At 65.6% G+C, this 41,670-nt stretch carries 33 protein-coding genes and 2 pseudogenes; 17 read left to right on the plus strand and 18 right to left on the minus strand.

Annotated elements, in window-relative coordinates; translation table 11 throughout:
- A pseudogene (locus AB7F41_RS10700) lies at nucleotides 1-108 on the plus strand (IS5/IS1182 family transposase); the annotation flags it as partial.
- 13 nt (nucleotides 109-121) lie between these two features.
- Here AB7F41_RS10700 and AB7F41_RS10705 read toward each other — a convergent pair.
- Nucleotides 122-3,085 carry an Rne/Rng family ribonuclease gene (locus AB7F41_RS10705; RefSeq protein ID WP_428383869.1) on the minus strand — a complete coding sequence of 988 codons (2,964 nt, stop codon included), beginning with the start codon at nucleotides 3,083-3,085 and terminating at the stop codon, nucleotides 122-124.
- Between the two features lie 206 nt (nucleotides 3,086-3,291).
- Between AB7F41_RS10705 and AB7F41_RS10710 the strand changes: the two genes are divergently transcribed.
- From AB7F41_RS10710 to AB7F41_RS10735, 6 genes and pseudogenes are all read left to right on the plus strand, one after another.
- Complete coding sequence (locus AB7F41_RS10710; protein ID WP_428383870.1) at nucleotides 3,292-3,471, plus strand: hypothetical protein; 180 nt, start codon at nucleotides 3,292-3,294, stop codon at nucleotides 3,469-3,471.
- A 281-nt stretch (nucleotides 3,472-3,752) separates the two neighbouring features.
- Complete coding sequence (locus AB7F41_RS10715; protein ID WP_428383872.1) at nucleotides 3,753-5,000, plus strand: N-acetylmuramoyl-L-alanine amidase; 1,248 nt, start codon at nucleotides 3,753-3,755, stop codon at nucleotides 4,998-5,000.
- Nucleotides 5,001-5,379: 379 nt separating this feature from the next.
- Complete coding sequence (locus AB7F41_RS10720; protein ID WP_428383874.1) at nucleotides 5,380-7,785, plus strand: penicillin-binding protein 1A; 2,406 nt, start codon at nucleotides 5,380-5,382, stop codon at nucleotides 7,783-7,785.
- 47 nt (nucleotides 7,786-7,832) lie between these two features.
- Nucleotides 7,833-8,651 (plus strand): enoyl-CoA hydratase, encoded by an 819-nt coding sequence (locus AB7F41_RS10725; protein ID WP_428383876.1) that lies wholly within the window; start codon nucleotides 7,833-7,835, stop codon nucleotides 8,649-8,651.
- Between the two features lie 395 nt (nucleotides 8,652-9,046).
- Nucleotides 9,047-9,205, plus strand: coding sequence for a hypothetical protein (locus AB7F41_RS10730; RefSeq protein WP_428383878.1), 159 nt, complete (start codon nucleotides 9,047-9,049; stop codon nucleotides 9,203-9,205).
- Nucleotides 9,206-9,235: 30 nt separating this feature from the next.
- Nucleotides 9,236-9,487: pseudogene (locus AB7F41_RS10735) on the plus strand (DUF1036 domain-containing protein); the annotation flags it as partial.
- A gap of 6 nt (nucleotides 9,488-9,493) precedes the next feature.
- Here AB7F41_RS10735 and ccmB read toward each other — a convergent pair.
- Nucleotides 9,494-10,165: a heme exporter protein CcmB gene (gene ccmB / locus AB7F41_RS10740; protein ID WP_428383879.1), complete on the minus strand. Its 672-nt coding sequence runs from the start codon at nucleotides 10,163-10,165 to the stop codon at nucleotides 9,494-9,496.
- Nucleotides 10,162-10,851, minus strand: a complete 690-nt coding sequence (gene ccmA, locus AB7F41_RS10745) for a heme ABC exporter ATP-binding protein CcmA (protein ID WP_428383881.1) — start codon at nucleotides 10,849-10,851, stop codon at nucleotides 10,162-10,164. Before ccmA ends, ccmB begins: the two co-directional genes overlap by 4 nt.
- 232 nt (nucleotides 10,852-11,083) lie before the next feature.
- On the opposite strand from ccmA, the gene AB7F41_RS10750 reads away from it, so the two are divergent.
- The 4 genes from AB7F41_RS10750 to AB7F41_RS10765 all read left to right on the plus strand — a co-directional run bounded on the left by AB7F41_RS10750 (nucleotide 11,084) and on the right by AB7F41_RS10765 (nucleotide 15,243).
- Nucleotides 11,084-12,322: an aminotransferase class I/II-fold pyridoxal phosphate-dependent enzyme gene (locus tag AB7F41_RS10750; RefSeq protein WP_428383883.1), complete on the plus strand. Its 1,239-nt coding sequence runs from the start codon at nucleotides 11,084-11,086 to the stop codon at nucleotides 12,320-12,322.
- Nucleotides 12,323-12,388: 66 nt separating this feature from the next.
- A complete protein-coding gene (locus AB7F41_RS10755) occupies nucleotides 12,389-13,603 on the plus strand; it encodes a hypothetical protein (RefSeq protein ID WP_428383885.1) in 1,215 nt (404 codons plus the stop codon).
- Nucleotides 13,600-14,592: a fatty acid desaturase gene (locus AB7F41_RS10760; RefSeq protein WP_428383887.1), complete on the plus strand. Its 993-nt coding sequence runs from the start codon at nucleotides 13,600-13,602 to the stop codon at nucleotides 14,590-14,592. The genes AB7F41_RS10755 and AB7F41_RS10760 overlap by 4 nt, the downstream gene beginning before the upstream one ends.
- A gap of 3 nt (nucleotides 14,593-14,595) precedes the next feature.
- On the plus strand, nucleotides 14,596-15,243 hold the full coding sequence (locus AB7F41_RS10765; RefSeq protein ID WP_428383889.1) for a sterol desaturase family protein: 648 nt from the start codon (nucleotides 14,596-14,598) through the stop codon (nucleotides 15,241-15,243).
- A 174-nt stretch (nucleotides 15,244-15,417) separates the two neighbouring features.
- Here AB7F41_RS10765 and ligA read toward each other — a convergent pair whose 3' ends face one another.
- The 3 genes from ligA to AB7F41_RS10780 are packed head-to-tail and all read right to left on the minus strand — an operon-like array spanning nucleotide 15,418 to nucleotide 20,966.
- Nucleotides 15,418-17,514 (minus strand): NAD-dependent DNA ligase LigA, encoded by a 2,097-nt coding sequence (gene ligA, locus AB7F41_RS10770; protein ID WP_428383891.1) that lies wholly within the window; start codon nucleotides 17,512-17,514, stop codon nucleotides 15,418-15,420.
- Between the two features lie 43 nt (nucleotides 17,515-17,557).
- Nucleotides 17,558-18,154, minus strand: a complete 597-nt coding sequence (locus AB7F41_RS10775; RefSeq protein WP_428383893.1) for a 2-hydroxychromene-2-carboxylate isomerase — start codon at nucleotides 18,152-18,154, stop codon at nucleotides 17,558-17,560.
- 7 nt (nucleotides 18,155-18,161) lie between these two features.
- The gene (locus tag AB7F41_RS10780) at nucleotides 18,162-20,966 is read right to left on the minus strand and encodes an EAL domain-containing protein (protein WP_428383894.1); all 2,805 of its coding nucleotides are present in this window, start codon (nucleotides 20,964-20,966) and stop codon (nucleotides 18,162-18,164) included.
- Between the two features lie 376 nt (nucleotides 20,967-21,342).
- On the opposite strand from AB7F41_RS10780, the gene ptsP reads away from it, so the two are divergent.
- From ptsP to AB7F41_RS10795, 3 genes are all read left to right on the plus strand, one after another.
- Complete coding sequence (gene ptsP / locus AB7F41_RS10785; protein WP_428383896.1) at nucleotides 21,343-23,607, plus strand: phosphoenolpyruvate--protein phosphotransferase; 2,265 nt, start codon at nucleotides 21,343-21,345, stop codon at nucleotides 23,605-23,607.
- Between the two features lie 52 nt (nucleotides 23,608-23,659).
- The gene (gene prfA, locus AB7F41_RS10790) at nucleotides 23,660-24,730 is read left to right on the plus strand and encodes a peptide chain release factor 1 (protein ID WP_428383898.1); all 1,071 of its coding nucleotides are present in this window, start codon (nucleotides 23,660-23,662) and stop codon (nucleotides 24,728-24,730) included.
- Nucleotides 24,731-24,890: 160 nt separating this feature from the next.
- Complete coding sequence (locus AB7F41_RS10795) at nucleotides 24,891-25,154, plus strand: hypothetical protein (RefSeq protein WP_428383900.1); 264 nt, start codon at nucleotides 24,891-24,893, stop codon at nucleotides 25,152-25,154.
- An 87-nt stretch (nucleotides 25,155-25,241) separates the two neighbouring features.
- Here the strand turns inward: AB7F41_RS10795 and AB7F41_RS10800 are convergent, their stop codons facing one another.
- The 3 genes from AB7F41_RS10800 to AB7F41_RS10810 are packed head-to-tail and all read right to left on the minus strand — an operon-like array spanning nucleotide 25,242 to nucleotide 28,969.
- A complete protein-coding gene (locus AB7F41_RS10800; protein WP_428383902.1) occupies nucleotides 25,242-25,574 on the minus strand; it encodes a cellulose-binding protein in 333 nt (110 codons plus the stop codon).
- A gap of 54 nt (nucleotides 25,575-25,628) precedes the next feature.
- On the minus strand, nucleotides 25,629-27,221 hold the full coding sequence (purH, locus tag AB7F41_RS10805) for a bifunctional phosphoribosylaminoimidazolecarboxamide formyltransferase/IMP cyclohydrolase (RefSeq protein WP_428383903.1): 1,593 nt from the start codon (nucleotides 27,219-27,221) through the stop codon (nucleotides 25,629-25,631).
- Between the two features lie 29 nt (nucleotides 27,222-27,250).
- Complete coding sequence (locus AB7F41_RS10810) at nucleotides 27,251-28,969, minus strand: heparinase II/III family protein (protein ID WP_428383905.1); 1,719 nt, start codon at nucleotides 28,967-28,969, stop codon at nucleotides 27,251-27,253.
- Nucleotides 28,970-29,181: 212 nt separating this feature from the next.
- Here AB7F41_RS10810 and AB7F41_RS10815 point away from each other — a divergent pair, with 212 nt between their 5' ends.
- Nucleotides 29,182-29,712: a gamma carbonic anhydrase family protein gene (locus AB7F41_RS10815; RefSeq protein WP_428383907.1), complete on the plus strand. Its 531-nt coding sequence runs from the start codon at nucleotides 29,182-29,184 to the stop codon at nucleotides 29,710-29,712.
- A 7-nt stretch (nucleotides 29,713-29,719) separates the two neighbouring features.
- Here the strand turns inward: AB7F41_RS10815 and AB7F41_RS10820 are convergent, their stop codons facing one another.
- The 7 genes from AB7F41_RS10820 to ccmI all read right to left on the minus strand — a co-directional run bounded on the left by AB7F41_RS10820 (nucleotide 29,720) and on the right by ccmI (nucleotide 36,947).
- Nucleotides 29,720-30,343 (minus strand): transglutaminase-like cysteine peptidase, encoded by a 624-nt coding sequence (locus AB7F41_RS10820; protein ID WP_428383908.1) that lies wholly within the window; start codon nucleotides 30,341-30,343, stop codon nucleotides 29,720-29,722.
- A 647-nt stretch (nucleotides 30,344-30,990) separates the two neighbouring features.
- Nucleotides 30,991-32,175: an FAD-dependent monooxygenase gene (locus AB7F41_RS10825; protein ID WP_428383910.1), complete on the minus strand. Its 1,185-nt coding sequence runs from the start codon at nucleotides 32,173-32,175 to the stop codon at nucleotides 30,991-30,993.
- 13 nt (nucleotides 32,176-32,188) lie between these two features.
- Nucleotides 32,189-32,440: a zinc-finger domain-containing protein gene (locus tag AB7F41_RS10830; RefSeq protein ID WP_428383912.1), complete on the minus strand. Its 252-nt coding sequence runs from the start codon at nucleotides 32,438-32,440 to the stop codon at nucleotides 32,189-32,191.
- A 167-nt stretch (nucleotides 32,441-32,607) separates the two neighbouring features.
- Nucleotides 32,608-33,075, minus strand: a complete 468-nt coding sequence (locus tag AB7F41_RS10835) for a cytochrome c-type biogenesis protein (protein ID WP_428383914.1) — start codon at nucleotides 33,073-33,075, stop codon at nucleotides 32,608-32,610.
- Nucleotides 33,076-33,203: 128 nt separating this feature from the next.
- A complete protein-coding gene (locus AB7F41_RS10840; RefSeq protein ID WP_428406575.1) occupies nucleotides 33,204-35,171 on the minus strand; it encodes a heme lyase CcmF/NrfE family subunit in 1,968 nt (655 codons plus the stop codon).
- A gap of 159 nt (nucleotides 35,172-35,330) precedes the next feature.
- Nucleotides 35,331-35,768, minus strand: a complete 438-nt coding sequence (gene ccmE / locus AB7F41_RS10845) for a cytochrome c maturation protein CcmE (RefSeq protein WP_428383918.1) — start codon at nucleotides 35,766-35,768, stop codon at nucleotides 35,331-35,333.
- Between the two features lie 63 nt (nucleotides 35,769-35,831).
- Nucleotides 35,832-36,947, minus strand: a complete 1,116-nt coding sequence (gene ccmI, locus AB7F41_RS10850) for a c-type cytochrome biogenesis protein CcmI (RefSeq protein WP_428383920.1) — start codon at nucleotides 36,945-36,947, stop codon at nucleotides 35,832-35,834.
- A 92-nt stretch (nucleotides 36,948-37,039) separates the two neighbouring features.
- Between ccmI and AB7F41_RS10855 the strand changes: the two genes are divergently transcribed.
- Entirely contained in the window at nucleotides 37,040-38,194 is a 1,155-nt protein-coding gene (locus AB7F41_RS10855; RefSeq protein WP_428383922.1) for an AAA family ATPase, read from the plus strand.
- 54 nt (nucleotides 38,195-38,248) lie between these two features.
- Here the strand turns inward: AB7F41_RS10855 and purB are convergent, their stop codons facing one another.
- A complete protein-coding gene (gene purB / locus AB7F41_RS10860) occupies nucleotides 38,249-39,556 on the minus strand; it encodes an adenylosuccinate lyase (RefSeq protein WP_428383924.1) in 1,308 nt (435 codons plus the stop codon).
- A 91-nt stretch (nucleotides 39,557-39,647) separates the two neighbouring features.
- On the opposite strand from purB, the gene AB7F41_RS10865 reads away from it, so the two are divergent.
- Nucleotides 39,648-40,892, plus strand: a complete 1,245-nt coding sequence (locus AB7F41_RS10865; RefSeq protein WP_428383926.1) for an NAD(P)/FAD-dependent oxidoreductase — start codon at nucleotides 39,648-39,650, stop codon at nucleotides 40,890-40,892.
- Nucleotides 40,893-40,926: 34 nt separating this feature from the next.
- On the opposite strand, the gene AB7F41_RS10870 is transcribed toward AB7F41_RS10865, so the two are convergent.
- A complete protein-coding gene (locus AB7F41_RS10870; protein ID WP_428383927.1) occupies nucleotides 40,927-41,337 on the minus strand; it encodes a DUF2794 domain-containing protein in 411 nt (136 codons plus the stop codon).
- Nucleotides 41,338-41,670: the final 333 nt, after the last annotated feature.

The following is a 41,670-nucleotide window of genomic DNA, read 5'->3' on the forward strand; positions in this document are numbered from 1 at the left end:
TTCTCAAAACTCAAGCAGTTCCGCCGCGTCGCAACCCGTTTCGAGAAGACCGCCCAAAATTATCGGGCAGTCATAACAATCGCCGCAATCGTCCTGTGGATGCGATAACTGTCCACACGACCTAGCCGCCAAACGGCGTGCGGACCCGCTGCCACCAGCCGCCCTTTTTCGGACGGTTCGGATCCGCCTCGGTGATCACCACCTCCGTCGGTTCGCGCGGCGCGACCGGCTGTGGCGCAGCGATCGGCTCCGGCGCAGCCTCCGAGGTCGGCGCCTCCGGCGGAACGATCACGGACGGGGCCGGCTCGCTCGCATGCGCCTCGGAGCCTGGCGCGGCCTCGACGCCGTTGGCCGCCGGCTCCGGCGGAAACGCCGGCATATGCGCCTCGAACGGAGACGCGAGAGCCTCGTCGCTGGCGTCATCGACCGGGAACAGCTCGGACGGATCCCTGAATTCCTCGGGCAAAGGCGCGGAGCGACGCCAACGACCCGGACCGCGGTTCGCCCCTCGTCTGCCGCCGCGGCGCTCGGGGCGCTCCTCGGCGGCGGGCGCCGGCGCGCCCTCGATCGCCGCCATGAACGCAAGACCCTCATCGGACGGCTGTTCGGCGCCGGGCGCCAAAGGCTCCCCGCCCTGGCCGCGGCCGCGGCGACGGCGACGGCGACGGCCGCGCGACGCGCCGTCGTCCTCGGCGCCAAAGCGTGACCGGCCGCCGCTTTCGTCCCGGCGGGATTCGCCATTCTCCTCGAGGCCGCCCTCTTCCGTCTCGACCAGCTCTCCGGCGATCGCCTCTTCGGGCGCTTCTTCCTCGAGCGGTTCGGCGCGAACGGAATCGACGCGCAGCGGCGCATCGCGCTGCGAAACGCGCGGCCCGGTCGCGAGCTCTCCGCGCTCGAGCGCGTGATAGGTCGCGCCGGTGAGCGTATCGTCAGCGGCGACCGTGATGTGCACGCCGAAGCGGCGCTCCAGCTCCTGCAGATGCGCGCGCTTCTGATTGAGAATGTAGAGCGCCACGACGGCGCGCGTGCGCAGCGTCACGTCATGCGCCGAACTCTTGACCAGCGCCTCTTCCAAGACGCGCAGCACATGCAGCGCGATGGAGGCGGTGGAGCGCACATGGCCGGCGCCGGCGCAATGCGGGCACGGGACTGTCGAACCCTCGACGACGCCGGCGCGGATGCGCTGGCGCGACATTTCGAGCAGGCCGAAATGCGAGATGCGGCCGACCTGGATACGGGCCCGGTCGTTCTTCAGCGCGTCCTTCAGTCGCCGCTCGACGGCGCGATTGTTGCGGCTTTCCTCCATGTCGATGAAATCGACGACGATCAGTCCGGCGAGATCGCGCAACCGCAACTGCCGCGCGACCTCGTCCGCCGCTTCGAGGTTGGTGCGAAGCGCCGTATCCTCGATATTGTGCTCGCGCGTCGAGCGCCCGGAGTTCACGTCGATCGCGACGAGCGCCTCCGTCTGGTTGATGACCAGATAGCCGCCCGATTTCAGCGTGACATGGTTGGAGAACATCGCGTCGAGTTGCGCCTCGACGCCGCTCTCGGCGAAGATCGGACAGGGCTCGCGATGCTGGCGCACGTTTTTGGCGTGGCTCGGCATCAGCATGCGCATGAAATCTTTGGCCTCGCGATAGGCCTCTTCGCCGGAGACGACGACTTCGTCGACGTCGCGCCCGTAGAGATCGCGAATGGCGCGCTTGATCAGCGAGCCCTCCTCGTACACCAGAGTCGGCGCCGATGAACGCAGCGTCAGCTCGCGCACGCTCTCCCATAGCCGAAGCAGATATTCGAAGTCGCGCTTGACCTCCTGCTTGGTGCGCGTCGCGCCGGCGGTGCGAAGGATGACCCCCATGCCCTCCGGCACTTCGAGGTCATGCACGATCTCCTTCAGCCGCTTGCGGTCGGCGCCGTCGGTGATCTTGCGCGAAATGCCGCCGCCGCGCGCCGTGTTGGGCATCAACACCGAATAGCGGCCGGCGAGCGACAGATAGGTGGTGAGCGCCGCGCCCTTGTTGCCGCGCTCTTCCTTCACGACTTGGACGAGCAGCACCTGACGGCGTTTGATGACTTCCTGAATCTTGTATTGGCGACGGGAGCGCGGCGCGCGATAGGGCGCCTCGTCCATGGCGTCGCCGCCGATGTGTTCGACGTGATCGTCTTCGTCGTCGTGATCTTCCTCGTCATGCTCCTCAACCGGAGCCTCGACGCGGGCGCTCACTTCGGACGCCTCGTCTTCCGATTCTTCGCGGGCGCGTTCACGCGCCTCGTCGCGTTCGTCCTGCCGGCGCGCTTTCAGCTCGTGATCCGGCTCCGGCGCCTGGACGGCGAATTCCTCGGCTTCGCCGGTCTCGACCAAGCCAAAGCCGGCGGGATCGACGGAAATCTGCTCATGCCGCTCGGCAGGCGCCTCGACGCTCTCTTCAGTCTCGGTCTCTTCGGCGCCGGCCTCAACCGCCATGGTCGGGACCTCGACCGCCACGGCTTCTCCGGCTTCACGGCCTTCCTCCGGCTCCTGCTCGGGCTCCACGGTCAGTCCGGCTTCGGCGCCCTTGACCTCCGCTTCAACGCCAAGTTCGAGGCTGGCCTCGGACGTTTCCTCCGCCAGTTCGGCGAAGCCCGTCTCGGCCTGGTCTTCGACGACGACCGTCGTGTCCGACTCGTCGTCGATGGGCTCGCTCGTCATCGCCTCGTCGGCGCTCGCCCGCTTCTCGGCGCTGTCGTACTGGCGGCGGCGCGAGCGGCGTCCGCGGCTGTGCTGAGGACGTTCCTCTTCTTCGGCCTGCTGATGGGCGCGGCTCTCTTCCTCGAGCAGCGCCTGCCGGTCGGCGACAGGGATCTGGTAATAATCGGGATGGATTTCGGCGAAGGCCAGAAAACCGTGGCGGTTGCCGCCATAGTCGACGAACGCGGCTTGCAGCGACGGCTCTACGCGCGTGACCTTCGCGAGATAGATGTTCCCGCGGAGCGGTTTCTTGTCGGCGGCCTCGAAATCGAATTCCTGAACGCGGTTTCCACGTAAAACGACTACGCGGGTCTCCTCCGGGTGGGAGGCGTCGATGAGCATCTTGTTAGCCATGGGGGACTCTTTTGCGGCGTCGCGCGCAATAACGCCGACCGGGCAAGCCGAAGTCCAAGCGTGGACTTGGCGACCGTGTTTTGGCGCAGCCTGGCGGCGCGAACGCGTGTTGTGAGGATAAGGGAAACAGGTCTGGGACCTGCGATACACTGGCCGGCGCTCACGCCGGCGGGACGATGATGCGCATGGCGCATCGGTCCCGAGAAATGACGAACAAGCTGGGAGGCTATGCTATTGGCGAAGCCGCGTCCAACCGCGCGGACAAGCCGCACAGGGGAAACGCCTATTCTCGCGCCTATCACGGTCCCAGCCATGAGATCGTCAAAAAACCTTTCGCGACGCACAAGGCGGCGACTAAACGTTACGACCTGCGCAGGGCGGCGTAACGGAAAGATGTCAACTGTCTCGAAATTCCGTTGGCCCGACTTGACGGCCGCATCGCGGCAAATATCGCGCCGCAGAATTCCGCAGCATTCCCTTACATATCGGTCGCCGACGGCGGGCGCAAGCGCCGGCTCGGCTATTCACCAAAAAATTCGTGGAGAAAGGTCCCTGAAGGGGCCGGCTTTCGGATAGGCTTACGATGCGTTAACGACGCTCTTTCAAAATTGCGGTCGCCGGATCGCCGCGCCACGCGAACTTAAGGATGAATGTGAGGAGGACCGCTTTGCGCGCAGGTGCGCCACTCGCTTGTCTTCTGGCGGCGCTTGCGGCCGTGGCCCTGCCCGCCCGGCCCGCCGCAGCCGACGAGCCGCGGAAAGAGATCTCGGCGCTGACCGCCCGCATCGAGGCGCTCCCCGACCGCTCGCGCCTGCTGTTCGACCTTACCGGCCTGCCGCCGGTCACGGCGCGCCCCGTCGCAAACCCGCCGCGCATCATCGTCGATCTGCCGGAAGTGCTCTTTCGCATGGAGGCGAACGCCGGTCTGTCGACGGGCGACAAGCTCATAAAATCATACCGCTACGGATTATTCGCGCCGGGGCGTTCGCGGGTCGTGATCGATCTCGCAGGTCCGGCCAAAATTCTCAAGGCCGACAGCGAGGTGGCGCTGGGTGGGCCGCGGCTCGTGATCGAGCTCGCCCCCACCGGGGCGGCCCATTTCGCCGCGACGGTCGCCGAACAGGCGCGGCTTCAGCGCCCCCAACCGCCGGTGTTGCCGCCGCAGGCGCCCAAGCCGCCCACGGACAAGCCCATGGTCGTCGTCGACCCGGGCCACGGCGGGGTCGATATGGGCGCGACCGGCAAACACGGCGAGCTCGAAAAGGACGTCGTGCTCGAATTCGCGCGCGCGCTCCGGGACAAGATTGAAGCGACCGGCCATGCGCGCGTGCTCCTGACCCGCGACCACGATATGTTCCTTCCGCTGGCCGAGCGGGTGCGAATCGCGCGTGAAAACAACGCCTCTCTGTTCATTTCCATTCACGCGGACACGCTCTCTTCGTCACGCGTCGAGGGCGCGACCGTCTATACTGTCTCCGAACGCGCGTCTGACGCCGGCGCAGCCCGCACGGCGGAGAAGGAGAATCTCGCGGATCAATCCGCCGGGCTTGAAAGCAAGGCGGAAGCCGAGGAGGTCGGAGACATATTGTTCGAGCTCACGCGGCGCGAAACCCGTGCCTATAGCCGGCAGTTTTCGCATTCGCTGATCTCCTTCTGGAAGGAGGTCGGCGCGCTCAACAAAAATCCGCGCCGTTCCGCGGGCTTCGTCGTGCTCAAAGCCTTCGACGTGCCCTCCGTGCTGCTCGAACTCGGCTATCTCTCCAGCGAAAAGGACCTCGCCAGGCTCACCTCCCAGGAGTGGCGGGAGCGCGCGGCGCAGAAGTCCGCCGAAGCCGTAGACGCCTTCATCAGCGCCCGCAGCCGAGAAGCGCGGGCCCCCGCCGAGGCGCGCTCGAGCCCGGCGCGCCCACAATAAAACACAAAATAACGGCACATGACGATGGTCGCGACGCACGACCGCCCAGCGTCGCAGGCCGCCAAACCTAAGAGAAACGCAGACGCGGCTCACATGCGTGTCCGATAAGCGCTTCTTGCGTCGCTGCAATTTCGCGAACGGGCCGTTCGCAATCGAAACGCGCGGCGGACCGGCGCCGGGAATTCGCCAGTTGGTGAAGGATCGGAACGAGCTTTGTTAGAGAAGCAGACGCAAAAGGTGCGATCGCTCACTATATCTCAGCCGGTGAAACCGGCTGGCGCGCCGGTCGGGCTCCGATCCCGGCGTCGCGAGAAGAACCGAATTCAATATTGAACCACTGGTCGGCGCCCCGCGCCCGACGCTCGAAGGGTGATATTTCATGCGAATGCTCGCGAGGTTTTTGGGCTTCGTCTTCGCGACCGGGACGATCGTCTTCCTGATCGGGGCGATCGCCGTGGCCGGGCTGGTCTACTACTTCTCCAAGGATCTGCCCGACACGGCTCAGCTACATGATTACGAGCCGCCGGTCACGACGCGCCTGCACGCCGGCGACGGATCGATCCTCGCCGAATATTCGCATGAGCGCCGACTGTTCCTGCCGAGCTCCGCCATCCCGCAACTGGTGAAGCAGGCGTTCATCTCCGCCGAAGACAAGAACTTCTACAACCACATGGGCGTCGACCCGGAAGGGGTGATGCGCGCGCTCACCGTGCTCGCCCAGGGCGGCCGCCATATGCAGGGCGCCTCGACGATCACGCAGCAGGTCGCCAAGAACTTTCTCGTCGGCAACGAGCGCTCGATCGAACGCAAGGTCCGCGAAGCGCTCGTCGCCTTCCGAATCGAAGCCACCTATCCCAAGGACAAGATCCTCGAACTCTATCTGAACGAGATCTATCTCGGCCTTGGAAACTACGGCGTCGCGGCGGCGGCGCTCAACTATTTCAACAAGTCGGTCAACGAGCTGACGCTCGCTGAGGCGGCCTATCTCGCGGCGCTTCCCAAAGCGCCGAGCAATTATCATCCGTTTCAGAACCGCGAACGCGCCATCGAGCGCCGCAACTACGTCATCGATCGCCTGATCGCCGACGGCTATGTCACCGCTGAAGAAGGCGCAAAGGCGAAGGTCGAGCCGCTCGGCGTCAACCCGCGCGTTCTCTCCCCCAACACCTATGTCGCCGGCTATTTCGCCGAAGAGGTGCGTCGTCAGCTGCTGGAGCAATATAGCGAGAAGAAGCTCTACGAGGGCGGCCTCTCCGTTCGCACCACGCTCGACCCGAAGATGCAGGCCTGGACGCGAAAGGCCTTGGCCGACGGCCTCGTGCGTTTCGACGAAGCGCATGGCTTCCGCGGCGCAATGAACCACATCGACATCTCGTCGGATTGGGGCGCGACGCTCGCCACAATTCCCGCGCTCGGCGACGTTAGGCCCTGGCGCCTCGCCGTCGTGCTCGACGTCTCCGGCGAGGGCGCGCGCATCGGCCTTCAGCCGGGACGCGAGAAATCCGGCGACGTCGCGCGCGAACGCGAAACCGGGCTTCTTCCGCCCGACGGCATGCGCTGGACCGGACGGAATCCGCGAACGGCCCTGACCGCCGGCGACGTGATCTATGTCGAGCCGCTCGCGGGACGCGCCGGCCAATATCGCCTGCGGCAGATTCCGGATATCTCCGGCGCGATGGTGGCGATGGACCCGCATACCGGCCGCGTCTTCTCGATGGTCGGCGGCTTCTCCTTCGACCAGTCGGAATTCAACCGCGCGACACAGGCGTTGCGCCAGCCCGGCTCCGCCTTCAAACCCTTCGTCTATGCGACGGCGCTCGACAATGGCTACACGCCGTCTTCGTCGATCCTCGACGAGCCGATTTCGATCCAGCAGGCGGACGGCACCTATTGGACGCCGGAGAATTTCGAAGGCGGGCACGGCACCGGCGCGCATCCGCTGCGCTACGGGATCGAGCATTCGAAGAACATGATGACGGTGCGTCTGGCGAAGGACGTCGGCATGCCGCTGATCGCCGAATACGCCAAGCGCTTCGGCGTCTACGACGAGATGACGCCCTATCTCTCGATGGCGCTTGGCGCCGGCGAGACGACGCTGTTGCGCATGGTCACCGGCTATTCGATGCTGGCGAACGGCGGCAAACGCATCAAGCCGACGCTGATCGACCGCATTCAGGATCGCTGGGGCAAGACGCTCTACCGCCACGACGAACGCCAGTGCATCGGCTGCGACGCGGCGCGCTGGGAAAACCAGCTCGAACCCAAGCTCATCGACAAGCGCGAGCAGGTGCTCGACCCCCTCACCGCCTATCAGATCACCTCGATCATGGAAGGCGTGATTCAGCGCGGCACCGGCGTCTCGATCCGCGCGGTCGGCAAGCACCTCGCCGGCAAGACCGGCACCACCAATGACGCGAAGGATCTCTGGTTCGTCGGCTTCTCTCCCGATCTCGCGGTCGGCGTCTTCATCGGCTACGACCGGCCGCGCTCGCTCGGCAGCCACGCCCAGGCCGCGCAATTCGCGGCGCCTATCTTCCGCGACTTCATGACGGTCGCGCTGAAGGACAAGCCCGATACGCCGTTCCGCGTGCCGCCAGGAATCAAACTCATCTCCGTCGACGTCCACTCCGGTCTGCGCTCGTCGGGATCGGGCACGATCCTCGAAGCGTTCAAGCCGGGAACTGCGCCGCCCGATTCCTATTCCGGCGGCGGCGGCCCGCGGGCGCTGGATACGCCGCATGACGTCGACCAGCAGGTCGGCAGCGGGACCGGCGGGCTTTACTGATCACACGCGGCGGCCGGAGACCTTTGGTTTCGGCCGCCGAACTTTATATGCTCCAAGCCATGACCCTGAACGCCGATGTCCCCGCGCGGGTGACGCTTGAGTCCGCCGCCGGCGTCGCGACGCTCACGCTGAACAGCCCCGCCTTGCGCAACGCCCTGTCTCTGGCGATGATCGCGGCGCTCTCGGATCAGCTCGACGCGCTCGCCGGCCGCAACGACATTTACGCCGTGCTGCTGCAGGCGGAAGGCCCGGCCTTCTGCGCCGGCCACGACCTTAAGGAGCTGACGGCGCATCGCAACGATCCCGACCGCGGCCGCGCCTTCTTCGACGAGACGATGCGCGCCTGCTCGGCGCTGATGCAGAAAATCGTGAGATTGCCGCAGCCGGCGATCGCCGCCGTCGACGAAATGGCGACCGCCGCCGGCTGCCAGCTTGTCGCCAGCTGCGATCTCGCCGTCGCCGGGCCGCGGGCGCGCTTCTGCACGCCGGGCGTCGATATCGGCCTCTTCTGTTCGACGCCCGCTGTCGCGCTCTCGCGCAACGTGGCGCCCAAACATGCGATGGAAATGCTGCTGACGGGCGCTCCCATCGGCGCCGAAGAGGCGCTGCGCATCGGCCTCGTCAATCGCATTTCAGCCGAGGGCGCGCGGAGCGGGGCGCTGGCGCTGGCGCAACGCATCGCCAGAAAATCCCCACAGGCGATCCGCTTTGGCAAGCAGGCGTTCTACGCCCAGCGCGAGAAGCCGCTCGCCGAAGCCTACGACTTGGCCAGCGCCGTGATGGTGGACAACATGCTGGCCGAAGACGCCAAGGAAGGCGTGGCGGCGTTTCTGGAGAAGCGCGCGCCGACATGGGCGCGACAGTGAGCGCGCCGAAGCGGGACAGCAAAGCCTCAAATTGATCCGGCCGAGCGCATGATGATTGCTTGCGCGCCGTTCTCGCCTGCGCCGCACGACTGATGTTCTTTCGCTTGCTCTCAGCCAAGCGGACGAGGCGCCACAGGACATTTTTCGCATAATGATGTTATCGCGCGTCCGAGGCGCGCGCTTTTTTTCGAGGAGTCGAGGCATGTCCAGATTGCGCAATCGCGCCCTGCATCTCGCGCTGCTCTTTGCGCTCGCCATCGCCTTCATGCTCGCCGCCTTTCCGGCCCGCGCAGACTGACGATCGGATACGAAGCGCGTCCGTTGCGCATGCGAGACTGACGGCGCCGTCAAACGCCGCGATGTTTATAGAAACTCATTTTCTTATGGAGGTTGAAATGAATGCTTTGCGCCTTTCGTATGCGCTCGCCATCGCATGCTGCGCCGTTGCGCCGACGGCGCAAGCCGACTTCACCGTCTGCAATCGAACGCCCGATCAAGTCACCGTCGCCGCGGCCTGGGTCAGTCCACGCGGCGGATTCATTTCGGAGGGATGATGGAAGCTCCGCGCCTGCGGCGGCTGCGAACGAGTCGTGTTGCGCAGCGAGACGTCCGATCCGCACAATTATTTCTTCTATGCGCGTGGCGGCGGCAAGGAGTGGCGCGGCGATTCGCGTTTCTGCACGACCCAGGGGGCGTTCAAGATCGGCGGTGCGACGCGGTGTCTGCTTGGACGGCGCGGACAGATGAAGGATTTCGTCCATGTCACGAGCCAAAGCGGCAACCACACGCAGAGCCTCACCGGGCGCTCGCGAAGCGGCGCCGTATGCATCGATTAGGCGGCGCTATTCGCCGAGGTAGCGCAGCGCCGCGGCCGCCGCGAAAGGGCAGAGCGCGAGCGCGGCGAGCGTGATCGCGCAAAGAATCGTGAAGGGCGCCGAGAAGGGCACGGTTCCGCCGCTCGCGGCCTCTGCCGCCGAGACGCCGAAGATCAGCACCGGAATAGTCAGCGGCAGGACCAGCAACGCCATCAACAGGCCGCCGCGCCGAACGGTCACGGTCGCCGCCGCGCCGATGGCGCCGATCAGGGTGAGCGCCGGCGTGCCGACCAGGAGCGTCGCGACGACGCCCAACAGCGCCATGCGCTCCTGCTGCAGCATCAGGCCAAGAAACGGCGCGGCGAGAATGAGCGGCAGGCCGGTCGCCGCCCAATGTGCGGCGCATTTGACGAGCACCGCCAGTTCGAGCGGCGTCTCGGCGAGGTGAAACAGATCCAGCGAGCCGTCCTCGGCGTCGGCCTGAAACAGGCGGTCGAGACAGAGCAGCGTCGCGAGCAGCGCCGCGATCCAGAGGATCGCCGGCCCGATGCGGGCGAGAAGATTGGGGTCCGGCCCGACCGCGAAGGGAACGATCGCGACCAGCGTCAGGAAGAAGACGACGCCCATCGCGCCGGAGCCGCCGATACGGCGCGCCACCCGCCATTCGCGCAGGAACAGGGTTGTGAGCGGCGCGCTCATGAGGCTGCGCCAAGAGCGCCGCCAAGCGCGTCGCCAAGCGGGAGCGTCGACGCGTCGTCGAGCCCCAGCGGCTCATGCGTCGCGGCGACGATCAGGCCGCCATTCGCGCAATGCTCGCGCATGGCGGCGGCGAATTTCTCGCGCGAAGCACGATCGAGGGCGGTCAGCGGCTCGTCCAGCAGCCAGAGCGGCCGGAAGGCGACGAGAAGACGCGCCAGCGCCGCGCGCCGTTTCTGTCCCGCCGAGAGCGCGCCGAAGGGCGCGGCGGCGACATGGGCGAGACCGACGACCCCAAGCGCGGCGGCGACCGAGCGGCTGCGCCGGTCGGGCGCCTGCGCCAGATAGCGCGACCAGAATTCGAGGTTCTCCTCGACGCTCAGCGCAGCCTTCATGCCGTCGCTATGCGCGAGGTAATGCGCCTGCTGCGGCAGTTCGAGGTCGGGCGGTCCGCCGGCGAGCGCGACGGCGCCCGCCGCATGCGGCAGCAGCCCCGCCAGCGCCCGCAGCAGCGTCGACTTCCCGGCGCCGTTGGGGCCGGTCACGATCAGCGCCTGCCCGGACGACAGCGAAAAGCTCAAGCGATGCAGGACGGCGCGCCCCCCCCGCACGACGGCGAGATCGTCGACGCAAAGGCGCATTGCGCCGTCGACGGAGGGCTGAACGGGCTGGGCGGCATCGGGCGACATGCGCTCCGGGCATAAGGCTTTGCGACCGAATCCGCCAGACCGCGATCGCGGAACCCTTCCGACCGATTGCGGACGGCCTTGAAGTCGCGCGCGCCGCGCGCCTCCAGCCGTCGGCCCGCTGGCGCAGACGGGGCGGGAATGCTAAGCAGCCAGATCAATCTTGAGCGGTCGAGGGCTCAAGTTCTTCGCTAATCGCGCGCGGCGCGCCCGTTCTTCAGGGACTGCGGAATAAGTGACGAAGCACAAGAGCCTAGAGGATTATGCGGCAAGGCGGTTCCGTTTTGCCGGCAACGCCTTGCTTGAGTTCAGCGATCCGTTTTTCGCGCAGATCGACAAGCTGAAGGCCGAGTTCGAGGCGCAGGGCAAGCATTTCGTCAGCTTCGCCAATTACGACTATCTCGGCCTCGCGAATCATCCGCGGATTCGGGAGGAAGCGAAGCGCGAGGTCGACGGGCTCGGCGTCGGGGCCCTCGCCTCCCGGCTCGTCGGCGGCGAACGCACGACGCACAAGCCGTTCGAAGCGGAGATCGCCGAATTCCTCGGCATGGAGAGCGCGCTGACGCTCGTCTCCGGCTATCTCTCCAATGTGACGACGATCGCCTGGCTGATGAGCGGCAAGCGCGACGCGATCTTCATCGACGAGCTCGCGCATAACAGCATCGTCGCGGGCGCCGACGGCGCGCCGGCGCATGTCGTCAAGTTCCGCCACAACGACTTCGATCATCTCGAACATCTGCTCGCGCGCCATCGCGAGGAATATCGCAACGTTCTGATCGTGGTCGAAGGCGTCTACAGCATGGACGGCGACGTCGCCGACCTGCCGCGTCTCCTCGCGATCAAGGAAAAATACAAGATCTGGCTGCTCGTCGACGAGGCGCATTCGCTCGGCGTGCTCGGCGCGACCGGCCGAGGCCTCGCCGAACATCAGGGCGTCGATCCCGACCGGATCGACCTCATCATCGGCACCATGTCGAAGACTCTCGCCTCCTGCGGCGGCTACGTCTGCGCCAAGAAGCAGGTCATCGAGTGGCTGCGCTACACCCTGCCGGGCTTCGTCTATAGCGTCGGCCTCTCGCCCGTCATTCTCGCCGCCGCGCGCGCCGCGCTGCGGCTGATGCAGGAGGAGACCTGGCGCATCGCCAAACTCGCGAGCAACGCCGAACTCTTCCGCACGGTCGCGCATGAAGCGGGCTTCTCCACAGGACCGGCGATCGGCCGCGGCGTGGTGCCGATTCTATTCTCGAGCGACATCGAGACGATGTGGGCGTCGCAGCATCTGCTGGAGAACGGCTATTACGTGCCGCCGGTGGTGCGCATCGGCGTGCCGAAGGACGGGCCGCGGCTGCGCTTCTTCTTCTCGGCCAACCACAGCGAAGCGGAAATCCGCGGCGTGATCCAGACGCTGCGCGACATGCCGCCGGTGACGGAAGAGGCGCATCAGATCGTCGCCGCCGCGATGGCGGGCGGCTAAGCGTGCGATATCCCGCGTCACTTTGACGCTTTCGATTACGGCTCAACGGCCGCTAGGACTTGTCTCATGGCGCGGATCGAGATTCTTCCGGTCGTCGGCCTTTCGCGCTTTGCGACCTTCTGCAGGCTGCCGCGGCTGCTCTACGCCGGGGCGCCGGGCTTCGCGCCGCCGCTCGACATCGAGCGCTGGACCGTCTTCGCGCATAAGCTCAACCCGCATTACAAGCTTGTCGAGGAGCAGAAGTTTCTCGCCCGGCGCGACGGCCAGTGGGTCGGGCGCGTCATGGCGCAGATCTACAAGCCCGGCGTCACGCCGGTCGGCGCCTCCAATGCGCAATTCGGCGCGCTCGACGCCATTGACGACATCGAGGTCGTGCGCGCGCTGACGCAGGCCGCCGAAGACTGGCTGCGCGCCAAAGGCGCGGAGCGGATCAACGGGCCGTTCTCGCCGTCGGTCAACAAGGAGTGCGGACTTCTCGTCGACGGCTTCGACGCGACGCCGATGTTCTTCATGCCCTGGCATCCGCCCTATCTCTCGCGCCATCTCGAGGCGCTGGGCTATGAGAAGGCGCAGGACCTGCTGTCCTACCGTTTCGAGATTTCAAGCGATGAGATCGACAAGCCTGCGCGCATTTCGACGCGGCGCGAATGGCGCGATCGGCTGAAGCTCAGGCCATTGAATATGAAAGCCCTGAAACAGGGCGAAACCGCTTTGATGGCCGAGCTGTTCAACGACGGCTGGAGCGGCAATTGGGGTTTCGTGCCCTTCACCAAGGAAGAGTTCGATTCCGACGCCGACGCGCTGCAATATCTCGTGCCGGCGGATTTCGGCATCGTCGTCGAACTCGACGGCGTTCCGCAGTCGTTTGCGATCGCGCTTCCCAATCTCAATGAGATTCTCGCCGATCTCAACGGACGCCTGTTTCCCTTCGGCTGGGCGCGCGCGTTCGCACGGTTGCGTTCGCATCAGTTCCAGTCGGCGCGGCTGCTGCTGCTCGGCACGCGAAAGTCGCTGCAGAAAAGCGCCACCGGCGGCGCCATTCTGCTGTCGCTGATCGAAGAGATGCGGCGGCGCGGCGCGAAGATCCGCGTTCCGCATCTCGAAGCCGGCTGGGTGTTGGAGAGCAACGCCGACATGCGCCGGCCGATCGAAATGTTCGGCGGCAAGGTCGACAAGATTCATCGTATTTACGGAAAGCGCCTCACAGTCGGCGACGACGGCGAGGCCCTGCGTATGCGCGACGGCGTCAAGGCAACTCCGCTACAGGATGCAACGTCATGAACGGCATATCCGTCACCGCCAATGGCGCCGACCGCTCGCATGTCGAGCGCCGCAGGCTGATCCTTGAGAAATATCCGCAAGTGCGCGAACTCTTCGGCAAGGATCCCGTGACCTTCAAGATCACGGCGGCGATTTTCGCCGGTCAGCTTTTGATCGCGGCGGTCCTGGGCGCGCTGGGCCTCTCCTATTGGTGGCTGTCGCTGCTGATGGCGATCTGCGTCGGCGCCTTCGCCAATCACGCCAATTTCGTCATCATCCACGACGCGATTCACAATTGCGTCTTCGACAGCCCGCTCGCCAACAAATGGACCGCGATCCTCGCCGATCTGCCGAACGCCTTTCCGACGGCGATGGGCTTTCGCTGCTACCATATCAAGCATCACTCGCATCTCTCGGCGTACGACTACGACGCCGACATCCCAAGCCGCTGGGAAGTCGAATGGGTCGGCAACAGCGCCTGGCGCAAGGCCGTCTGGATTTTCTTCTTCCCGGTCATTCAGCTTGCGCGCCTGTCGCGCCTGAAAGGCACAGTGCCGATCTGGGGAACCTGGACCTACGTCAATATCGGCGTCATCGCCCTCTTCGATCTTTTCGTGCTGTGGGCTTTCGGGCCAAACGCCCTGCTCTATCTCTTCTTCTCCTTCTGGTTCTCCGTCGGCGGCTTGCATCCGTTGAGCGCGCGCTGGCTGCAGGAGCATTTCGCCTTCGGCCCCGACCAGGGAACCTTCGACTATTACGGCCCGCTGAACACGCTTGCGCTGAACATCGGCTATCACAATGAGCATCACGATTTTCACGAGATCCCGTGGAACCGGCTGCCCGAGCTGAAGGCGATGGCGCCGGAGTTCTATGACGACTTGCGCTGCCATCGCTCCTGGGTGGCGCTGCTCGTCACCTTCATCTTCGATCCGACCTATTCGCTCGGAACCAGATCTGAAAATGTGACGCAGGCCGCGCGCGGCGCGCACGCCATGTCGCCGGCGGAGTAGCCCATGTCGCAGGACGCAAGAACGGAAGCGCTCGACGCTTCGCCCCGCCTCTTCGAGAGCGACATTCTCGACAAGCTCTCGCGCGTGCATCATCTGACGCCGGTGATCGTCTACTGCCCGATCATTCTCGGCCTCCTGATCTATTCCCTCACGCTCAACAGTCCGGCGCTGGTCGCGCTTGGCCTCGTCGTCGGCTATCTTGGCTGGACGCTCACCGAATATTTCGGCCACCGCTATCTTTTTCACACGGTCTTTCCGCTGCCCTTCGGACTCGGGCCTCGGTTCCAGTTCCTCATCCACGGCGTGCATCACATCTATCCGAGCGACCCGCTGCGGCTCGTCATGCCGCCGCTGCTGTCGGGACCGATCATGCTGATCGCGCTCGTCTGCGCGCGGCTGATCTTCGGGCCGACCTTCGCCTGGCCGGCGCTGGCGGGCTTCATCGGCGGCTATGTGATCTATGACTGCGTGCATTACTGGACGCATCACGGCCAGCCGAAAACCGACTTCGGCCGGATGGTGAAGCGCCTGCACATGCTGCATCATTTCCGCGACGCCGAGAAAGGCTTCGGCGTGCACGCGATCTGGTGGGACTACGTGTTCGGCACGGCCTATCGGAAGGACGACACGCCCGGAACAAGGGCGGTGTGACGAAGAGACGCCAGCCGCGCCTCGCTATTCGGCCGCCCCTCGCGCTTCGAGACGCCTGCTTCGCAGGCTCCTCAGCATGAGGGGCTTTATTGCTCCGGCTGCTTAGGCCTCATCCTGAGGAGCGAGCGAAGCTCGCGTCTCGAAGGACGAGGCCGTCGTGCAGCGTCGTCAAACTCACCCCTGCCCCGTCCGCGTAAACCACTCGTCTTCGCTGATCACTTCGATCCCCAGCTCGGCGGCCTTCTTGAGCTTCGAGCCGGCGCCAGGGCCGGCGACCACGAGATCGGTCTTCTTCGACACCGACCCCGCGACATGCGCGCCGAAGCGCTCGGCCTGCGCCTTGGCTTCGTCGCGCGTCAGCCGTTCGAGCGATCCCGTGAACACCACCGTCTTGCCGGCGACAGGCGAGGTCGAGGCCACAGCCGGCATGGGCTCCAACGCGACCTGCTTCAAGAGCGCATCGATCTCGCGCTCATTGTGCGGCTCGGCGAAGAAATCATGCAGCGCTTCAGCGACAACGGGGCCGACGCCGTCGATCGAATCGATCCGGGCGCGCGCCTCGCTGCCGGAATCCGCCTCGCGCGCCGTCGCCCGTAGAGTCTCGAAATCGCCGAAATGGCGCGCCAGCCGCCGCGCATTGGTCTCGCCGACATGGCGCACGCCTAGCGCATAGATGAAGCGATTGATCGGAACTTTCCGGCGCGCCTCGATCGCCGCAAAGAGATTGCGCACGGAGGTTTCGCCAAAGCCCTCGCGGTTCTTGATCTTGGCGAGGCTCGCGCGGTCGCGCTCCTCTAGCGTGAAGATGTCGGAGGGCGTACGGATCAGCCCCTCCTGAAAGAAATATTCGATCTGCTTGTCGCCGAGCCCTTCGATGTCCAAGGCGTTGCGCGAGGCGAAATGTTTCAGTCGCTCGACCGCCTGCGCCGGACAGATGAGCGATCCCGTGCAGCGGCGCACGACATCGGCTTCGCCGGTCTTCTCGTCGATCTCGCGCAGCGCCGCCGAGCCGCAGCGCGGGCAGACATGCGGAAATTCGTAAGGCTTGGCGTCATGCGGCCGCTTCTCCTTTACGACTTCGACGATTTGCGGAATCACGTCGCCGGCGCGCTGCACGACGACCGTGTCGCCGATGCGGATGTCCTTGCGCGCGATCTCGTCTTCATTGTGCAGCGTCGCGTTCTGCACGACGACGCCGCCGACCGTGACGGGCTCGAGCCGTGCGACAGGCGTCAGCGCGCCCGTGCGCCCGACCTGAATCTCGATGTCGCGCAGAATCGTCGTGGCGCGCTCGGCTGGAAATTTGCGCGCGACGGCCCAGCGCGGCGCGCGCGAGACGAAACCGAGCCGCTCCTGCAGCGCGATGTCGTCCACCTTGTAGACGAGGCCGTCGATGTCATAGCCGAGCGTCGCGCGCTGCGCTTCGATCGCGCGGTAATGCGCCAGCATGTCGTCCGTGCTGGCGCAGAGCGTCGTCAGCGGATTGACCGGCAGGCCGTAACGGCGCATCGCGTCGAGCGCGCCCATTTGCGTCTTCGCCGGAAGCGCGGACGCCTCGCCCCAGGCATAGGCGAAGAAATGCAGCGGCCGTTCGGCGGTGATGTTCGGATCGAGCTGCCGCAGCGAACCGGCGGCGGCGTTGCGCGGATTGGCGAACGGCGTCTTGCCGGACGCTTCTTGCCGCGCGTTCAACGCCGCGAAGTCCTTATGCGTCATGTAGACTTCGCCGCGCACCTCAAAGACGTCGGAATGATCCCCATGCAGCCGCTGCGGAATCTCGTCGACGGCGCGGACATTGGCGGTGACGTCCTCGCCCTCATAGCCGTCGCCGCGCGTCGCCGCCTGCACGAGACGGCCTTTCTCGTAGCGCAGCGAACAGGACAGGCCGTCGATCTTCGGCTCCGCCGTGAAGGCGATCTGGGTCGAATCGGCCAGACCGAGAAAGCGTCGCACGCGCGCGACGAATTCAAGCACCTCTTCGTCCGAGAACACGTTGCCGAGCGACAGCATCGGCACGGCGTGCTTCACCTTGGCGAATTTTTCCGACGGCCTGGCGCCGACTTTCTTCGTCAGCGACTCCGCCGTCACGAGCTGGGGGAAGGCCGTCTCCAGCTCCTCATAACGCCGGCGCAGCGCGTCATAGTCGGCGTCGGAGACCGTCGGCGCGTCGTCCTGATAATAGCGCCGGTCATGCGCCGCGATTTCTTCCTGCAACCGCGCATGTTCGGCGCGCGCTTCGGAAAGAGAAGGCCCGGAAGTGGACTTGGTCATATGTTGAACTGTCCGGTCGCTTGAGCGCGCCGCAGCGCGCGCGTCATTCCTTTAGAGCTTCGAGCGCCTGCTCCAGCCGATCGCCGCCCCAGAATAGTTCGTCTTTCGCAAAAAAGCTCGGCGCTCCAAACACGCCCCGGCGCTTCGCCTCATCGGTGCGCTCACGGAGCAAACGCTTGGCCGCATCGTCATTGGCGCGCCCAAATATCATTTCCTCGTCCAGCGAAAGGCTTCGCAAGATATCCTTAACGACGGAAGGTTCGGAGATCTCGAGGTCGGACGAAAAATTGGCGCGATAAACGGCGCGGACGAAGGCGGGAAGCTGCTCGGCGGCGTCCAGCGCCGTTGCGACGCGAGCGGCCAGAAGTCCGTTGCGCGGAAACACGCTTGGCTTGCGCCATGCGATGGCCTTGCGTCGGCACAAACGCTCCATGTCGCGCCACATGTAGGCGCCTTTTGCCGGATACAGATTGAATGGCGAATCCCGCCAGCCTTGGCCGGCGAAGATCGGCCCGAGAAGAAAGGGCCGCCAGATGATTTCGACGCCGGCCGCGTCGGCTTTGCTCTCGATCTCTTCGGCGGCGATATAGGAATATGTGCTCGCGAACTCGAACCAGAATTCGAGCGTCGGCGTCCTCACGACGCGACTAAGCCGCTTCCGGCGCGGCGCCGACGAGGCGGCGGGCGTCCCGGGCGCTGATCGGGCGCCCGAAGGCGTAGCCCTGCGCATAGCCGCAGCCGAGCTGATAGAGCTCGATCGCATCCTGCTCGGTCTCCGCGCCTTCGGCGATGACGTCCATGCCGAGGTCCTGCGCCAATGCGATGATCGAGCGCAAGATGACGGGCCGCGCGCCCTTGCCCGACTGTTTGATGAAGGAGCGATCGATCTTGATCGTGTCGAACGGGAAGCGCTGCAAATAGGCGAGCGACGAATAGCCCGTTCCGAAATCGTCGAGCGCAAGCCCCGCGCCGAGCTCCTTGATGCGCAACAGCATCTGCGCGGCATATTCGGGATTTTCCATCACCAGCCGTTCGGTCAGTTCGAGTTTGAGGCTGCCCTTGGCAATGTCGTTGCGCATCAGCACGCTTTTGACGTCGCGCAGAAGATCGTGGCGCAGCAGCTGGCGGGACGAGATGTTGACCGAAGCGAAGATCGGCGGATCGACGGCGAGCGCGCGCTGCCAGGCCGCGAGTTCGCGCGCCGTGCGCTCCAGCGCGAGAAGTCCGAGGTCGATGATCAGGCCGGTCTGCTCGGCGACCGATATGAATTCGGATGGCTCGAGCCGCCCGAGCCGCGGATGATCCCACCGCAGCACCGCCTCGAATCCGGCGATGGTGCGATCCTCCAGCCTGACGATCGGCTGGAAGAAGATTTTGATCTCGCTGCGCTCCAACGCCCGCCGCAGATCGGATTCGAGCGTCAGCCGGTCCGAGCGCTGCGCCCGCATCGCCGGGCGGAAGACTTCGATGCGGTTGCCGCCCGCGCGCTTGGCGTGGCGCATGGCGATTTCGGCGTCCTCCAGCATATCGCCGACGCCGGGATGCGTTTGCTGGTCGTAGAGCGCGATGCCGATCGAGGCGAACAGCGCGATCTCCTGATCGGTGAAGCGCACCGGAGTCGACAGCGAGCGGCGCACCGAATCGGCGACCGAGATCACGTGATCGGCGTGGGTCTCGGACGCCAGAATGATCGCGAAGGCGTCGCCGGAAAGCCGCGCCAGCGTGTCTTGCGGCTGCACGAGCCTGGTGAGGCGATGCGCCACCGTGAGCAGGATGCTGTCGCCCATGGCCATGCCGACCTGCTCATTGATCTGTTTGAAGCGGTCGAGGTCGACGACGAGCACCGTCGGGCGGACATCCTTCTCCATGCGCGCGAGAACAAGCGCCGCCTCCAGACGGTCGAAGAACAATTCCCGGTTCGGCAGCCCGGTGAGATTGTCGTGCACGGCGTCGTGCAGCAGCCGCTCCTGGGCGTTGCGTTCGTCCGTCACGTCATTGAGCGTTCCGACGACGCGGATGACCTCGCCGTCGGGACTGACCACCGGCCGCGCCCGCAGTCGGAAACAGAGATAATGGCCGTCCGCGGCGCGCAGCCGGAAGTCCTGGTTGATGCGCCCGCGCCGCTGCTCGAGGATGGCGTCGAGACAGGCGCGATAGCGGTCCTGTTCGAAGGGGTGCAGCAGATCGAGCCAGGAGGACGCGGCGCCCTCCAGCCCGCCGCGGTCGAGGCCGAGCGCCGCTTCCGCCTCCGGGCTGACATAGATGTGGTCCGAGGGCACGTCCCAGTCGAAGACGATCTCATTCGCGCCGGTGAGCGCCAGGGCCTTTCGCTCGACGTCGCTGATCGCGCCATGCGAGAGGCCGCCCGCGGCGAAAGCGTTCTGCATCACCGTAAAGCCGATCAGCATGACGATGAGCACAAGGCCGCCGACGAGCGCGGGGGCCACGAGGTCGTTGGTGATCCACCCAGCCACGGCAAATCCGGCGGTGGCCACCCAGACCGCGAGCAGAAACCACGTCGGGATCAGCATGATCGCCCGTTCGAAGCCATGCATCGCGAGATAGAGGATCAGCATGAAGCCGATGACGGCGATGGTGGCGAGCGAGATGCGCGCGACGCCGGCGGCGACCGGCGCGTCGAACACCGCAAGCCCAACGAGGTCCAGCAGGATGAACAGCCACAACGCCGCGACATGCCAGGCGCGGACATGCCAGCGATTGAGGTTCAGATAGGCGAAGAGGAAGACGACGAGCGTGGCCGACAGAACCGTTTCGGCGCCGGCGCGCCAGATCCGATTGGCGTTGGCGTCGAAGCCGAATATCTTGTCCCAGAAGCCGAAATCGATGCACACGTAAGCGAGCACCGCCCAGGCGAGCGCCGCCGCCGCCGGGAAAATGACCGCGCCCTTCACCACGAACACGATCGTCAAGAAGAGCGCGAGCAGGCCGGCGATGCCGATGACGATGCCCTTGTAGAGCGTCAGGCTCGTCACCTTGTCCTTATAGGCGGAGGGCTCCCACAGATAGAGCTGCGGCAGGTTCGGCGTGCGGAGCTCGGCGACATAGGTGACGGTCGACCCGGGATCGAGCGTCAGTCGGAACACGTCGGCGTCAGACGCGTCCTCAACCTCCGGCGGAAAACCCTGGCTCGCCGTGATCGCCGTGATGCGCGAGGAGCCGAGGTCGGGCCAAATGACGCCCGAGCCCTGCAATCGGTAGTGCGGCGCGACGATCAGCCGGTCGATCTGCTCATCGGTGTCATTGGTGAGCGCGAAAACGATCCAGTTCGGCCGGGCGCCGGCCTCCTTGGCGCCGACCTCGATACGCCGGACGATGCCGTCAGAGCCGGGCGCGGTCGAGACCTGCAGCCGGTCGCCCTCGGAGGAATGCTTCTCGATCACATTGGTCAGATCGATCGCCCGCGCGCCTTGCGGCACTCTGACGGACTCCATGGCGATTGCCTGAGCAGACGCGACGAACAAAAAGAGAGCGATCAGGTGTTTTTTCAGACGCACGAAATCTCTTCTCGATGCCGCAGGCTCGGAGAACGCGTCTCACGCGGCCAATGGCGCGCGCAAGCGCGTGGGCGGTCATGGCCAAACTCTGATGTCTAACTGGTAGAGGCTTCGCGCCCTGCCCGCAAGCCGATTCGCCAAGCTTTGCAATAACGGTATGATCCTTGCGTCCCTGCGCGTCTAGGCCGCGCTTGCGGACCGCCGACGGCGCCAATATACGCTGCATAAGGGCCACTGTCGCAATCTACAGGCGCTTGGCGGTTTTTTTGCGGTGGGCGAGCCGCGAAATTCTGGGAAAACGGGAACGGATTGGATGCGAAGCGCTCTCGGCGGACCGCGCCTCCTGTTGCGCCGACTCCGCGAAGTCAGCGCGGAGCCGATCAGCGCGCAGGCGCGGCTCGACAAGATCGTGGTGCAGATCGCCGCGAATATGGTCGCCGAGGTTTGTTCCGTTTATGTGCTGCGCGCCGACCAGCGGCTGGAGCTTTACGCAACCGAGGGCCTCAACCGCGAAGCCGTGCATTTGACCACCATGCACTCGGGCGAAGGGCTTGTCGGCCTGATCGTCAAGAGCGCCGAGCCGCTCGCCCTTTCTGAGGCGCATGAGCATCCCGCCTTCTCCTATCGGCCGGAGACGGGCGAAGAGGCCTATCACTCCTTTCTCGGCGTTCCGATCCTGCGCGGCGGCAACACGCTCGGCGTGCTCGTCGTGCAGAACAAGGTGCGCCGCGTCTATTCGGAAGAAGAGATCGAGGCGCTGCAGACGACGGCGATGCTGCTCGCCGAACTGATCGCTTCGGGCGAATTGCAGGCGATCGAAGATCCTCGCGATCTTGCGCTTTACCGTCCCGCGTCGCTGAGGGGCGCGCCGATGTCGGAAGGCGTCGGCCTCGGCCATGTGCTGCTGCACGAGCCGCGCGTCGTTATCAAGCAGCTCGTCGCCGAGGATATGCCCTCCGAACTGGCGCGGCTCGAACATGCGATCGACGCGATGCGCCAGTCGATCGACGAACTCGTCGCGCACAGCGACCGGATCGCCGCCGGCGAGCCGCGAGAAATCCTCGAAACCGTGCGCATGGTCGCCTATGACCGCGGCTGGGTGCGCCGGCTGCGCGAAGCGGTGATGACCGGCCTGACGGCGGAAGCGGCCGTGGAGCGCGTGCAGAACGACGCGCGCGCGCGCATGCAGCGTCAGACCGACCCCTATCTGCGCGACCGCCTGCATGATCTCGACGACATCGCCAACCGGCTGCTGCATCAGCTGACCGGCCAGAGCTACGTCGCCGATCGCGACAGCGTGCCGGAAAACGCCATCATCGTCGCCCGCACCATGGGGCCGGCGGCGCTGCTCGACTATGACCCCAAGCGGCTGCGCGGTCTGGTGCTGGAGGAAGGCGGGCCGACGAGCCACGTCGCCATCGTCGCGCGGGCGCTCGGCATCGCCACGGTGGGGCTCGTTCCCGGCCTAATCGACATCGTCGAAACCGGCGATCCGATCATCGTCGACGGCACGACGGGCGAAGTGCATGTCCGGCCGCAGCCGGATGTGCAGAGCGCCTATGCCGAGAAGGCGCGGCTGCGGGCCCGCCGCCAGGAGCAATACGCCAAGCTCCGCGACGTGGCGGCGGTTACCAAGGACGGCGTGGAAATCTCGCTGCATATGAACGCCGGCCTCGCGATCGACATGCCGCATCTGCGTGAGACCGGCGCGCAGTCGATCGGTCTGTTCCGCACCGAACTGCAATTCATGCTCGCGCCGCGCTTCCCGCGCATGGACGAACAATACCGCCTCTACAAAGCCGTGCTGGATGCGGCGCCGGACAAGCCGATCACCTTTCGCACGCTCGACATCGGCTCCGATAAGATCCTTCCCTATATGGCGAAGATCGACGAGGAGAACCCGGCGCTCGGCTGGCGCGCCATCCGTATCGGCCTCGACAGGCCGGGCCTGCTACGCATGCAGTTGCGCGCGATGTTGAAAGCGGGCGCCCATCGCGACCTGCGCATCATGTTCCCGATGATCGCCAACGTCGCCGAATTCGACGCGGCGAAGTCGATCGCGCTGCGCGAACTCGAACATATCAAACGTCACGGCCACCCGCCGCCGGCGCGCGTGGAGCTCGGCGCGATGGTGGAGGTGCCGTCGCTGCTGTGGGAAATCGACCTCATCGCCAAGCGCGCGGATTTTCTGTCGGTCGGATCGAACGATCTCGTGCAGTACATGTATGCGGCCGACCGCGACAACACGCGCGTGTCCAAGCGCTACGACAATCTCTCGCGGCCGGTTCTGCGCGCGCTGGAGCGCATCGTCTCGGCCGGGTCGCGGCACAATGCGCCGGTGACGCTCTGCGGCGAGATGGGCGGACGGCCGCTGGAGGCGATGGCGCTGCTCGCGATCGGCTACCGGTCGCTGTCGATGGCGGCCTCGGCCATCGGCCCGGTGAAGTCGATGATCCTCAACCTCAATCTCGAAGAGGCGCAGGTTTATCTCGCCTCGCTGCTCGCGTCCGACGACGGCGGCGCGTCCGTGCGCGAGCAATTGCGCGATTACGCGATCGCGCGCGGCGTGCCTTTGTAGCGCAGCCCCTGTCTTTCCATCGTCGCCGTCGCCATTCCGCAAGAAACCTCCCATGTTCGCTCAAGACAAGCTCGACCTCATTCTCCGCCGCTACGACGAGATCAGCGACAGGCTTGCCGTCGGCGCCGACGGACAGGCGTTCGTCGCGCTGTCGCGCGAACGCGCCGCCCTCGACGAGGTCGTGGACAGAATTCGCGCGTATCGCGCGGCGCAGAAGGAATCCGACGACCTTTCCGCCATGCTCGCCGACGCCGCGCTCGACGCCGACATGCGGGCGCTGGCCGAAAGCGAGACGGCGGCGGCGCACGAACGCCTCGAAGCGACGGAAAGCGCGCTGAGATTGGCGCTTCTCCCCAAAGACGAGGCCGATGAAAAGAGCGTGATCCTCGAAGTTCGCGCTGGCACCGGCGGCGACGAGGCGGCGCTCTTCGCCGGCGATCTGTTTCGCGCCTATCAGAAATATGCGGCGCTCAAAGGATGGCGCGTCGAAGTCATGTCTGAGAGCGAGGGCGCTCTCGGCGGGTTCAAGGAAATCGTCGCCGAGATCATCGGTCGCGGGGTCTACGGCCGCCTGAAGTTCGAGTCGGGCGTGCATCGCGTCCAGCGCGTGCCGGAAACGGAGACTCAGGGCCGCATCCACACATCGGCCGCGACGGTGGCTGTGCTTCCCCAGGCCGAAGAGGTCGACGTCGCCATCGACGACAAGGATTTGCAAATCGACACGATGCGCGCGCAAGGCGCCGGCGGACAGCACGTCAATAAAACGGAATCGGCGATCCGCATCACCCACATTCCGACAGGCATTGTCGTGATGATGCAGGAGGAGCGCTCCCAGCATCGCAACAGAGCCAAGGCGATGAACGTTCTCCGGTCGCGCCTCTACGACGCCGAGCGGCATCGGCTCGACAAGGAGCGATCGGACGATCGCAAGCAGCAAGTCGGCTCAGGGGACCGTTCGGAGCGAATCCGCACCTATAATTTTCCGCAGGGACGCGTCACCGACCATCGCATCAATCTCACCCTCTATAAGCTCGACCGGGTGATGGAAGGCGAATTGGATGAAGTCATCGACGCGCTGATCACCGATCATCAGCAAAAGCTGCTCGCGCAAAGCGAGGCGTAAGCGCGCCGCGATCGATTCCCCAAGCGCGGAGCGCGTGACAGATCGGGCGTGACGTTGCAACCGCGCGTCCTGTGCGCCGACACACGAACATCGTGCGGGAGGCTCTCTAGATTGCGTCTATTCGCAATAGGAATTTGCGAAGAGGAGCAAGGAGAGCGTCATGTCCAAGTCGAAGAAAATCATTTCCGCCACTCTCGCCGCCGCCGTTCTGGCCGGCACGGTCGCCAGCGCCACGCCGGCGTTGGCCTGGTCCAAATGGCATCATCATGGCTATGGCTGGGCGCCTTACGCCGTTGGCGGCGCTCTTGCGTTGGGCGCGGTGGCGGCGGCGGCCGCAAGCGGCCCGGACTGCGGTTATGTCCGCGAACCGATCTACAATCGCTACGGCTATGTGGTCGGCTATCGCACGACGCCCGCGTGCTGACGCTGCGCGATGCAAGAACTGCACGATGCAAGAGAAGCATGAAGAGGCCGGCCCGCGCCGGCCATCTTCATTGAGAGTCGGCGCCGCTTACCAGCCGTAATTGTAATCGAAATACTGGCCGATTTCGTTGTAGCGCTGCGGATCCTGCAGCGTGAAATCCTGCTGCTCGAGGAAGTAATTGTCGTTGGCGTAACGGTTCGGCTCCAGATTTCCCTTCGCCGCGGAAGGCCCGTCATCGTCCAGCCAATCCTTGTTGGTCATCAAATTATGCGGCAGGGGAATCGGAAAATCATCGCCAGGGGCCGCTGAGACCTGGCCCGTCGCGACGGGCGCCCGCTGTTTGGCCTTCGCCAGGGCGTCGCTTGAGGCAAGCGCGCACATCAACGCCAGGCCCAACGTCAGTTTCAATGAATTACGCATTTCGAACTCCGTTTCCGCATCAAGGCGCCACTCTAGCCGGATCGGCGGCTATTGCTAGTGCCGGAAGTGGCGCACGCCGGTGAAGACCATGGCGAGGCCCTGGGCGTCCGCCGCCGCGATGACGTCCTTATCGTTGATCGAGCCGCCCGGCTGGATGACCGCCGTGGCGCCTGCCTCCGCCGCGGCGAGCAAACCGTCGGCGAAAGGAAAAAAGGCGTCCGAGGCGACGACCGCGCCTGTCGCGAGACTTTCCGTCAGGCCTGCCGCGCGGGCGGCCTCCTGCGCCTTATGCGCGGCGATGCGCGAGGAGTCGACGCGCGACATCTGACCGGCGCCGATTCCCACCGTCGCCGAGTCTTTCGCATAAACGATCGCATTGGACTTGACGTGCTTCACCACGCGATAGGCGAAGGCGAGATCGGCAAGCTCCCGTTCCGTCGGTCTCCGCTGCGTCACGACCTGCAGCTCCATTTCATCGACGACGGCGTTGTCGCGCGATTGCGCGAGAAAGCCGCCGGACACCGTTCGACAGGTCAATCCCGGCGTGCGCGGATCCGGAACGCCGCCGGTCAACAACAGCCGCAAATTTTTCTTGGCGCCGATGATCGCGACCGACTCTTCGTCGGCGTCCGGCGCGATAATCACCTCGGTGAAGATCTTGACGATCTCGCGCGCCGCTTCGGCGTCGAGCGTGCGGTTGAGCGCGACGATGCCGCCGAAAGCGGAGACCGGATCGCAGCGCAGCGCCTTGGCGTAGGCCTCCGCCAGCGTTGCGCCTTCGGCCACGCCGCACGGATTGGCGTGTTTGACGATGACGACGGCCGCCGTTCGCGCCGGATCGAATTCCGCCACGCATTCGAAGGCCGCGTCCGTATCGTTGACGTTGTTGTAGGAGAGCTGCTTGCCCTGCAGCTGACGCGCGGAGGCGACGCCGGCCCGCTGATCTCCGGTGAGATAGAAACCTGCAGATTGATGCGGATTTTCGCCATAACGCATGGGCTCGGCGAGGCGTCCGCCAAAGGCGCGCAGCGGCGGCGAGGCTTCGCCGAACGCCTGCGCCAGCCAGTTGGAGATCGCCGCATCATATGCGGCCGTGCGCGCGAACGCCTTTTGCGCCAGCCGCCGGCGGGTCGCGAGCCGCGTGGCGCCTGTCGTCGCCTCGAGCTCCTCGATCAGCGCCTGGTAATCCTCGGGATCGACGACGACGGCGACGTCGTCGTGATTTTTCGACGCGGCGCGGATCATCGCCGGCCCGCCGATGTCGATATTTTCGACGCATTCTTCGAAGGGCGCGCCCTTCGCGAGCGTCGACTCGAAGGGATAGAGATTGACGACGAGCAGATCGATCGGCCGAATGTCATGCGCCAGCATCGCCGCTTCATGTTCGGGATTCTCGCGGATCGCCAGCAGGCCGCCATGCACTTTGGGATGCAGGGTCTTCAGCCTTCCGTCCATCATCTCTGGAAACTGCGTGAGATCGGCGACGTCGCGCACGGCGAGTCCCGCCTCAGCGAGCGCCTTGCGCGTGCCGCCGGTGGAGACAAGCTCCACACCATGCGTCGCCAGAACGCGCGCGAATTCGACAAGGCCGGATTTATCTGAAACGGAGATCAGCGCGCGCGTCACGCGGCGCAAATCGACGGGCATCGCATACTCCTAGATCGCGCCGCCGCTTATCATACCTCGCGGCCCGGAGAAACCTGCTCGTCCGCGCGCCGCCTAAAACTCCATGCGATCTCGACGCCAGCAACCGCCGTTCCGCGCAAAACGATTTGCGCGCACTTGCGCGCGCCGCCCGGCGCCGCGAAAAAAATGCTGTCTTCGATTTCGGGCGTCGGCCCGAGCGATTCGAAGATCAGAGTTGCGCCGTTGGCGAGCGTGAGTTCGACGGCGCCGTCGGCGCCCGCGGCGACGCGCACGCGCGGATGAATGTGAAAGCGCACGGCGAAATCGTGGGCTTCCGCGTGTCGTCCGGCGCCTTCCGCGGCGATGAGCCGGTCGACGCCCTGGAGCGCGCCGCCATCGGCGGCCAGCGTCAGTTCGCGCTCGTGGACGAGGCCGAAGTCGCGCGCATAGCCGTCATGCGACAAGACGAGCGTCGTCTCGCCATCGAGACGGCGGCGTTCGACGTCCGTATTGCGCGGACCCGCAAGAACGCGCCCGGCGCGCCGGCGCGCCGCGCTTTGCGGCGCGATTCGGGCGCTGGAGCGATCGTCAATCACCAGAGTCGAATGGGCGGCGGTGGCGCGCGCCAGTTCGCGCGCGTCCAGATGCGGCGCCGATGGCGCGCCGCAGTTGACGACGACGCGTTCGACGCCGAGCGAATATTCGAACGACAGACAGCCCGCATGCGCTGACAGCGAGAATTCGAAAGGCGGCGGCCCGCCGGCGTCCACGAGAACGACCGCGTCGCCCGCCTCCATGCGCTGATAGCCGGCGTATGGGGCGTTGACCGGCGGCGCGCCGCGCGTGTCCTCATGAGCGAGCGCGCTCGCCAGCCGATCGAGCGCCGTCGCGCCCATGCCGTTGAACAGCGCCAGCGAACCGTCGCCATGCTGCAGCATCCGCAGCATCGGCATCATGCGGTCGATGGCGCGCAGCACGGCGGGCGGCGTCTGCAGGCCGCGCGCAGCGATCACCTGCCGGAGCGGCAGCAGATCAAGCAGCAGGTCGACGGCCACCTGCGGGTTGCGGCTCACATGGCCGCCGTCGATGAGGATCTGGCGATCGAGTTCGGCGCTCAGCGCGCGCGACACATAAGGCGCGATTCTGCGGCCGGTGTCGGCGCAAACGGCGAATTCGGCGAGCGCGAGGACGCAGAAGGCGCGATCGGCACCGCGCGCGCCGTCGCCGGCGAGCGCCCGCCACAGCAGCCGCGCATTGCGCGCAAGCGCCAGCATGAAGGCGTCGTAGAAATCGGCTTCGGCGCCGTCGAGAAGCATCGGCGCCTGCGACAGAAAGGACAGGAGGCGCCGCGCGACGACCGCCGGCTCCATCGCCGGATCGTCCGCGGGCAGCTTCGGCGCGGAAAGAAAATCGGCGACGAGCGCCCGCGCCGTCGCCAGCGCCGCCTTCTTGTCCGAGGCCTGCATATGCCGCAGCCAGGAAAAGCCCGTGAGCGAACGCCGCCAGGCCTCCGACGGCGGCGTGACGAGGAACGGCGACACGTCCCGCGCCTGCACGGTCTTGCCTTCGAAGGAGAAATAACCGGCGTAGATTTGATCGGCGACGGTCGAGTCGGAGGTCCTGATTTCAGGCGGCGCGATGCGCAGCCGCTCCGGCGGCGCGATCGCCATCGACTTCATGAGGTGATAGGGCGCGGCGGCGCCCCGCGCGAAGGCGCCCGCCGCCCGCGCCGCCGAGACGCCGGCCAGCCGCACCCGATCCCGCAACATGATGGCGCTCAGTGGGCGTCCTCCGACAGCGGCTCTTGCGCGATCAATCGCCCGCCGGCTGCGCGCCAAGCGGCAATATCAAACCCCGCTCTCCACTTATAGTCCAAATTTCCATGACTTCCGAATGAGGTTACGCCGGCGCCGCGCGGCGCCATTGCGCGCGAAAGGGCGGAAATGGCAATGTCGCGCCTCTTTCCAAGGAGACTTCGCCAATGCCGCTGTACACGATCGACGGAATCGCGCCGCGCCTGCCGGCCCCAGGCCGGTTTTTCGTGGCTCCAGGCGCGCATGTCATCGGCCGCGTCGCGCTGGAGGAGGACGCCAACGTCTGGTTCGGCTGCGTCCTGCGCGGCGACAATGAGTGGATCACCGTCGGCGCGCGCACCAATATTCAGGAAAACAGCATTCTCCACACCGACATGGGCTTTCCGCTCGTCATCGGGCCCGACTGCACGATCGGCCATGGCGTCATTTTGCACAGCTGCGTGATCGGCGAGGCGACGCTGATCGGCATGGGCGCGACGATCCTCAACGGGGCGAAGATCGGCGCGAACTGCCTCGTCGGCGCCAATGCGCTGGTGACCGAAGGCAAGGAATTTCCTGATTACTCGCTGATCGTCGGCTCCCCCGCCAAGGCGATCCGCACGCTCGGCGAGGACGCCCGGATCCGCCATCTCGAGTCGGCGCAACATTATGTGGAAAACGGCCAACGCTATGCGAAGGGGCTGACGCCGATCGGGTGACCCGGTCTCACCGCGACACATAGAGGGGCGCGCTGGTCGGCGGGCCGATCGCCACCCAGGCGTTCTGATTCTGCTGCGACTGGCGCTTGACGAAGCGGTAAGGGGCGCGCGTCCAGGGCCGCATCTCATTGGAGAGATTGTCGAGGATGAATTCGCCGCGGTTGGTCTTGAGCGTCAGGACCGAATGGCCGTCGCCGTTCTTCTCCTTCACCACGGTGAGCAACAGCGCCTGACGCGGAAAGCCTTCCTCGATCAGCATGCGGCGCTTCAGCAGCGCGAAATCCTCGCAGTCGCCCCTGCCGTCGGTGGGATAATCCCACTGGTCGACAGAGCCCCAATGATCGGCGTCGGCGACGGGATCGATGTTCTCGTTCACCCAGGCGTTGATGCGGGCGATCTTGCGGAACACGGCGGCGGTCAGTTCAATGTCCTGCGGCGCGGTCTCGTCGTCCTGGCACTCGCCGCGGTAGCGCTGACAGAAATCCACCCAGCCGTAAGGCACGCTGGTTTCGTCGCCAAGCTTGGCGAAGGTCGCGGTTTCGGGTCCGGCGAAACTTCTGGTGTTGACCGCGACGAGCGCCGCGCCCGCCATCCCGAGAGCCACAATTGCCTTGCTAACGACGCCCAACATAACCCGCCTCCGTGACATGAGGCGAGGTTAGTTTTCTTGTTTTGCTGTCCTTAAAAGTATTTCTGTGGGATTTTACACGAAGCCGTTTAGATTTGCTCAGACGTCTGGTAAGTATAATTTTGTGTCGCCGAAATGCATAAAATGCGATGTAATCTAACATCTGATTGATATATAAAGATTTTTATCGCGCACGCGCCTCGCTTCCATCGTCGGCGTTCTGACCCAGCTTAAGCTTCCAGGCATGCTGGTTAAATTATGCGGGCCGGGGCGGTTAACGGGCCAGATCAGCGCGAAATTATTTTGGCGTCGGCGCGACGGCGCGCCTTCCTTGAAGCGCAAATTCGTCACAGAGGTTTCCGACCGGCGGCCCGAACGAGGCGAAGCGCCGCGCGCCCAAACCGGAGCCAGCACAGCCGGCGTCGCGCGACGCCGCCTCCGCGCAATGCGCAAGCGATTGATCCCGCGCCCAATCGCCTCCCACATGCGTCAGCGCGGCGCCGTTCATTACGGGCGCCCGCGGAGCGATCATGGTTCACATGTCGTTATCCGCGACGCCTATGGGCGGCGTTCATGTCAGCCGGCGGCTCCGCGCGCCGCCGAAGTCCCGCCATAATCCTCGCAGAAGCGACGGGCCGGCGTAAGGCGCTCTATCGATAGAGCCAGGCGTTGCGCGCCAGCATGCCGGGCCCGCCGAGCGCGCGGATCGCAAGATTGCGCGCGGCGGCCGGGAGTCCGCTCATGTGGAAATAGCCTCCCTGACGTCGCGAGGCCCGCACGACAGACTCGGCGCGCGCAAGCCTTGCCGCCTCATAGGCGGCAAAGGCGGTCTCGACGGTCGCGCCCAGGCGCAGGAAGGCCTCCCCCAAAGCGTCCGCGTCTTCGATCGCCTGCGCCGCGCCCTGCGCCAGAAAGGGAACCATCGGATGCGCGGCGTCGCCAAGGAGCGTGACGGGTCCGTGCGCCCACTGTTTCAGCGCCGGTCGCGCGAACAACGGCCAATGCCGCCAGGCGGCGCCCGCCTCGATCAACGCGCGCAGGTCGGCGGCGGTGCGACGCGGCGCGAACCGGCGCGCGAGCTCCGCGCCGGCCAGCGATAGGCTCGCATGGGCGTCCTCGGCCTCCGGCGGCTCCTCGATGATGACGACGGCGTTGATCATTGAGCCGTCGCGCAGCGGATAATGCACGACATGGGCGCCCGGCAGCAGCCAGAGATTGGATTCGCGCGCGCGCAGCGTCGCCGGAACGCTGTCCGCGGGAAGCGTCGCGCGCCAGGCGACGCAGCCGGAATAGGCGGGCGCGTCGCGCTCGGAAGGCAGAAGATGGCCGCGCACGCTCGACCGCAGGCCATCCGCGCCGATGAGGCCCGCGGCCTCGATCTCCTCGACGCCGTCCTGCGTATGGACGCGCATGCGGACGCCGCGCGCGCTCGCGTCGAAATCGCCGACGCGGGCGCCAGCGCGGACATGAGTCTGCGGATTGTCCTGGACCGCCTGCAGCAGCGCGCCCTGCAGATCCGCCCGGTGGAACAGCCGGAATGGCGCGCCCCATCGGGTCCTGGCGTCGGAAAGGTCGAGCCGCGCCAGCACGGCGCCGTCCCTCCCACGGCGGATATTGATGGCCTCCGGCTCCAGCGCCGCGGCGGCGAGCGTCGGCTCAAGCCCGAGCTTGGCGAGAATTCGGCCGGCGTTCGGCGCGATCTGCAGTCCGGCGCCGACCTCCTCGATCCGGGCGGCCCGCTCCAAGACCAGCGCGCGCTTGCCGGCGCGCGCCAGCGACAGGGCCGCGGCGAGGCCGCCAACGCCTGCGCCGGCGATGACGATCGGCGCGCTCACCCCTCAGCGACGGTCAGGCGGCGGCGTCTTCGGAGACGCGATAGACGCATTCGGCCGGGTCGGCGCCGCCGCGCAGGGCCGGATCGTAGACGTAATGCGTCGAGCAATAGGGGCAGACCGCCTCATTCGACGCGCCCATGTCGATATAGACATGCGGATGGTCGAAGGGCGGGAGCGCGCCGATGCACATGAATTCCTTCGCCCCGATCCTGATCTGCGCGACGCCGGGCTGATTGTGGAAATGGGGCGTGTGATGCTGGGCCATGGTCCGCTCTTCAGGTAGCGCCGCGCGCGCGGCTCGGAATTGCTCCGCTCCCTATATTGCAGCGCGGGCAATTTAGATAGGGGCGACGCGCGCGCCAAGGCTGTGCCTTCCACCCGACAAGCCTCAGCGCCGCTTCAGTTTCGCCGATCCGGTGGAAATGTCTCGCGTCAGCCGTCGTCACGCGGCCGCGTGACGCCGAGCGCGTCGAGCCGCGCCCGTTCCTCCGCCGTCAGCTCCGCCGGCCGCGCGGCGACGACCCCGCGCCGCCGCCGGGCCGCCATCCAGACGGCGCCGGCGCCGGCGAGCAGCGCGAGCAGCGGCGCGCTCCACAGCAGCAGCGTGCCAGGCTTCATCGGCGGGCGCAGCAGCACGAAATCGCCGTAGCGGGAATGAACGTATTCGCGCACCTCGGCGTCGCTCAGGCCTTCCTTGAGCTTCTCGCGCACGAGGACGCGCAGATCCTTGGCGAGCGAAGCGTCGGAATCGTCGATCGACTGGTTCTGGCAGACGAGGCAGCGCAGCTCCATGGTGATCGCCCGCGCGCGGGCTTCGAGCGCCGGATCGGCGAGCATTTCGCCGGGCGTGACGGCGTGAGCCAGCAGCGGGAAGAGGAGGATCACAATTAACACCCCCACCCCAGCCCTCCCCCGCTTCGCGGGAGAGGGAGCGAGATTCGGCGATCCCTCAGAGCCACACAAACGCCGATCATCAGGGTCCCCTCTCCCGCGCAAGCGGGGGAGGGACAGGGAGGGGGCTCCGACGCTCATTCCGCCGGCTCCAGGGCTGGCGTGGGGGCGCGGCGGGCGACGCCGATGCGCAGCCGTCGGTCGGCGAGCGACAGCGCGCCGCCGAAGGCCATGACCAGCGCGCCGATCCAGATCAGCGTCACCAGCGGCTTCCAGTACAGCCGCGCGTCGATCGTGCCGTCCTCATGCGACTCGCCGATCGCCGCATAGACCTGACCGAGACCGAGCGTGACGATCCCAGCCTCGGAGCGCGACATGCGCCGCGCCTGATAGAAGCGCTTCGCCGGCTCGATCGTCGCCAGCGTCGCGCCGTCCTTGCGCACCGCCATCACGGCGAAGACTTCCGAATAATTCGGCCCCTGGCGCGGCGACACGGCTTCGATGCCGATCTGATAGGGGCCTACGTCGTAGAAGCTCAAGGGCTTCATCGCCACGATGCTTTCGACGCCCCAGCCGGTGGCGGCGAGGCCAAGCAACGTCAGCCCCATGCCGGCGTGGGCGATCGAGGTTCCGAAGGCGGAGAGCGGCAGCCCAGCCAGTCGTTTCAAGCTCGGACGCCCCGAGCGCCCCCGCGCGCGCAGAACCAGATCGCTCAGGCCGCCGACCACGAGATAGATCGCAATTCCGGCCGCAACGACCGAAAGGACTGGCGCTCCATACCAGACGCCAAAGACCGCCGCCGCCAGAACGCCGATGACAAAGGCGACGCGCAGCCGCTGCAGAGCGGCGACGAGATCGCCGCGTTTCCAGGAGAGCATCTGGCCGATCGGCATCAGCAGGGCGAGCGGCAGCGCGATCGGGATCAGCACGGTGTTGAAGAAGGGCGCGCCGACCGAAATTTTCTCGCCGGTGATCGCTTCGAGCGCCAGCGGATAGAGCGTGCCGACGACGACCGTGGCGCAGCAGGCCGACAGCAGCAGATTGTTGAGAACGAGCGCGCCTTCGCGCGAGATCGGCGCAAACAGGCCGCCGACGGGCAGCGCGCCGGCCCGCAGCGCGAACAGCGCCAGCGCGCCGCCGATGAAGAAGACGAGAATGGCGAGGATGAACACGCCGCGGTCGGGATCGCTCGCGAAGGCGTGCACTGACGTCAGCACCCCGGAACGCACCAGGAAGGTGCCGAGCAGAGAGAGCGAGAAGGCGAGGATGGAGAGAAAGATGGTCCAGACCTTGAGCGCCTCGCGCTTCTCCATCACCGCGGCGCTGTGCAGCAGCGCCGTCCCGGCGATCCAGGGCATCAGCGACGCGTTCTCAACCGGGTCCCAGAACCAGAAGCCGCCCCAGCCGAGCGTGTAATAGGCCCAGTACGATCCCATCGCGATGCCGAGCGTGAGCGCGATCCAGGCGAAGAGAGTCCATGGGCGAATGACTCGCGCCCAGGCGGCGTCGATGCGTCCGCCGATGAGCGCGGCGGCGGCGAAAGAGAACACGATCGAAAAGCCGACATAGCCGAGATAGAGCAGCGGCGGATGGATCGCGAGCCCGGGGTCCTGCAGGATCGGATTGAGGTCGCGGCCTTCCCACGGCGCCGGCGCAATGCGCGCGAAGGGATTCGAGGTCAGCAGAATGAAGAGAAGAAAGGCCGCGCCGAGCAGACCCTGGATGGCCAGCGCGTCAGAGCGCAGCCTGTCCGACATGGCGTTCGAGAAGATCGCGATCAGCGCGCCGCAGAGCGAAAGCACGAGCACCCACAGCAGCATCGAGCCTTCGTGATTCCCCCATACGCCGGAAATTTTATAGATGAAGGGCTTCAGCGAATGGGAGTTCTCGATGACGTTGACGAGCGAGAAGTCGGAAACGACATGGGCGTAAGTCAGCGCGCCGTAGGAGAGCGCGACGAACAGGAACTGCGTGATCGCCGCCGGCCGCGCGACGCGCATCAGCGCCGCGTCATTCAGCCGGGCGCCGATGAAGGGAATGACGAATTGCGCCAGCGCCAGCGCCAGCGCAAGAACGAGCGCGTAATGTCCGGTTTCAACGATCATGCAGACCTTCCGAGAGCTGCAAGAAGACGCGCAAATCCCTCCCCTTGACGGGGAGGGTCGGGCCGCGAAGCGGTTCGGGGTGGGGCGATCTCATCGATGCGCTGCAACGTCGCCCCCCACCCGGTCGCAAGGGGGAGGTATGAACTCGACGACGGCGCATCACTTCTTCTCTCCCTGCCAGACGCCCTGCTTCTTCAAGGCGTCGGCGACGTCGCGCGGCATGTAGCGTTCGTCGTGCTTGGCGAGCACGCTGTCGGCGCGAAAATCCCCCGAAGGCTGCAGCACGCCATCGACGACGACGCCCTGCCCCTCGCGGAACAGATCCGGCAGAAGTCCGGTATAGGACACCGCCAGGTCGCTCGTCTTGTCGGTGACCGTGAAGTTCACGTCGCGGCCGTTTCTAACGACCGTGCCCTCCTTCACCAGTCCGCCGATGCGCAGCCGCGCCCCGGACGCGACCTGCTTTTTCGCGAGCTCCGACGGCGTGTAAAAGAACACGATATTGTCGCGCAGCGCGAACAGCATAAGCCCGGCGGCGAGGCCGAGTACCGTCATCGCTCCGGCGATCAAAGTCAGCCGCTTTCCCTTGCGCGTCATCTTGCTTCAAATTGCTCCCATGCGGCCGAACCCGGCCGCTCTCGCGAAGAGGCGAACGCCGTTCTAGCCTCCGATCTTCAGCTCCTTCGCCAGCGCATCGATGCGCGCCACGTCGTCGCGCTTGCTGGCGAGCGCCTTGCGCGCGTCGGTCACGGCCTTCTTCGCCTTGTCGTTTTCGGCAAGGACGCTGTATGCGCGAATGAGCTTCAGCCATCCTTCGACATCGTCGCCCTTGGTTTCAAGCCGCGACGCCAATCGATCCACCATGCTGCGGATCATCGCTTGGCGCTGATCCGCGGGCATCGCCGCAATCGCCTTGCCTTGCTCACTCGACGGGCCGCTCGCGGCGGCCGGCGCGCTCGCGTCGCCACGCAGAATGGCGAGCTGCGCGTTGACAGCCTTCAGATAGGCGGCGTCGGCTGGCGCGTCAGCGGCCATCTTCGAAAAGATTTCGATCGCCTTTTCCTTTTCGCCGGCCTGCGCGGCGGCGACGCCGACATAATATTGCGCCTCGGGCGCAGAGGGATCGAGCGCCAGCGCCGCCTCGAAATCCTTCTTGGCGTCCGGCGTCACAACGCCTTGCGCGACGACGACGCGCGCTTCCCCAAGCGCCGCGTGTCTTGCCGCGGTTGCGCCCAAAAGCCGCAGCGCTTCGGAATAGGCGTGGACGGCGTCTTCGCCGCGCCCGGTGCGCAGCAAATAGGGCGCGATAACCTCAAAGCCGCGGCCGTCTTCGGGATGCTCGCGCAAATGCTGCTCGATGCGCGCGACGGCGCCGGCGAGATCATGGCGGTCCGGCGAGGATTCGAGGCGCGCGGTCAACGGCATGTCGGGCATGTCAGAATGGCCAAGCCGGGCGTAGAGCGTCAGAGAGATGGCCGGGATAGCGACGATCGCCGCGAGCGCCGCCGCGAGCGCGACTTTGCGCGAGGAGACGCCCCTGCCCTTTGGCGCGGCTTCGGCGCGCAACAGTCGGCGGGCCGCCTCGGTCTTGGCGGCTTCGGCGTCGGCGGCGTCGAGTCGCCCTTCCGCGCGTTCGCGCTCAATTTCGACGATCTGCTCCTCGAAGAAGGCGACATCGGCGGCGCTGTCATTCTCCGCCGGCCCGCGCATGGCGAGCGGCGCCAGCACCGTCATGACCGCGGCGCCGGTCAGCAAGGCGAAGATAAGCCAGATCATGGCCCGCTCTTTAAGGCTTCGCGCTCCCTATTGGAAGGGCGGCCATTGCCCCTCCCCGTCCGGCCATCGATATTGGCGCCGGGGGAGACTCAGTGATCACGCGGCTCGCAATTTCCGGCTATCGATCCATTCGCGATCTGGTCCTTGCGCCGGGACCGCTTACCATCGTGACTGGCGCCAACGGCGCCGGCAAGTCGAGCCTTTATCGCGCGCTCGGCCTTCTTGCCGATGTTGCGCAGGGGCGCATCATCCAGTCGCTCGCCCGAGAAGGCGGGCTGAATTCGACGCTCTGGGCCGGACCAGAGAAATTTTCCCGCGCGATGATCGCCGGCGAAACGCCAGTCGAGCCGTTGGCGCGCCAGTCGCAGAAGGCGCTGAAGCTCGGGTTCGCCTCCGAGGCTTATGGTTATGCGATCGACCTCGGCCCAGCTTCGAACGCCACGAAAGCCTTTCCGCTCGATCCGCAGATCAAGCTCGAAGCGCAATGGACCGGAGAGCATCTCGGACGCGCCGATCTTTTCGCCGAACGAAGGGGGCCGAGCGTGCGCATTCGCGGGAAAAGCGGCGAATGGCGGCAGGCTGCGGCTTCGCTCGCCGGCGTCGACAGCATGATGACGCATTGCGCCGATTTGCGTGACGCCTACGATCTTGCGATTTTGCGTGAAACGGTGCGGCGCTGGCGCTTTTACGACAATCTGCGCGCCGATCGCGATGCGCCCGCGCGACGGCCGCAGATCGGCACCTTCACCCCCGCGCTCGCTGACGACGGCGCAGACCTCGCGGGGGCGCTCGCGACAATTCAGGACGTCGGCGACGCGGACGGTCTGAAGCAGACGATCGATGACGCATTTCCATCCAGCACAATCGATATTTCGATGTCCGACGGTTACATGGAGACGCTGATGCGCCAGCACGGGTTGCTGCGGCCGTTACGCGCTACGGAGCTCTCGGAGGGCACCTTGCGCTATCTGCTGCTCGTCGCCGCGCTTTTGACGCCGCGTCCGCCGCCGCTGATGGTGTTCAATGAACCTGAATCGAGCCTCCATCCCAATCTCATAGGCGCGCTGGCGCGACTGATGCGCAAGGCCTCGAACGAAACGCAGATTGTCGTCGTGTCGCACTCGGCCAAACTGGTTTCGGAACTGAGAAACGACGAACGTTGCGTGGAAATAGCGCTGGAAAAGCGTCTGGGCGAGACGCTCGCGCCCGATCATGAATCTCCGAAATGGCGCTGGCCGTCGCGGTAAGGCGACTGATCACGGCGCCCTGCGCGAGCGAATTTCGGGGAGCCAGCGGCGGCGCTATGACTCCCCGAACACCCGCGCAAAAATCGTATCCACATGCTTGAAGTGATAGGAGAGGTCGAAGAGCTCATCCAGCTCGGCCGGCGACAGTTTTGCGCTCACATCCTTATCCTGCCCGAGCAAGGCACGAAAATCCCCTTCGCCGCGCCAGACCGGCATGGCGTTACGCTGCACCATGGCGTAGGCGTTTTCGCGCGAGACGCCTTTCTGCGTGAGCGCCAGAAGCACGCGCTGCGAATGAATGAGGCCGCCGAGCTTCTCCAGATTCTTGCGCATATTTTCCGGATAGACGACGAGATTTTCGATCACGCCGGTGAGTCGCGCGAGCGCGAAGTCCAGAGTCACCGTCGCATCGGGCCCGATCATGCGCTCGACGGAAGAATGCGAAATATCGCGCTCGTGCCAGAGCGCGACATTTTCCATGGCCGGAATCGCCATGGCGCGCACGAGCCGCGCAAGACCCGTCAGATTTTCGGTCAGCACCGGATTGCGCTTGTGCGGCATGGCCGACGAGCCCTTCTGGCCGGCGGAAAAATATTCTTCCGCCTCGAGCACCTCGGTGCGCTGAAGATGCCGGATTTCGATGCCGAGCCGTTCGACCGACGACGCCACGACCGCGAGCGTCGCGAAAAAAGCCGCGTGACGGTCGCGCGGAATCACCTGCGTCGAGATCGGCTCGGGCGTGAGCCCCATCTTATGCGCGACATAATCTTCGACGCGCGGATCGATGTTGGCGAAGGTGCCGACCGCGCCCGAAATGGCGCAGGTTGAAATTTCCCTGCGCGCCTCGACGAGGCGTTCGCGCGCGCGCGTAAATTCGGCGTAGGCCTGAGCCAGTTTCAGTCCGAAGGTCGTCGGCTCGGCGTGAATGCCATGCGAACGTCCAATGGTCGGCGTGTATTTGTGCTCATGGGCGCGTTTTTTGAGCGCGGCGAGCAGCGCGTCGACGTCAGCGATCAGGAGATCCGCGGCGCGCGACAACTGCACCGCGAGACAGGTGTCGAGCACGTCCGAAGAGGTCATGCCCTGATGCACGAAGCGCGACTCGGCGCCGATGAATTCGGCGAGGTGGGTCAAAAAGGCGATCACGTCATGCTTCGTGACGCGTTCGATCTCGTCGATCCGAGCGACGTCGAACGTGACAAAATCCGCCTTGTCCCAGATCGCCTTGGCGCTCTCGCGGGGAATGACGCCGATCTCGGCAAGCGCGTCGCAGGCGTAGGCCTCGATCTCGAACCAGATGCGAAACCGCGTCTGCGGCTCCCAAATGATTGTCATCTCGGGGCGGGAATAGCGGGGGATCATCAGGCGGCTCTGAACTTTCCGGAAAGAAAGAGGCGCCTAGCACGCGTGTTGCATCAGAGTCCATATATGAGGCGGTCTATCTGGGGGATTGATGAAGTCTACCGATGTCGTCGTTCTTGGCGCTGGCATTGTCGGGGTCAGCGCCGCGCTGCATCTGCAGGCGCGCGGTCGCGACGTCGCGCTCATCGATCGCGCCGGCGCCGCGGGACAGGAGACGAGCTTCGGCAACGCCGGCCTGATCGAACGCTCTTCGCTCATCCCCTATCTTTTTCCGCGGGATCCGGCCAAGCTCATCAAATATGCGCTGAACCTGCTGCCGGAGGCGCATTATCATTTTTCGGCGCTGCCCATGGTCGGACCGTGGCTCCTGCGCTATTGGCGCGAGAGCGCGCCGGAGCGCGTGCAGCGGAGCATCGACGCGCGTCGCCCGCTGATCGAAAACAGCCTCAGCGAACATGAGGCGCTGATTCAGCAGGCGGGCGCCGGCGAACTTCTGCGCAGAAACGGCTGGATCAAGCTGTTTCGCAGCGACGAGACTCTCGCGGCCGGATGCGCCGAGGCGGAGCGTCTGCGCGCCTACGGCCTGCACATCGACTCGCTCGATTCGGCCGGAGTCGCGGCGCTGGAACCGGATTTCGCGCCGATCGCAGGCGGCGTCCATTACCGCGATACGGCGTCGATCCACGACCCCGCCGCTCTGTCGAAAGCCTACGCCGATCTATTCGTTTCGCGCGGCGGCCAATTTCTCACAGGGGACGCGCGCAGCCTCACGCAGGAAGCGGACGGGCGCTGGCGCGTCGTTGCGGCCGACGGGCCCATCGTCGCCGGGGCGGCGGTGGTGGCGCTCGGCCCCTGGTCGGACCTGGTCTACGGACCGCTCGGCGACCGCATTCCGCTCGGCTGGAAGCGCGGCTACCACATGCATTACGCGGCAAAGGACGGCGCACGGCTCAATCATACGATCCTCGACGCCGACGTCGGCTATCTCCTGGCGCCGATGCGCCGCGGCGTCAGACTGACGAGCGGCGCCGAATTCGCCCGCCGCGACGCGCCGCCAACCCCGACGCAGATCGAAATTTGCGAGCCGACCGCGCGCCGATTGTTTCCGCTCGGCGAACGGCTCGACCCCCAGCCCTGGCGCGGCGCCCGGCCGTGCCTGCCGGACATGCTGCCGATCGTGGGCCCCGCGCCGAATCATCCGGGGCTTTGGTTCGACTTCGGCCATGCGCATCACGGGTTGACGCTCGGACCGGTGACGGGCCGGCTGCTGGCCGAGATGATGACCGGCGAGACGCCCTTCATCGATCCGACGCCCTATCGAGCCGATCGATTCTGATCGCGCGCGTTCAACTGATAGGAATTTCGCGAAGCTATTCGGCGCCGACGAGTCTCAGAGCGGGATCCAGCACGCGCACGACGCGCGCGAGATCATGCCCGCGCCGAAGCACAAGTCCGGTCGTCGCGATAACGGAATAGGCGCCCTGCCGGCGCGCCAGCGCGGGGTTCTTCTCGATTCGATACAGCGGCGCCTCGCTGGCGCGCCGAAAAATCGAGAACACGGCCTTGGCCGGCGTGAAGTCGATCGCATAGTCGCGCCACTCGCCCTGCGCGACTTTGGCTCCGTAGAGATTGAAGATGACGTTGAGTTCTGGTCGGCTGAATGAAACCGCCGCGCCGCGCTTCTCGCCCCGAGCGCCTTGCGCCGCGTCCGGCGAGGCCCCGTTCACGACGACAAGCGCGGGTCGAACCCGGCTGGGCTCCGTCGTCTCCGACTCCGCCATGCGTCTCTCCTCGATTTCGCCTGAACATGTTGGCCCGCAGGGTTGCGAGGGGCAAGACTTAATGACGCGTTTACGACGAGAATCTTTTCGGCAGGGCAATCAGATAAGATTTGGCTTGTAATAATCATACTTTCGCCGACATGGCGCCCCTTGTCAGACAAACGCGACGCCCAACATGAAGTTCATTGCCTCGACAGCTCGGGGCCGCGTGTTGTCGGTGTCGTCAGCCCCCCAGCCCCCCGCACGCGCGCGGGTACGAGACAGAGAGGTCGTGGCGATGGTCGGGCCGGCCGGGAGTTTCGCTCCCGCGCCGGCTCGGCTAAGGTTGGCCAA

It is taken from the genome of Methylocystis sp. (genome assembly GCF_050251305.1).
Classification (GTDB): domain Bacteria; phylum Pseudomonadota; class Alphaproteobacteria; order Rhizobiales; family Beijerinckiaceae; genus Methylocystis.

Bases quoted from the DNA above. Each gene is read 5' to 3' on its own strand.
- AB7F41_RS10705 (WP_428383869.1), bottom strand. From the start codon at position 3,085: ATGGCTAACAAGATGCTCATCGACGCCTCCCACCCGGAGGAGACCCGC.
- AB7F41_RS10710 (WP_428383870.1), top strand. From the start codon at position 3,292: ATGACGAACAAGCTGGGAGGCTATGCTATTGGCGAAGCCGCGTCCAAC.
- AB7F41_RS10720 (WP_428383874.1), top strand. From the start codon at position 5,380: ATGCGAATGCTCGCGAGGTTTTTGGGCTTCGTCTTCGCGACCGGGACG.
- AB7F41_RS10725 (WP_428383876.1), top strand. From the start codon at position 7,833: ATGCTCCAAGCCATGACCCTGAACGCCGATGTCCCCGCGCGGGTGACG.
- AB7F41_RS10730 (WP_428383878.1), top strand. From the start codon at position 9,047: ATGAATGCTTTGCGCCTTTCGTATGCGCTCGCCATCGCATGCTGCGCC.
- ccmB (WP_428383879.1), bottom strand. From the start codon at position 10,165: ATGAGCGCGCCGCTCACAACCCTGTTCCTGCGCGAATGGCGGGTGGCG.
- ccmA (WP_428383881.1), bottom strand. From the start codon at position 10,851: ATGTCGCCCGATGCCGCCCAGCCCGTTCAGCCCTCCGTCGACGGCGCA.
- AB7F41_RS10755 (WP_428383885.1), top strand. From the start codon at position 12,389: ATGGCGCGGATCGAGATTCTTCCGGTCGTCGGCCTTTCGCGCTTTGCG.
- AB7F41_RS10760 (WP_428383887.1), top strand. From the start codon at position 13,600: ATGAACGGCATATCCGTCACCGCCAATGGCGCCGACCGCTCGCATGTC.
- AB7F41_RS10765 (WP_428383889.1), top strand. From the start codon at position 14,596: ATGTCGCAGGACGCAAGAACGGAAGCGCTCGACGCTTCGCCCCGCCTC.
- ligA (WP_428383891.1), bottom strand. From the start codon at position 17,514: ATGACCAAGTCCACTTCCGGGCCTTCTCTTTCCGAAGCGCGCGCCGAA.
- AB7F41_RS10780 (WP_428383894.1), bottom strand. From the start codon at position 20,966: ATGGAGTCCGTCAGAGTGCCGCAAGGCGCGCGGGCGATCGATCTGACC.
- ptsP (WP_428383896.1), top strand. From the start codon at position 21,343: ATGCGAAGCGCTCTCGGCGGACCGCGCCTCCTGTTGCGCCGACTCCGC.
- prfA (WP_428383898.1), top strand. From the start codon at position 23,660: ATGTTCGCTCAAGACAAGCTCGACCTCATTCTCCGCCGCTACGACGAG.
- AB7F41_RS10795 (WP_428383900.1), top strand. From the start codon at position 24,891: ATGTCCAAGTCGAAGAAAATCATTTCCGCCACTCTCGCCGCCGCCGTT.
- AB7F41_RS10800 (WP_428383902.1), bottom strand. From the start codon at position 25,574: ATGCGTAATTCATTGAAACTGACGTTGGGCCTGGCGTTGATGTGCGCG.
- purH (WP_428383903.1), bottom strand. From the start codon at position 27,221: ATGCCCGTCGATTTGCGCCGCGTGACGCGCGCGCTGATCTCCGTTTCA.
- AB7F41_RS10810 (WP_428383905.1), bottom strand. From the start codon at position 28,969: ATGTTGCGGGATCGGGTGCGGCTGGCCGGCGTCTCGGCGGCGCGGGCG.
- AB7F41_RS10815 (WP_428383907.1), top strand. From the start codon at position 29,182: ATGCCGCTGTACACGATCGACGGAATCGCGCCGCGCCTGCCGGCCCCA.
- AB7F41_RS10820 (WP_428383908.1), bottom strand. From the start codon at position 30,343: ATGTTGGGCGTCGTTAGCAAGGCAATTGTGGCTCTCGGGATGGCGGGC.
- AB7F41_RS10830 (WP_428383912.1), bottom strand. From the start codon at position 32,440: ATGGCCCAGCATCACACGCCCCATTTCCACAATCAGCCCGGCGTCGCG.
- AB7F41_RS10840 (WP_428406575.1), bottom strand. From the start codon at position 35,171: ATGATCGTTGAAACCGGACATTACGCGCTCGTTCTTGCGCTGGCGCTG.
- ccmE (WP_428383918.1), bottom strand. From the start codon at position 35,768: ATGACGCGCAAGGGAAAGCGGCTGACTTTGATCGCCGGAGCGATGACG.
- ccmI (WP_428383920.1), bottom strand. From the start codon at position 36,947: ATGATCTGGCTTATCTTCGCCTTGCTGACCGGCGCCGCGGTCATGACG.
- purB (WP_428383924.1), bottom strand. From the start codon at position 39,556: ATGATCCCCCGCTATTCCCGCCCCGAGATGACAATCATTTGGGAGCCG.
- AB7F41_RS10865 (WP_428383926.1), top strand. From the start codon at position 39,648: ATGAAGTCTACCGATGTCGTCGTTCTTGGCGCTGGCATTGTCGGGGTC.
- AB7F41_RS10870 (WP_428383927.1), bottom strand. From the start codon at position 41,337: ATGGCGGAGTCGGAGACGACGGAGCCCAGCCGGGTTCGACCCGCGCTT.